We start from the raw sequence: 57,671 nt of genomic DNA, 5'->3' as shown, positions 1-57,671 counted from the left end.
GAGGGTGGACATCGCGGAAAAATATATCGAAAACCATCGACAAGGACCAATAGTGAAGCACAACTTCCCAAAGAAAACGCCATGAACACTTCCAAACTAATACACGTGTATAAAGCTTCGGCTGGTGCTGGAAAAACCTATACGCTGGCTGCGGAATTTATAGCCAATCTTCTGAATGATTTCAAGACAACTCGTGAACCGCATCGTCATCAGTTGGCGATAACCTTCACGCGCAAGGCGACCACGGAGATGAAGGAGCGTATCTTGGAAAATCTCTATGAACTCGCGCACTGCGTGGAAGAGCAACAAGCCTTCTTGAATGTGGTGCGCCAGAAGTTGTTGGTGCCAGCAAGTGATCGTGAGATTTCGCTCATGACACGGAGCTTGTTGCGCCAGATTCTGCATGGTTACGACCGATTTCATGTCACCACCATCGACTCTTTCTTCCAGTCGTTGCTCAGTAATTTGGCTCATGAACTTGGTTTGACCGCTACTTTCAAAGTAGACCTCAACAACGATGATTTGTTGCAGCGAGGTGTGGACAAAATGCTCCAAGGTCTCGAACCCGATTCGCAAGAATTGAAATGGGTGTCGCAATACATCGAACAGCGATTGGAAGACGATAGCGACAAAAGTTGGCGTGTGGAGCATTCTCTGTCCAATCTGGCGCGAGAGCTGACTAAAGAGAGTTATGTGAAACAGCGACGTTTGCTTCAAAATTTCACGCTTGACAATGACTTAGCAAAGCGTTATCGTGATGTTTTGCATAGTTTAAAGAAGAACTCGATTGAAGAAATTCAGCAGTCTGCGCAGGATGCGGAAAATTTTATTGTTGGTTCTGAAGGATATAGCAGAATCAGCCGCGGTGGAGATGTGGAAAAGTATCTGCATCGTGCGATGGAGTACAAATTTTCTACGACAGATCCGAGTAACACAGTGCTTAAGATTGTGGATGATAGTGGCAAAGCCCTCAAAGCCGCAGATAAGAAGACAGGAAAATATGATAGTTGGGCAAGTGATTTGTCCAATCACTTAGAACAGTTGCTCACCACGATTGATAACGCCAACTTTACCATCAATTCGTGCGACTTGAGTCTTCAGCACTTCAATGAACTTCGCTTGCTCGATGCCATCTCAGCTTCCGTGCAAGAACTCAATACGGAGAACGACACTTTCCTCTTGGCTTATACCCCGATTCTTTTTGCCGAAATGGTGGGACAGAGTGAGGCATCGTTTGTGTTTGAACGAGCTGGCACCCAGTTTAACCACGTGATGATCGATGAATTCCAAGACACCTCCGAACTGCAGTGGACCAATTTGCGCAACCTCTTTGTGGAGAACATTGCACACGGCAATAGTTGCATGCTGGTGGGCGATGTGAAACAAGGCATCTATCGTTGGCGTGGAGGAGACTGGTCGGGATTGGCAAATATCAAAGATGATGCAATCACGGATATTCAAACCCTCGATTCCAACTTCAGAAGTGGAGAGAAGATTGTGAACTTCAATAATGCGATCTTCGTGAAGATGGCGCAAGTGATAGCTGATGCTAGCGAAGGAGGTGCAGCAGGAGAGGGTGGTGTGCTCACGTCGCTTTATGCAGAAGATTTGGTGAAGCAAAACCCCGTGCGCGAAGGCGGCTTTGTGCGTGTCTTGATAGAGAAAAAGCCCGAGAAGACAACTTCTTCTGCTAAGAACAAGGCGGATGCAATAGAAGCAAGCGAAGACAACGAAGGAGAAACAGCAGAATTTTCGCCAGAAGATGATTTGCGAGAACAGATCATGCGCTTATATCGTGCCGGAGTGCCCTTTGACAAGATGGGGATTTTGGTGCGTAACAATAAAGATAGCGGAAAACTCATCGAGTATTTTGCTGAATATGAAAAGGAGCACGCCAACGATAAGGATTTCATTCGCATTGAATTAGTCTCTGATGAGGCTTACGTGTTATCTGCTTCTAGAGGAGTGCAGCTCATAGTGAAAGCACTACAGTATATCCACAATCGCACGGACGAAGTGGCTTTGAACTATGTATTAAAACACTGTCCAGAGGAAGCGAAGGATAAAGTTCATGGTCTTTTGGTAGAATGGAGTAAACAGTCTTATCAAATGCTGCCATTCTACGACCTCATTCAGCAGTTGATTCACTACTTAGAGCTCGATAAACAACCAGGTGAGGCGAGTTATCTTTATAGTTTGCTAGATATGGTAGTGGCATTCTTGGATGATAATGTGCCTGACATTGGGCGTTTCCTTCAAGTTTGCGAGGAGTCTTTAGGCAAAAAGTCGGTGCCCGCTTCAGTGGTGAAAGGAGTGCGCATCTTGACCATTCACAAATCCAAGGGATTGGATTTTCACAGTGTGTTTATTCCTTACTGCAACTGGGAACTGGTGAGTAGTGGTCAAAAGCAGTCGATGATATGGACAAGTCCTCAGGAGGTGCCCTTCAATGAGATTCCATTGCTGCCCGTAAAATTGAGTGCGGCTGCAGAAAATAGTATCTATAAAGACGAGTATCTGCAGGAATTGCGAAATCAGCGCATCGAAAATCTCAACTTGCTCTATGTGGCTTTCACCCGTGCGCGTCAAAACTTGGTGATTTGTGCACCAAAATTGCCGAGAAATTATGATAAGAGCATCGTGCCTGCTTTGCAGAAAACAATCACCCAACTAGGATGGACGGATTTGATCGATGGCGATGTGCGACTCGAAGAGGATGATACACAGATACTCCTAGAGATTGCTCAACCTTCAACCGCAGAGTGCATAGTCGCTACTCAAACAACTTCTCTCGAGGATGGGAAACCCGCGAAAGTAGTGAATGAAAAAAAGAAGAATCCCTTCAAAATCAATGCGATTACCGAAAGAGTGAACCTTGAAACTTCCAATCACGATGTGAAGTTCCGTCAGTCGCAAAGTGCGCGCTTGTATAATGCTGCTCTTATGGAAGCGGTGCAAGCGGGCAATGCCGAAGGTGATGCGGCGAAGGTGTCGAATACTTCCGAACTAGATTTGGAGTTCTTTGCCAAACGCGAAGCAGCTAAGCGACGTGGTACACTGCTGCATCATCTGATGGAAGAGATTGAAAGCGAAGCCGATGTGGAAACCGTGTTGCAATCTGCGATTTGCGAAGGAAAGATTGCGCCGATCGAAGAGGTGGGCGAAATGCGAAAACTCCTGCACCGCGCGATGAAGCATGAAATCGCCAAGGAATGGTTTGATGGCACGTGGCAACTCTATCGTGAATGCACCATTTTGACTCGCGATGAAAACGGCAATGTGCATGCTCCTCGTCCTGACCGCGTGATGATGCGTGGAGATGAGGCCATTGTGGTGGACTATAAATTCGGACTACCGCGTCCGGACTATCACGAACAAGTGCGACACTACTGTCAGCTCCTTCAACAAATGGGCAAACAGAACGTGAAAGGCTATCTGTGGTATGTGGCATCGGGCATCGTGGAGCCCGTTTCGTTGTAAGGGAAGGGAGGCTTTGACTGTGCTTTTTCGCTTTTGAGACCCAATCCGAAGGGTAGTGGACAAAGAGAAGCACAACTTTCTCTTTGCATTGGATGAAGAAGGCGAAAATAATTGCTATAAAACAGTCAACATCCCAAAGTTTTTCGTAAATTTGCCCTGTAAATTCTTGACACGCTCTGTACCTCTCTGTTGGGGGCTATCAAAAGTCTCTTTAAGGGTGTCTCGGAGCATTCTGGAATCCTCGACAATCACAAATAATTCATCAATACTCATATCATTATGACTATCGACTCTTGTAACTTTGCAGGCAAGAAGGCCATCGTACGTGTAGACTTCAACGTGCCTCTCAATGAAAATGGCCAAATCACCGACGACACTCGCATCCGCGGTGCGTTGCCCACCCTCAAGAAGGTGCTTGCTGATGGTGGTGCTCTCATCATCATGAGCCACATGGGTAAGCCCAAAGGCAAGGTTAACCCCAAGTTCTCTTTGGGACAAATCAAGGACGCTGTAGCTGCTGCCCTCGATGCTCCTGTTTCTTTTGCACCTGATTGCGCAAAGGCACAAGAAGCTGCTGCCGCTCTTAAGGCTGGCGAAGTGCTTCTTCTCGAGAACCTCCGTTTCTATCCTGAGGAAGAAGGCAAGCCTGCTGGCATTGACAAGGAAGATCCTGCTTACGAAGCTGCAAAGAAGGCAGTAAAGGAAAGCCAAAAGGAATTTGCCAAGACGCTTGCTAGCTATGCTGACTACTACATCATGGACGCATTCGGCACCGCTCACCGCAAGCACGCTTCTACTGCTGTCATCGCTGACTATTTCGATGCAGACCACAAGATGCTCGGCTATCTCATGGAAAAAGAAGTGACTGCTGTTGACAACGTGCTCAACAACATCAAGCATCCTTTCACTGCTATCATGGGTGGTTCTAAGGTGTCTACCAAGATTGGTATCATCGAAAACCTCATGGACAAGGTGGACAACCTCATCCTCTGCGGTGGTATGACTTACACCTTCGCTCGTGCACTCGGTGGCAAGATTGGTATTTCTCTCTGCGAAGAAGACAAGCTCGACCTCGCTCTCTCTATCATCGAGAAGGCTAAGGCTAAGGGTGTGAACCTCGTGCTCGGCACTGACTGCGTGGCTGGTGACGACTTCAAGAACGATTGCAACACACAAGTTGTTCCCGTGGGTGACATCCCCGAAGGTTGGGAAGGTCTTGATGCAGGTCCCGAAAGCCGCAAAGCATTTGCTGCTGCCATCGAACCCGCCAAGACTATCCTCTGGAACGGTCCTGCTGGTGTGTTTGAGTTCGATAACTTCACTGGTGGCTCACGTGCTATCGCTGACGCTATCGCTGTAGCGACTAAGAACGGTGCATTCTCTCTCATCGGTGGTGGTGACTCTGTAGCTTGCATCAACAAGTTTGGTATGGCTGATCAAGTTTCTTATATCTCAACTGGTGGTGGTGCTTTGCTCGAAGCCATCGAAGGTAAGGAACTCCCCGGTGTAGCTGCCATCAAAGGCTAATCTATCGCCAAAAACTTAATAGATAATTATAAAGTTATAGGGACAGCGGTGCACCGTCACTGCTGCTCTATAACTTTTTTTGCTTATGAATAGTCTAAAACTTCCCCTTCTCCTTTTCATCGCTCTCTTTGTGGGATGTTTTGCCACTAGTTGTGGTGGAGAGAAAGCGAACAAAGACGAAAATACAGAGGTGAGTAGTGTCAATGATGTGCCTGATAGTCTTTCGTTCATCATAGCCTGTCTTCCCACCTACGAGAGTCTTCCTTTCTACTATGCCAAAGCCGCTGGAATAGCAGACTCTTTGTCGCTTCCTCTTCGCATCAAAACATACCAATCTCAGTTTGATGCAGATACAGCTTTGTTGGGCACTAGAGCTGATGCAGGCGTCACTGACATCGTGCGCCAACAACATTATGCTACACAAGGAAAGATGCGCGGTTACGTGGCATGGATTCCGCTGCAAGGTGAGTGGCAACTGTTAGTCGGTGGGCGTTTGCGTCTCACCGAGATGAAGCAGCTCAAGCAACGCACCATTGCCATTGCGCGTTATAGTAGTTCTGATCAATATACAGCGCATTTGCGCGACAGTCTTCGTTGGAAGTTTGACGATATGTTGCGTCCTCAAATCAACGATTACCGTATCCGCCAACAAATGCTCGACAATGAGCAAATAGACGCAGCTGTGTTGCCGCAGCCTTTCGCCCTTCGTGCCAAAGGAAATGGGCAACGTGTGTTAGCCACATTGCCTTCCTCTTATCATCAGCATGCGCTTTATCTCAGTGCACAAGCTCAGCAAGATGCTAAAAAATCCAAGCAAGCTGAGTTGTTGCAGCGAGTGTATAATGCAGCTGTGCAGCGTATCAACCATAAGCCTGGTGCTGTGTTAGACAGTGTACTCATCCGCACCTATAAACTCACACCTGAGCAAGTGAAACAAGTGCGTTTGCCTCACTATAATGAGGTGAAAACCGACAAGTAGTCGATGCAAATAGCACGAGACATCCAGAGGAGATGCCCATATTACCTCTGCCTTATACGCTGTATTCCACATTTCGTGCATCTTCTCTAGCTTGCTTTAGATTGCTCCAAAATTTTTTTCACGCTTCTCCCATGGACACGACCGTTTACCTCACTCTCCGCGATGATTTTGTGAAAGCCATTCACAATCGTCGGTTGCTTGATGCGCTTCGCGCGCTTCAAGGGCAGTTGTCATGGGTAGGGGGCTGGAATAGTCGTCAAGAGCATGAGCGAATTGTGACGGATTACGAACACTTGTTGCGTGATTTCCGACAAGGTGAGGCGAGTGCCACTTATCAAGAGCGCAATGAGAGCTTGTTTGAGCGCACTTATCTCCTCGGACTCTCCTTGCATCACGCCTTTATAGTGGAGCATACGCAGCAGCTGCGTGCCAAATTGTGGCAGAAGTATGCCGATCAGCGTCTACAGCAACCTCTTGAGAATGTATTGCGTTACGAAGTAGACAATCACATTCTCTTCGATAGACTCTATTGTGCAGCGCCTTGGACAGCCGAAGTAGTGGAAGCTGCTGAAGAACTTATGCAGCATCCCAATCGAAGCGAAGACACTCGTGCTACAGTGCTTTCTGCGGTGACGTTAAGTTTGTTGGCAAGTTTTGATCCAACGCAATGCGCGTGGTTGTTGCGTCAAACCGAAAAAACACTTTCTTCTCTATTGCGGGTGCGTCTTTGTGTGGGACTGGTGTATATTGGCATTCATCAAGCGGCACAGATTGCTTTGTTTCCTTCCTTGGTTCAACAATGGAAGGCGTGGACAAATCGTGAAGTTTGGCAAGAAGATTTGCGCATTGTGCAGTCTACCATATTGGCTTCTGCGCAATCGCGTGATACGGCTACTGATGCTTCACAACTGATGGAGCGATTTTCACAGATGCCAGATTCTTCAAATGCACAAGCCAAACAAACTTTCATGCGTGAGATGGCAAGTATGGTGGCAGAACGCTTTGTAGATGGTTGGGCAGGGATTGACATTGCTTTGGGAGGATTTAAGCGGATGTATCGTCGCTTTCCCTTTTTTCAAGAAGCAGCCAATTGGTTTATCCCCTTCTCTGTAGAACGTCCAGAACTTCGGCATTTAGAAGAGGTAGACAGTAGAACGCTCGAATTGCAACATCGCGCGTTTGGCACCACCGATCTCTATATCATTGCAGAGATGAATCTCGCTAGTAAAAGACTTGTTGAGCAAATGCCGCAAGAAATGAAGGACAAAATCGATGAAGTCTCTGCTGAACTCCCTGACGAAAGAAAGGACGTAAAATTTGATCTTGCAGAAGAAGATACGGCGATGCTTCAAATTTTGCGCAATCATCGTAAGAATAGCGGAGTAGCTGACCTTATTTCTACGGAGTCACAGGAATTTCGCATGCTAAAGTTGACGTATAATGGCTATATCCACGACACTTATCGTTTTTTCCATCTTTTCGTAGCGCGCAATGAAGGGGAGAATCCTTATCGTGACAACCTCCTGCTTCGCGATTCTATCTTATTTCGTGGGGCATTTGAGGAAGAAGCGTCACTCGCTGTGTTAGGACAACTTAGTTTTGCCATCAAGGATTATCGTCATGCCCTAACCTTCTTCCAACTCCTTCCTCGTGAGCACCGCGATGTGCGTCTGCGTTTGGCACAGTGCAACCATGCCACTGGTCATTATGCAGAGGCTGCTCAGCTGTTGGAACAATTGGTAGAAGAGGAAGATGATGAAAGTCTTTTGCGTTTGCTTTCCAATTGCTATGATCTGTTGGAAAGTCGTGAAGATGCCTTGGTAGCTTGGATCCGCTTAGAACAACTCTATCCAGATAGTCTTGAAATTGCAAAGCAACTCGCGCAGCGTTTCTTTGATTTGCAACTCTATAGCGATGCACTTGACCAGTTACATAAGATACTTTATCACAAGCCTGAAGAGTTTGAAGCCATCCTTTTGAAGGCGCAATGCTATCTATTGATGGGGCGCGTAGCGGATGCCCAAAATCACTACACTATGTTGCTTGAGCAAGCACCCGAGCATGCCAAAATCTTGAAAAATGCGGCTCATTGTGCCTTACTCTTAGGGGATCATGCGATGGCAGCTCGTTTGTATATGGCATATCTCGAGGAAGAAGAACTTAAGTTTGTGCACGAAGATTTCTTTGACAATGCCATAAAGTATTTGCAACCCATTGGCTTTACTCCTCAAGTAGCTTCTTTCATGCGCGATCTCCTCAATAGTGAATTGCAGCATCAGTAGCGATTGCTTTCTTTGGTGAGTGTAGCTACATTCTTTCACTGATACTTAGACGCTAATTTTCGTCTTGTTCAGCGCGACTTTTTCTTCTGGATTGAAGAATAGTCGCGCTGTTTTTTTGATGTCTATGGGATTTGTCGGAATGCTCCCGAAGACATTCTATACGTAGCTTTCGCCTACGTTGGGATATCTTGGATTTTGAAGTTGCGATATGGGAACTTACTCTGGTTGCAACCCAACATCGTGGATAACTGCAGAAGAAACACGGCACCACTCGTGAAGAATGGTGCCGTGTGTAGAGAGTAAGCTAGAGGTGAGATTAATGAATACAGGAGCATCCAGCGGGTGCATCTAGCATGTGAAAATTACTGTTCGTCTTCCACGTAGCGGATGAGGCCGCGAGAAGCAGAGTCGATGAAGTCGGTGAGAGTTTTGATTTCATCGCTCATCTCGATTTGTTCGTGAATCTTGATAACTGCATCTTCCAAGGAGAAGTTGCCTGCAGTGACCAAACGGAAGGCGTTGGCAAGATGGCGCAACACACGATCGCTCACTGTGGGGTGGAAGTACTCGATGACTTTGGTATTTACTCCGCGATAGGCAGGAGGGTTGCCGCCAAAGATAGCATAAGGCATTACGTCTTTTTGCACACGAGTACCACTTTGCAAGAGCGCAAACTTGCCCACACGCACCTTGCGTTGTACAATGGTGGAGGAGGACAAGATGGTGTAGTCACCAATTTGGCAAGCTCCAGCAACGCTAGCTGAAATGCCCAAGACACAGTAGTCACCAATCTGTACGTCATGACAAATGTGCACCTTGTTCATGAGGTGGTTGTGGCTGCCGATGCGTGTGGCATCTTCGGATTTGTTGCTACCAGCAATGAGCACGTTTTCACGAATCACATTGTGGTCACCAATCACGACGTGAGGTTGTTCGTCCTCTTCGTAGTGAAATGATTGAGGTTTGGCACAAATTACGGTGTTTTGGTGAATCGTGTTGTTATTGCCAATAGTCGTACCATTGAGGATAGACACGTGCGGCATAATCACACAGTTGTCGCCGATGGCGACATCGCCCTCAATGTAGGCGAAGGGCATAATTTCTACATTTTGTCCGATACGAGCATTCGGATCAACGTAGGCAAGTGGACTGATCATGGTGTTATCTTTGTGAGAGGTTATTACATTCTACCACCACCAAGTGCTTGGTAGAGCTTGATGGCTGCTTGTACCTTTTCAAAACGATTGTTGATGAGCGAAAGGCGACCATTGAGGAGGTTCATCTGCGCCGTCAACGTTTCGAGATAGGTTGTCGTATTTCCATTGTGGAAGAGAAATTCCGTGTCATCATTGGCCTTCTGGAGTTCTGTCAGACGCATTTTCGCAATGTCTGTGGCAAGGCTAGCAGTGTGGTATTTACTAAGCGCATTGCTCACTTCTTGTCCCGCGGTGAGTAGAGTTTTCTCAAAGTCGAGTTGCGCAGATTCTTGTTGCAACTTCGCTACTTCGAGTGCGCCTTTCAATTTGCCTTGTGCAAAGAGGGGTTGGGTGAGAGAAGCTATGCCAGACGCGATGAACTTACCAGGGTTGACCACCATAGCTCCAAGTGCATCTGTGAAGCTACCTTGTCCTGTAATGGTGAGTTGAGGGAAGAAAGAGCCTCGTGCCGACTGGATGCCGTAGAAAGCATTTGCAAGTTTGGCTTCAGCAATCGCCACGTCTGGACGACTCGTTAAGAGTGATAAGGGAAGTCCTGCAGAGAAAGCAGTGGGGAAGTCTTCTGTGCTGAAGGCACTAAGTTGGATGCTGTGTGGAGCTTCGTGAAGCAGCACACATAGGGAGTTTTCAGCTTGTCGGATATTGTCTTTGAGCGTGGGTACAGTGGCTTCGATTTGTAGCACTTGAGCCTTGGCGCTTGCTATGGCTGCTGAGTTGGTGTAGCCAGCCTCCTTCATGGCTTCCATAGCTTCGATGTTCTTGTGCCAGAGTTTCAGGGTAGCCTCAGTGGTTGCAAGCTGTTCGTCGAGCATCTGCAGCCCAAAATAGAGATTGGCAACACCCGTAATGATGGCTGTTTGCGTGGCTTGGCGCGCTGCTTTTGCTTGCATCACGGTGAGTTCTCCTTGCTTCTTCGCATTATAGAGTTTTCCGAAAGCATCAATTTGCCATGAGGCTTGCACGGGAAAAGCATAGGTCTCGTTGGTGGTCATACCGTCCATGAACACCTTAGATACAGTGCCAGAGGGAGAAAAGGTTATCTGCGGAAGATATGCCAATCTGTTGAGGCGCAATCCGATTTCGGCTTGTTTGATGGTGAGATCAGCCTTGCGAATATCGGTGTTGCGCTCCAATGCTGTGGCGATGAGCTTCTGGAGTTGGGCATCGGTGAAAACTTCGCGCCAAGGGAGATTGCCAAACGAAGTAGTGTCGGCAGAAGGAAGTGCTCTATCAGCATTTACGGTGTCGCGATAGAGCTGCTTCACAAAGGCTTCTGTGCGTGCTGTGTCGCGCTCGTATTTGCCAAACAAGGTGTTGCAGCTCGTGAGGAGCGTGGCAGCGGCAGCAATATATAGAAATGATTTCATGAAAATATCGTGTTGGTGGGGAGACTTATCGGAGACCTTTAGTCCACTATTGAAAACTTTGCTGGGGAGCATAGTAGAGAACACTGCGCTCCCCAGCGCGGAATGTTTAGTGGATTGAGGTCAGAGAAGTGTCTCCTTATTTAGCATATTGTTCGATGTCAGCTTCTGCTTCTTCATTGTGAAGATCAGAGAAGTCCATAGGCTTGATGCGCTCTTGCAATCCTTGGAAGATGCGGAAGAGAGCAGGTACTACGAAGATTTGACAAATCATACCTATCAACATACCACCGATGGCGGTTGTTCCTAATGAGCGGTTACCATTGGCACCGACGCCGAAGGCGAACATCATGGGGAGCAAACCGATGATCATGGCGAGCGATGTCATCAAGATAGGGCGGAGACGAGCAGCGGCACCATGGAGTGAAGCGGCTGTGATGCTCATGCCCATCTTGCGGCGGTCGAGCGCAAACTCAACGATGAGGATGGCATTCTTAGCCAAAAGCCCGATGAGCATGATGAGTGCAATCTGCACATAGATGTTGTTTTGGGCTTCACCAAACACGGCTCCCATAATCTGACCTGCCATGCCAGGGAGAAGACTCAGACTTCCTATACCTTGGATGAAAATAAAGGAACCGAGCAAACCGAAGGGCACGGAGAGCAACACAGCGAGAGGCAAGAGGTAGCTCTCATATTGTGCAGCAAGGAGGAGGTAGATGAAGAGGAAGCAGAGTCCAAACACGATAGCTGTGGTGCTGCCACCAGAAGATTGTTCTTCGCGAGTGAGACCAGAGTATTCGTAGGTGTAACCCACAGGCAGACTTTCTTTGGCTACTTCTTCTACGGCTTGGATGGCTTGACCAGAGGTGTAGCCATTGGCAGGGTTACCATTGATCGAAATCGAGGTAAACATGTTGAAGCGGTTGATGTTGTCTGGACCTTCTGTTGGGGTTAGTGTCATGAACTGCGTGATGGGTGCCATCTCACCACGTGAGTTGCGCACCTTGATGTTATTGAGCGACTCAATGTTAGTACGTGCGCTAAATTCAGCTTGAACGATGACACGATAGATTTTACCGAAGCGGTTGAAGTTGGAGGAATATAGACCACCGAAATAACCCTGCAATGTGGAGAGAATGTCGCGTGGAGAGATACCAGCGCGCTTACATTGTGCAGCGTCGATGTCGATGATGTATTGTGGGAACTTCGTATCAAAGGTGGTTTGTGCACTCTGAATTTCGGGACGCTTAGACAATTCTGCGATGAAGTCTGTAGCTACTTCCTTAAACTTAGAGAGTTCACCACCCGTGCGGTCTTGAAGATTAAGGGTGAAACCATTGGTCATACCATATCCCATGATCATCGGTGGTTGAAAGAAGAAGACTTGCGCGTCTTTGAAGGATTTCTGCGATTCGAGCAACAAGTTGATGAACACCATTTTGGCACTCTCTGTAACGGCGTTTCTCTCTTCCCAAGGTTTGAGTCTAATGAAGAAAGAACCATAAGAGGGGCCTTGACCACCCATCATGGAGAAACCTGAGATGACCATCGTGTTTCTCACCAATGGAGAAGCCATAACCATCTTTTCTACGTCTTGGAGCACTTTGTCCGTGCGGTCTTGAGATGTGCCTGGAGGCATCGACACCATACCCATGATTGTACCCGTATCTTCTGTTGGCACGAGGGTGGTGGGGGTGACTTGCATCATCCAAAACAAACCACCGATGGAAGCGACTACCAAGCCCATAGAGAGCCATGGACGCTTCACAAAGTGACTTACGCCTTTTTTGTAGCGTTCTAGGATGTTTTCATACCAATTGTTGAAAGCATTGATGAAGCGATCAGAGAAAAGACCGAGCACAGCCACGATAGCTACTGCCCATGCAATGATGCTTACGATGACATTTTCAAAAGTGAAGAGACCCACCACCATCATTACAATTGTGGCAATGAGCAATAGCAGTGTGAGCCATGGGGGAAGCGCAAGACCAAACTTTCTGCTTTTAACGGCATACTTTTGTTTCATTTGCTCCAAGGCTTCCTTTTGAGCGATTTGCACTCGTTCTCCAAGGCTACGCTCGTCGCCATGAGCTTTGAGGAAAATGGCACAAAGTGCAGGAGAGAGGGTCAAAGCGTTCAGAGCAGAGAAGCCGATGGCGATTGCCATGGTAATACCGAACTGGCGATAGAACGTACCACTAGTACCACCCATGAATGACACAGGTACGAACACTGCCATCATGACGAGAGTAATCGAAATAATTGCGCCACCCAGTTCACTCATGGCATCAAGAGATGCCTTACGTGCAGAGGTATAACCCATGTCGAGTTTGGCATGCACACCTTCCACCACCACAATGGCATCATCGACTACAATTGCGATGGCGAGTACTAGAGCTGAGAGCGTGAGAAGGTTGAGAGAGAAGCCAATGAGGTTGAGCACCAAGAATGTACCAATCAAAGCTACAGGAATGGCAATGGTGGGGATGAGTGTGGAGCGAAGGTCTTGGAGGAAGATAAAGACCACTAAAAACACGAGGAGGAAGGCTTCAATGAGCGTCTTCACAACTTCATGAATGGAGGCAAAGAGGAAGTCGTTGACATTTTGTGCAATGCTGATTTCCAAACCTGCGGGCATAGAGGCCTTGCTTTCTTCAAGAGTCTTTTCGATGTCTTGAATAATCTGTGTTGCGTTGGAACCTGCAATCTGAGATACCATGCATCCTACAGACTTGTGGCCATTGGTGCGGCTACCAAAGGAGTAGGCTTCACTACCGAGTTCGACACGAGCGATGTCTTTCAAGCGGATGAGGCTACCATTGGCATTGGATTTGATGACGAGATCTTCAAATTGAGCGACTTCCTGAAGGCGACCTCGATAGCGGAGGGTGTATTGGAAAGTTTGGTTTTCGCGTTCACCGATATTACCAGGCGCAGCTTCGATGTTTTGTTCTGCCAAAACTCCCGATACGTCAGAGGGGACGAGTCCATAAGAAGCCATTTTTTCGGGATCGAGCCAAATGCGCATGGCATAAGAACCTGCAAATACCTGAGCATCACCTACACCAGATACGCGTTGCACTTGAGGAATGAGGTTAATCTTGGCATAGTTTTCCAAAAAGTCAGAGGTGTAGCGGTCTTCAGTGTCGACGAGTGAGAAAACCATGAGCATAGAACTCTGGCGTTTTTGGGTAATAACACCCACTTGCGTCACTTCCGCTGGGAGTAGACCAGTAGCTTTGGCCACGCGGTTTTGTACATTAATCGCGGCCATATCTGGGTCAGTTCCCATCTTAAAGGTGATTTGAATAGAGGCTTGTCCCGTGTTGGTGGCAGAAGAAGACATGTAGTCCATGTTCTCCACGCCATTGATTTGCTCTTCAAGCGGAGCAATCACAGAGTTCAACACGGTTTGGGCATTTGCACCCATATAGCTAGTCGAAACCTGCACTGTGGGTGGTGCGATGTCTGGGTATTGAGTGATGGGGATTTGCATCAAGCCCATAGTACCCAAGATGACGATGAAGATGGAAATCACCGTCGATAGCACCGGTCTGTTGATAAATAGATCGAGTTTCATGAATGTGCTATGAATGTTAGGCTGTTATAGAAAAGAGAAAAAGACTTAGTGGCTGCGACTAATATAGTGTTCAATGCAGAATACACAATAAGACGCGCGAAGTCTTGAGCCTAGTCGTGAATTATTGACCTGGCATCTTCTTCTCTGCCATGTGTTGTTGCGATTTTTTCTGTTGTGCTTCGCTTTGTTGAGGAGTGATAGGCTTGATTTCCATATCGTTGCTCAACTTATTGACACCTTCCACTACGATTTTGTCACCGATGTTCAAACCTTGGGTCACTACATAGTATTGACCATTATTTTGGGGAAGTACTTCAATTTCAGTTGCCTTTACCTTGTTACCTTTACCCACAACATAGACGAATTTCTTGTTTTGAATTTCGTAAGTGGCTTTTTGAGGTACAAGAATAGCATTGGTGCGGTGCACAGGGAATGAAATCTGGCCCGTGGCACCTGAGCGAAGAATGCTTTGGGGATTTGCAAAGGTGGCGCGCATTTTTACACTTCCTGTAGCCACATCAAGTACTCCAGAAAGACTGCTTACTTTTCCCTTTTGATCATAGGTTGTGCCGTCTGCAAGAATGAGGCTTACTTCGGGTAATTCCTTCATAGCTGCTGCACTACCACCGCTAGTGCGGGTCATCTCAAGTAGTTGTTTTTCGGTGAGAGAGAAGTAAGCATACATCGTGCTGAGGTTGGACACGACAGTGAGAGCCTCTTGGCTAGAAGGGCCGACAAGAGTACCAAGACGGTAGGGGATGCTACCAATGACGCCAGAGCTGGTGGCGCGGATGGTGCAGAAGTTCAATTGGTCAGTTGCGGCAGCTAAAGAAGCCTTGGCTTGTCCTAACTGGGCGCGCATCGTGGCAAGTTGGTTTTCTGCTACGTCAAGGTCATATTGTGACACGATGTCGCGCTGACGCAGCATACGCTTGTTTTGAACGGTGAGTTCTTGAGTTGCAATTGAAGCCTTAGCCACGTTTACTGCAGCACGCGCTTGTTCAACTGCACTACGATATTGTGTGGGATCTATTTGGAACAAAGGCTGACCGGCTTTAACAAAGTCACCTTCGTCCACAAATTGTTTTACAATGTTTCCCGATACTTTGGAGCGAATTTCCACATCTTGAACACCACGAATAACGGCTGGGTAGGTGGTGTTGAGGTCCGCTGTTTGTGGAGCGATGGTTTCTACTGCGAATTCATTGCTGGACGGGAGCGATGCTTGCTGTTTATTGCTAGAGCACGCAACCAACGTGATGCCCAGCAGAAGATAAGCTATTTTTTTCATTGATGAATTTGTATTATTGCTGTTGTAACTGCGAGATAAAAACGAGGTTTTTGCGAGATAAAGAATAAGAAGTGAAAATTGGAAAATGATAAAGTTCTGTTGTGATTTGAAATGTGTAGCGGCAAAGGCACAATATTTTTGTAGCCTTTGTGCTGTACTGAATCTAGACCCTAGAAATGTATCTTCATTGGGGACTTATCCTTAGCAAAGGTACAATAAAAAGGTGGAAAGAGAATGTAGTTTTGCAGAAAAAAAAGAATCTTTCGGTGCTACTTTGTATTTTTATGACGTCAAAAAAAGTAAGGTTGAGAGATTGTAAAATGATATGTGACAAAAGTGGCACATACCATTTTTTCATCTTACATAGAAAAAGGGGAATAGTGAGTAAAGAAGATGCCACATCAAAACAGAAACGTTTTGATGTGGCATTATGAAAGATGAAAAATTGGCGCTAATCGCGTAGCTTAATGAAGCTGACGCACAAAGCACCTACCACTAGTAAACCACCAGCGACAACGAGCATCAAAATTTCAGGAGCAAGTTGTCCGGGTACAGTAAAGGCTTTCAAAATCAAACCACCTACCACTGCTGCCACGATTTGTGGGAGACAGATGGTGCCATTGAACAAACCGAGATAGGTTCCCATGTGTCCACCCTTCAATGAATTGGTGAGGATGGTGAAAGGCAAGGCGAGCATTGCTGCCCAAGCGCAACCGATGAGGAGGAAACTTACGAAGAGAAGGTATTGATCGTGGATGAAATAAACCGAAGCAAAACCTACACCTCCGAGAAGAAGACTCAGCGCATAGATGAACTTTTGATTTTTGAAGAAGGGAATCACCGTTGCCCACAACACCGAACCCACGGCTTGTACAGCAAACAAAACACCCACCCAGTTACCTGCTTCATTGTAAGCACTGCTCGTGGTGTTCAACACAACCGCTCCGTCTTTCAATATTGTTGGTGTGTGGAAAATGTTGTTTGCTATCGAACCATTGGTGTAAGTCCACATAAACATAAAGGCTGCCCAGCAGAAGAACTGCACCAAACCTACTGTCCAGAAAGTGGAAGGAGCTTTAACCAACAGTGCGAACACATTGGAAGACTCCGCTTCCTTTTTGCTTTCTGTTTGATTGCTTGCATTTGTCGCAGTATCAGGAGTAATTTGGTGATATTCGTTGTAGAGCTGAGGAGGATATTCCTTTACCGTCAGTGTGGTGTAGATGACACAGAAGATGAGGATGGCTGCACCACCATAGAAGGAATAAATCACCGTGTCGGGCACCTTTCCTTGTTCTGCTGTGTTGCTCACTGCCAACCAAGTGAGAACTATGGGGAAAAGATATCCCACAAGACTACCTGCATTACAGAGGAACGATTGAATGGAGTAAGCCGTTGATTTTTGTTCTTCGTTCACCATGTCGCCCACCATCATTTTGAAGGGTTGCATGGCAATGTTGATACTCGTGTCAAGAAACATGAGAGAAATCAAGCCGAAAATCATTGCCACTCCTACGCTCATACCAAAACTTCCTGCATTAGGAAGAAGACACATCACCAAAACAGCGATGAGAGCACCCACAAATAGATAGGGTATGCGTCGTCCGAAGCGTGTCCACGTGCGGTCTGAGAGTACACCGATGATGGGTTGCACCAAGATTCCCATCAAAGGGGGGAGAATCCAAAAATAAGAAAGATTGTGTGGGTCTGCACCTAGGGTAGAAAAGATGCGAGAAATGTTAGCACTTTGCAGTGCATAAGCGATTTGTACGCCGAAGAATCCAAAACTCAAATTAAAGAGATGAGAAAAGGGAAGGCGAGGTAGGTGTTTCATTTTTATAGCATATCTTGCGCATGAGGCTTTGCTTATTCTCCTTTCTGCAATGTAGTGCTCTAGAATTAGAGCCTACTACATTGAACAGAAAGTGAATTGCTGCTGTTACGCCAAAACGGTTGCTGCTGCGCGTGTGAGGTATTAGATAACTATTGTCGTCCGCTTTGTTCCACCAAAGAGGTTACACGTTGATTGAAAGCTGTTTGTTGAAGCAAACTTTCGATGCTCAAGTGCATGCGATAGCGCCAGTAGTGTCGGGGATTCGCAGGAACGTTGATGCGTTCGCCTTCAGCATCTGCAAAGCGCAATTTTTCATCCATCGCAAACCAATCTTGGAGTGCCAAGATGGCAAGCATAGAAGGACTATTGAGATGACGGCGCACCACTTCTTCGCACACCCAACCAGGAGCATCTCCAGGAACTTCACCACCGAGGTGGAGCACATCGTAGTAGTAGCGACAAGTTTGACTGTAATCTTCACGCCACCAACCACGGAATGTAGCCATGTCGTGAGTGCCAATCGTGCAAACAGAGCGTTCCGGATACCATTCCACGTTGCCGAACTCGTGTTGTGGATTTTTGGGCATACGTTCTATCTCGAGAGAAAGAAGTTGCAATTCATTCATTACCCAAGGCACGCAGTCGGGCACCATACCGAGGTCTTCTCCGCAAGGAAGCATAGGAGCTGCTTCGCAAAGTTCGGGAAGTTTCTCCATTGCGCAGTCATACCAGAACTGATTGTGACGCTCGTAGAAGTAGTGGTTGTATAAGCGATTGAAAGCCTCTTTCTCGTGCTGCTGCAGACGCTCGTAGATGAAACTTTGTTGCGCTGCAATGCGTGGATGATACAATCCATGCTGTTTGTGGTCTTCTACAAAAAGCACATTGTTGATGAGCGAGAATACTCCATTTTTCAAGGCTTCAGCATTAGTCATCGACTTGCCTTCCTTGTTGAAATAAGCCTCCACGGCACGCTGTGTAGCATATTCGGGACGAAGTGACCACACATCGTAGTGGCTATGCACTAAAAAGGTTTGTTTCACCCATTCGCTTTGATCTCCAAACACGCGATGGAGGATTTCATCGCAAATGAAAGGAGAAGTCATGAAGTCTTTTTGGAAATAAAGTCCGAAAGTTCCAATTTCTTCGGGCGACATGGGGAGAGCAGGGGTGAACTGTCCGAGCAATCCTTGTACACTATGGCTTGGAATTTCCCAAATGCGGAAGAATCCAAGGATATGGTCGATGCGATAAGCTGTGAAATATTCTGCCATCTTCGCGAAACGACGCTTCCACCATTGGTAGCCATCTTGTTTCATCACCTCCCAATTGTAGGTGGGGAAGCCCCAGTTTTGACCATTGGCAGAGAAGGCATCAGGTGGTGCACCTGCTTGTCCGTTCATGTTGAAATAGTATGGCTCAATCCAGGCTTCTACAGAGTTGCGAGAGATACCGATGGGGATGTCACCTTTGAACATGACACCTTTGCTTCGTGCATAGTCACTTGCAGCAAGGAGTTGCACGTGAAGGAGGTATTGGATATAATAGTAGTAAGCAACTACTTCCCATGCCTTATTCTCTTTGGAACAGAGTTGTTCTATCGCAACTTTATCGTAGGTGGAATGTTCGGGCCACTTACTGAAGTCCGGAGTACCAAACTTGTCGCGCAAATAAGAGAAGGCGGCATAAGGACGGAGCCAATGGGAATTCTTGTCTAAGAATATCTTGAACTCTTGAGTTTCTAGCAATTGCTTACCACTTTCTCTAAATGCAAGCAACAAGTAGTCTCGCTTCGTCTTATTGACGCGATCGTAGTCCACTTGTGGAAGTGCATTGAGCTCGCGGAATTCTTTATCGAATTGAGCTTGCTTCTGTGCATTATTCAATTTGGGCACCTCTCTTAAGTCTACGTACATGGGATGGAAAGCGTAGATAGAGATGGAGTTGTAGGGATATGAGTCTACCCAGGTTCCTGTGATAGTGGTGTCGTTGATGGGAAGAATTTGCAGCGCTTTCTGTTTGGTTGCAACTGCCCAATCCACCATGTGTTTCAAATCTCCAAAGTCGCCCACGCCCTGACTGCCCTCACTGCGAAGGGAGAAAACAGGAACGGCAGTTCCTGCAATGCGTGGGTGGATGTTAGAGAAGTAAACTTCTATTTCTGGAGCAAAGAAATGTACTCCTTCGTCTAGTTGAGGAAGTAGGAGTTGTCGATTATTTCCACCTTCCCATTCTTCCACCTTCCCTGTGCTGTTGAGAGTAACAAATTTGTAGTCGCTTGACGGTTCCAGTTGTTTGGTGTCAAGTGTGAGTTGCCAGTGGTTGGCTGCAACCTCTTCAAGAACGATAGCTTCAGCAGGATTCCACGCACCGAGTGCCTTGCTTTCTCCGACAAGAGCGAGTTTAAGCCCACGCTGACGAAGGGTGGGGCAAAGAACTCGAAGAGTATAAGTAGATTTGGCTAGTGAAGCGCTAGCAGGATGTTCTGCTCCAAAGTCACCAGAAAAGGCAAGTGAGAAGAGAGCATTATGTTGTGGAAGGTCGCGCCAATTGTCAGTCGCAAAATAGGCGGCTTCGACTTGGCTTTCTGCGTGAATGATGTGGCGTTGTGCTCCACGTTCTTGACGCACGCGTTGTGTGCCGCGCCATACGCTATAGCGGTAGGTGACCAATTCTCCTGCGTGTCGATGAGGCAATTTGACAGTTGTTTCCCACTGTTTGCCATCCTCTGTAGATAAAACAACAGGGTTATTCGCATTGCCATCTATTTCAACTGCAATGTGTTCTCCCCATTGTGTGAGGTAATTAAGTTGGAAGTGGATAACCATATTTCGTTAGTCTTTTTATCGGTATTATTTAAGATGCCTATGTTCTGACATGATAACGTTTCGTCCTCAAAAGTACAAACTTCTTTCGAAATGACGTGTTTTTTTGCAGCAAAAATGCAATGTTGACCACTATAAAATCATCAATACGTGACTGACTTTAGAGGGAAAGATGTAAAGGTGTAGAGATTACTTTCAGGGTGCTAGGCACTAACCTCTCTCGATTTTCCTTTTTTCTAATAGAATGTTGGGAGTTTTAGTTTGAAAATCAGTGGTAGCAAAATATTCTCTCAATAATATACCTTTCTTCATCTTGAAAGTTTTCTTTGCTATGTGGGATAAAAGGCGAAAAGCGGAGTGCGTAGCATAGTTAATATTGGGCACAAAAAAAGACTATCCAAAAGAGGATAGTCTTAAACTATNGCAACTTTATCGTAGGTGGAATGTTCGGGCCACTTACTGAAGTCCGGAGTACCAAACTTGTCGCGCAAATAAGAGAAGGCGGCATAAGGACGGAGCCAATGGGAATTCTTGTCTAAGAATATCTTGAACTCTTGAGTTTCTAGCAATTGCTTACCACTTTCTCTAAATGCAAGCAACAAGTAGTCTCGCTTCGTCTTATTGACGCGATCGTAGTCCACTTGTGGAAGTGCATTGAGCTCGCGGAATTCTTTATCGAATTGAGCTTGCTTCTGTGCATTATTCAATTTGGGCACCTCTCTTAAGTCTACGTACATGGGATGGAAAGCGTAGATAGAGATGGAGTTGTAGGGATATGAGTCTACCCAGGTTCCTGTGATAGTGGTGTCGTTGATGGGAAGAATTTGCAGCGCTTTCTGTTTGGTTGCAACTGCCCAATCCACCATGTGTTTCAAATCTCCAAAGTCGCCCACGCCCTGACTGCCCTCACTGCGAAGGGAGAAAACAGGAACGGCAGTTCCTGCAATGCGTGGGTGGATGTTAGAGAAGTAAACTTCTATTTCTGGAGCAAAGAAATGTACTCCTTCGTCTAGTTGAGGAAGTAGGAGTTGTCGATTATTTCCACCTTCCCATTCTTCCACCTTCCCTGTGCTGTTGAGAGTAACAAATTTGTAGTCGCTTGACGGTTCCAGTTGTTTGGTGTCAAGTGTGAGTTGCCAGTGGTTGGCTGCAACCTCTTCAAGAACGATAGCTTCAGCAGGATTCCACGCACCGAGTGCCTTGCTTTCTCCGACAAGAGCGAGTTTAAGCCCACGCTGACGAAGGGTGGGGCAAAGAACTCGAAGAGTATAAGTAGATTTGGCTAGTGAAGCGCTAGCAGGATGTTCTGCTCCAAAGTCACCAGAAAAGGCAAGTGAGAAGAGAGCATTATGTTGTGGAAGGTCGCGCCAATTGTCAGTCGCAAAATAGGCGGCTTCGACTTGGCTTTCTGCGTGAATGATGTGGCGTTGTGCTCCACGTTCTTGACGCACGCGTTGTGTGCCGCGCCATACGCTATAGCGGTAGGTGACCAATTCTCCTGCGTGTCGATGAGGCAATTTGACAGTTGTTTCCCACTGTTTGCCATCCTCTGTAGATAAAACAACAGGGTTATTCGCATTGCCATCTATTTCAACTGCAATGTGTTCTCCCCATTGTGTGAGGTAATTAAGTTGGAAGTGGATAACCATATTTCGTTAGTCTTTTTATCGGTATTATTTAAGATGCCTATGTTCTGACATGATAACGTTTCGTCCTCAAAAGTACAAACTTCTTTCGAAATGACGTGTTTTTTTGCAGCAAAAATGCAATGTTGACCACTATAAAATCATCAATACGTGACTGACTTTAGAGGGAAAGATGTAAAGGTGTAGAGATTACTTTCAGGGTGCTAGGCACTAACCTCTCTCGATTTTCCTTTTTTCTAATAGAATGTTGGGAGTTTTAGTTTGAAAATCAGTGGTAGCAAAATATTCTCTCAATAATATACCTTTCTTCATCTTGAAAGTTTTCTTTGCTATGTGGGATAAAAGGCGAAAAGCGGAGTGCGTAGCATAGTTAATATTGGGCACAAAAAAAGACTATCCAAAAGAGGATAGTCTTAAACTATAGAGCGGAAAACGAGACTCGAACTCGCGACCCCAACCTTGGCAAGGTTGTGCTCTACCAACTGAGCTATTTCCGCAGAATGTGAAGAGGAGGAGACTCGAACTCCCACGTCGCAATTGACACTACCCCCTCAAAGTAGCGCGTCTACCAATTCCGCCACCTCTCCATTCATGCAACGCATCTTTTCGTTTGGGTCAGCTCTAAGGGGGGAGGCTGAACTTAAAGTGCGTCTTCGAGTATGCAAGTTGTCTTGCTTCTCGATTGCGAGTGCAAAAGTACAATGTTTTCTCGAAAGTACCAAATGTTTTGTAGAAAAAAAGATTCTATTGTTGATTTTCTTTCGAAAATGACGTTGCCCATAGAGATTTTTCTTTGTATAAAAGCAAAAGCAGAAGCGCCCCCTTTGAGTTTGCTTCTGCTTTACTGGATTGTTTCTTACGCGATGTGTTTAAGCGAAGAGGTGGAATAGACCTTTTGCAGAAACCTCTAATGGTGATTTTCGTAAGATAAACTGGTTTACTCCTGCAGATAAGAATCTTTGAATCCCAAAAAGTAGAGAACGCCATCGAGTCCCACCGTATTAATGCTTTGACGAGCATTGGCCACCACACGAGGCTTGGCATGAAAAGCGATTCCCAAACCAGCTGTAGAGAGCATGGGGAGATCGTTTGCTCCGTCTCCAACAGCAATCGTTTGTTCTAAATCCACCTTTTCCACTTGGGCAATCAGACGTAGAAGTTCTGCCTTTCTTCTGCCATCTACGATCTCTCCCACGAAACGTCCTGTTAGACGATTGTTCTCGTCTACTTCTAGTTCGTTGGCATAAACATAGTCGATGCCAAAACGGCGTGCCAGGTGTTCGCCAAAGAAAGTAAAACCACCACTTAATACTGCAATTTTGTAGCCGTAGCGCTTCAATACCGACATCAAACGCTCCACACCTTCAGTGAGAGGGAGTTGTTCGGCTATTTCTTCCATCACACTTGCGTCCAATCCCTTTAATAAAGCGACGCGTCTGGTGAAACTTTCTTTGAATTCGATTTCTCCTCGCATGGCTGCTTCTGTGATGGCACGCACCTCGGCACCTACCCCGGCACGTTCTGCCAATTCGTCTATGCATTCTGCCTGAATTAAGGTTGAGTCCATGTCGAAGCAGATGAGACGGCGCATGCGGCGATACATGTTGTCGTGTTGGAAAGAGCAGTCCATTTCCAACTCACTGCACAAATGCAGTAGTTCGGCTTGCATGTCTTCGCGATTATGAGGAGTGCCGCGAAGAGAAAATTCTACACAAGCGCGCACCCCTTCGCCTTCAGGTTGTGTCAATGGCACACGTCCTGTGAGACGATGGATGCCGTCGATGTTCATGCCTTGATTAGCAACCAATAGGCTTACAGCTTCCATTTGACGCGCTGTGAGATGTCTTGCTAGCACGGTCAAAATGTAGCGATGTTTGCCCTGAGCTGCCACCCAATGATTATATTCGTCTTCTTCGATGGGATAGAATCGCACATTAACGTTGAGTTCCGTTGCTTTGAAAAGGACTTCTTTCATCACTTGTCCAGAAGTAGCGGCAGGAGTACGAATGAGAATGCCGAGCGATAGAGTGGAGTGGATGTCCGCCTGACCGATATCAAGGATATCTACATCATATTTGGCCATAATAGCCATGAAACCCGCAGTGAGTCCAGGACGATCTTCGCCTGTAATGCGGATGAGAATCAATTCTTGTTGCATTGGTGTTGAGAAATTCCTCTTTTATAAAGGAGATAAGCCCGCCTATTCAGGAGGGAAAGTCGAAGTTTGATTAGCGAAATTAAAAAGAAAATCAGAAGCAGCCAATGTTTTTCAGCGTTTTTCCGTAAATTTGCAAGTGCTTCGGAGGAGATTCGTCTACTACGATGCAAGAATCCACTTTCTGATAACCTATATCCCCTATTATAAATTCACTTATTCATTCGCATTATGCTTCCTTTTATCTTTGTCATCCTGGCTCTCATCATAGGACTTCTGTTAGGCTATGTTGGAGCTCGCAAGTCGATGGGGGAAACTCATGCGATGTATCAGCAACAGCTTGAAGAAGTGCGCAAGAATGCGCAAACAAATGCAGAGCAACAACAGGCACTTTTTCAACAACAGCTGGCAACTGTTCGCAATGAATTGACTGGGCAAACTGAGCGTTTGCTTCGTGAGCGTAGTCAACAATTGACGGAGGAAAATAAAAGTCAGCTGTCTTCTGTGTTAGAACCTTTACGTAGTGGTCTTCAACAGATGAAGGATAGCGTCGAAAAGACCAACCAGTCTCAGGAAGACACGATGCGCCGTTTAGACGAAAGCATTAAAGCTACTCTCATGCAAACTAAGTTGGTGGGAGAGCGTGCAGACCGTTTGGCTACCGCCTTAACCGGAGAAAATAAGACACAAGGTAACTTTGGAGAACTTCGCCTGCGCACTTTACTGGAAAATATGGGGTTTGAAGAAGGCGTGCAGTTTGAAGAGCAAATCACTTTGCGCGATGAAGCTGGTCGTGCTCTCAAACATGACGAAACGGGAAAGAAGATGATTCCTGACGTAATTCTTCATTTTCCTGATGAACGTGATGTCGTGATTGACTCTAAAGTTTCTCTCAAGGCTTTTGAAGATTATTATAATACCACAGACGAAGGCGAGCAAGCTGCTATATTACAGCGTCATGTAGCTTCTGTGCGGGCGCATGTCAAAGAACTCTCTAGCAAGAATTATGCACAATATAATGCCGTAGCTGGTCGACAACGCCTTGATTTTGTGGTGATGTATATGTTTAGTGAGAGTGCGCTGAGTCTTGCACTTGCTGCTGAACCGACTCTTTGGAAAGAGGCTTACGAACAAGGGGTGTTTATCACAAGTAGTCAAAACTTGTATGCCCTTTTGAGGGTCTTAGAGATGTCTTGGACACATCAACGGCAAGTGGAGAATCAGCAACGGATTGTTGAAGAAGCCAATAAGATGGTGCAACGCGTGCAGCTCTTTTGTCAACGATTTGATGAAGTAGAAGATTATTTCAATAAGGCGCATAAGAAGTTTGATTCTGTCAAAAAACTGTTGTCACCTTCTGGACAGAGTATTGTTAATGCTGCCAATCGCCTAGTGCAATTAGGAGCGAAGCAAGATGCTCGAAAAGCGGCTTTGCCTAAAGCGGAGTTGCTTGAAATAGAGGAGGAAACCGCGGCTTCTCATGAGTTGAGGGAAACGACTGTATTAACAGAAGAATCAGCCAATAATGTAGCAGTACCCTTTGAAAATCCGAGTTTGAGTGACTCTGACGAGACTGACGCCCCCCTCTTTACCATCACAGCTTCTCCCTCCCAAGTTTAATTGAGAAGGTCTACCTTTTATTAAATCAGCGCATTTCTTCTGAAATGAAGTTTGCGCTTCCAAACGTCTAACATATAAGTATGCACATTGCCATTTCCGGAAACATCGGTAGTGGAAAAACCACTCTCACCACCTTGCTTGCTAAGCACTATGGGTGGACGCCAAAATACGAAACTGTGGCCGAGAATCCGTATCTTGACCTTTTCTATAAAGACATGAAGCGATGGGCTTTCAATCTTGAAGTTTTCTTTTTGAAAGAGCGTTTCAAAGATGTGTTAGATATAGCACAGTCTGAAAAGACAATTGTACAAGATCGGAGCATCTTTGAAGGTGTTCATATCTTTTCTGCCAACAACAAAGATATGGGGAATCTTGACGAGCGTGATTTCGATACCTATATGGAGCTATTTGAAATCATGACTTCTCTTGTTGATGCTCCTGATTTATTGGTGTATCTTCGCGCTTCAGTTCCGCACTTAGTAGAAAATATCCGCCGTCGTGGACGCGAGTATGAACAAAGCATTCCAATTGCCTATTTGGAAAACCTCAATCGACGTTATGAGAATTTTGTCGGTGAGAAATATCCTGGAAAAGTGTTGGTGGTTGATGTTGATGATATTGATTTCTTGCATAATCCCACTGAATTTGCTGGTATCATCGATCGAATAGATGCTGAACTTTTTGGGCTTTTTCAAGACGACAATGCTGTAAAGTCATAAATCAGACCTTAAAATGTGAATCCTTGGTGGATGTTAGCCAATGCAGCCCCATCTACTTCAAATTACAAACAAACTTGCTTCTTAATTTCTAACGTATAACGTCTATAATATGCATATCGCTATAGCTGGAAACATCGGTAGTGGAAAGACCACACTCACCAAGATGTTGGCGAAACACTACGATTGGAAACCTCTTTTTGAACCAGTTGACTATAATCCTTATCTTGAAGATTTCTATCAAGATATGAGTCGCTGGTCATTTAATCTTCAAATCTATTTCCTCAACAAGCGTTTTAAGGATGTGGTGTCTATATCTCGTACCGAGGATGCCATTATTCAAGATCGCACTATCTTTGAAGATGCCAAAATCTTTGCCCCTAACCTTCATCGCATGGGAATGATGAGTGATAGAGATTTTGATAATTACACGGATCTCTTCGAACTTATGATGTCGCTTGTCGAACTGCCTGACTTGATGATTTACATTCGTTCTTCAATTCCTAATTTGGTGTCACAAATTGAAAAGCGTGGACGTGATTTTGAAAAAACGATGCGTATCGATTATCTTCAAGGGCTCAATGAGCTTTATGAAGGTTGGATTGCAGATTACAAAGGTCGTCTGTTGGTTATTGAAGGCGATACACTCAAATTTGAGAGTGATGGTGAGGCGTTTCGACAAATTACGGATCGTATCGATGCTGAGCTATTTGGGCTCTTTCCCAATGAATAAGCGCAGTTATTATTCTACGAATAAAAAGGTCGAGATTTTGTCTCGACCTTTTTGTTGTTAATTGAATGTTCATAGCAAAATGGCGCCTTCATGGGATAATAAGGCTGTTTTTCTATCGATTCCTCCTGCATATCCACACAGGTTGCCTGATGAGCCCACCACACGATGGCAGGGAAGTAGCACTGATAGTGGGTTGTGTCCCACTGCGGAGGCCACAGACCGGACGAAAAGTGGTGAACAATCAGTCTTATTATAGGCTATCTTGGGTTGTGACAACGTTAAATCTGGGTTAGAGCTCAATTTAGAGTGCACGATTTTTGCCAATTCTGTATAGGTCCAAGTCTTGCCCCATGGAATGTCTAGTAAGGAAGTCCAAACTGTCAACATAAATGGGGTACCATATATGTGTAGCCGAGGTAAATCAGCAGAATCTCTATCTAGATATCGGTGCAACCATTGTACTGTGCGAATGACGAATGGAGCGTCGTGCACAGTTTCCCAAACTTGAGTGTTAATAGTCTTCTTTTTTTCTAAACGATTGGATTGGAGTTCTCCTACCCATCCCAACTGCAAAGCTGGGGCGTGTCGATGGTTCTCAAACCACCATCCTGAGAGGCTATCTTCCAGTCCTGCTAACCAAACATTTCCCCATGGAGTGGTTATCATTGCTTTTTGTAACTTGGTCGGAAATGATGTTGGAGTTGTGAGTATGTCGTGTTGAGAATAGGGGGGCATCATGAGGAGTATTTCAATTCAAACGTTTGTGGGCAGATTCTCTAAAGCGTTCATGTTGTTAAGCAGACTTGAAGTTTCTGTAAATAAATCTAGTAAGTGTGTGAGAAAATCCTGCCATATTTGTTTATTTCTGATATTGTTCTTATCTTTGTATTGCAAAATTATGCGCAGTTTATGTGCGCTAAGAATAAAATACCGACCATGTCACGCAAGAACTATATATCTCCCACTATTGAAGTTATCACAATGCAGGTTGAAGGAGTAATTGCCGGAAGCAATCCTCGCTTACGTATTGATGAAACAAAGACTATCAAGAAGTCTAGTAGCATTTTTTCTCGCGAACTAGATGAACCTTCTTCTTTTTGGGAGGAGTCTGATACGGAATTCTAAAGAATTTCAGATTTCAATCTATGACAAAATGTACAATGTACTTTTGTTAGCTATCGGGATGCTTGTCTAAGTGTCCCCTTTTTTATGGCTGTGAAGCAGGTAACGAAGCGTGCTCCCATTGGATTTTCCTCTCTGTCTAGAGGCTATTGTGCATAGTTCCTCAACTGCAAAGATACTATTTGGGAGTGACTTTTCCAATGAAAGAAGTTTTTTTTCATATAGTTGTTGCAACGCTACAAATCAGGGAAAATCGGAATAGATTTCTGTTGTAGAGCATGAAAAAATATGATATGAAGAAGGGGAAGTATCTAATACAAACCTAGAGAAAGCCCCAATATTTCAAAGAAAGATATTGCGCATAGAAAAGACAAGTTCATGGTGACGAGGTGGGTCTAAATTAGTTATATGGAAGTTCTATTGCTGTACCTTTAAGGGATTATGCAATACTCTACTGTTTCTAAAATGCTGTATTTCGAACGCATCTGCCAAAGCCTCAAAGAGTTGTGCGTAAAACTATCCAGATTAAAGGTTGAAAGCTGGAAAAAACCTATGATTTCAGCCTAAAAAAGCCCTACAAAAACTTTGAAATTCGGGGGTGAAAGCGTAACTTTGCACTAATGAATGACCTCAATTTACATATTAGCCGATTGCTTCTGGAGCATAATTGTGTGATAGTCCCCGACTTAGGTGGGTTTGTTACACAATATAGTCCTGCATACTTCGATGAAGTGGCAGGAGTTTTTGTTGCGCCCAGTTGCCAAGTTGGATTTAATCCTTTACTTCAGGCTGATGATGGATTGTTGGCGCAGTCGTTCATGATAACTAATCATATCTCTTATGATGAAGCTATCCACCATATCCGTTTGTGTGTGCATGAGTTGCGTGAAACACTTCGCACACGCAAAGAGGCTACCTTGCTCTATGTTGGAACCTTCCGACTTGGAGCATCGGGCGGTTATGAGTTTACTCCTATTCGCGGTGGGGTGGATAATCCCCAACTATTTGGACTTTCAGCACTTCCTTTGCAAAAGCTGATGAAAGAAGAAGAGGAGCCTAAGGTGATGCCATTGCGCCCTCGTAAGGATAGTTATACTTTCCATATCAGCAAGTCTATGTTGCGCTCTGTTGCTGCAGCGGCAGTTGCCATTGTGCTCTATTTTGTTTGGGCAGCTCCTTTGAATCGTCATGCAAGTATGCAGCCCACAGAGGCACAAATGTTTGAGCATATAGCACATATCTTGGGAAATGTCACAGCTTCTACTCAACAAAAAACCGAGTATCAGCAACAGTTTGAGTTGAAACAACCTGCAGAAGAAAGCATTAGTGCAGAAGAATTGATGCAAGGTGGTAGTGAAGAAACAAAAGCTTCTGAAACTCCAGAAACTTCTGAAAACGAACCCCGACAGGTTGCTTCTACCATTCAGACTGCCGAAGCCTATTATTCGCTTGTTGTTGCCAGTCAAGTGCCAATGAGTGGTGCGCAAAAGCTTGTCGAGCATCTGCATAAGTCTGGATACGCAGAGGCTCGTGTGGTGCAACACCATAATATGGTGCGAGTTGTAGTAGGACGCTATGTTAGCTATGACGATGCACGAAAGGCGCTTAAGCAAATGCGTCTGGTATCTACAGAGTTTGCTGAGTCTTGGGTACTCAAAGAAAAAAATGCCCCATAAAACGTTTTTCGTAGTGAGTGACAATCTCACACTTTCAAAAGTGAGAGTGAGAAGTCCCCTATACGAAGGCCAATAAATAACGAAAAATTATTACTTTGCCCTCTTTGGTGCTGTCGGTAAATTTACCCAACAGCATTCGAGAGTGGCACTTTTCTATTTTTATTCTCATGAAACGAATTCGTTGCCCGAAATGCGATGAGCCAATCTTGTTTGATGACTCGCTCTACACTCCGGGGCGTACACTCGTATTTGAATGTCCCACCTGCCGAAAGCAGTTTAAAATTCGCGTAGGGGTAAAGGCAGTACCTACTAATGAGGGTGTGCATGACCTCGATTGTGAAGAAAAAGAAGAAGACCAAATGCCTATCGGTCACTTGGTCGTGGTGGAGAATGCGTTTCATCTGCGACAAGAAGTCCCTCTCTTTTTAGGAAAGAATAGCGTGGGACGCCATGTAAAAGGCACGAAAGCTAATGCAGCTTTCAAGACGGTTGACCCCAGTGTCGATCAAACCCACTGCCACATCACCGTTTCTGTAAACAAAAATGGTGCGAAGAAATTTGTGCTACGCGATGGTCCTTCTGGAACGGGTACTTTCCATATGAACGAATTGGTAGGATTAAAGGAAAGTGTCAATGTGGAAGATGGCGCAATTATCACAATCGGTGCTACCACACTTATTCTCCGCGACACTCCTCCTACTGAAACAGAGGAATAATTGCACCTGAGAAACTAAACATTATGATTATGTTCCGTTTAGTATTATTCTTTACACTGCTACTAGGAACTTTTTCTAGTGCCCTTGCTCAACAAACGTTGGAGCAAACGCCCCAAACTTCAGCAACGCCCAATGTTCCTATCAGCGATACGCTCACTGGTACATTTTACAATGATGAGATTGGGCTTCGCATCCATGTAGATTTAGGAAAAGAGCGTCTCATCGTGCCTGGCATGTCCTTTTTAGGTCCCGTCTATGCTTACATGGATGGTCGCATCTATGGTTCATGGATGTTGGTCAAGAAAGAAGTGAAGAATGGCAAAGCCATACTTCGTTTTACCAATGAGATTGGAGCCGATTCGCAAGATGTTGAACTCACTCAGACTGCTGATGGAAATTATTTTTATCGCACGTTGGGTGGCAACAATGTCAAGAAGGTCGTAGGACGTCGTTTGGTGAAAATAGCCGATAGTATGCCCATGAAGCGGAGACCACTCGATCAGTAGTGGTGGCGCAATAATAAAAGACAAAGCCATTATTTAGTGCTACCCACTTCGCCTAGAGGATGGAAAGCACAGTCCCTGAATGGTTTCTCTTCCAAATTAAGATAGATTTCTATACCCCTCAGATATGATAGACGGATTGATAAAGGTTGCAGCAGCCCTGCCACGCGTAGAGGTGGCAGATGTTGCGTTCAATACGCAAGAGATTGAGAGCCTTATGGTTAAGGCAGAAGGAAAAGGAGTTGAAATACTCTGTTTTCCCGAATTGGCTCTCACAGCCTACACCTGTCAAGACCTCTTTGCTCAACAAATTTTGTTGGATGAGGCGGAGCAAGCCCTCATGAAGTTGCTCGAACTGAGTCGCAATCTGCAATTAGTGGTTGTGGTTGGTTTGCCCGTGAGTCATCGCGGCATGTTGTTCAATTGTGCAGCGGTGTTACAAAATGGTAAACTCCATGGTTTGGTTCCTAAGACCTATCTTCCAAACTATCATGAGTTCTATGAAAATCGTTGGTTCACAACTGCTTCTGCTTTGCAAGATAATGTGCAGGTGCGTCTTTGTGGGCAAACAACTAGCTTGGGAACGCAACAGTTATTCCGTGTCAATGACGTCACTTTCGGTATCGAAATTTGTGAAGATCTTTGGGCACCCGTTCCCCCTTCTAATAAATTAGCTATTGAAGGTGCAGAAATCATTTTAAATCTCAGTGCTTCCAATGATCTTGTGGGCAAGACTGATTATGTGCGTCAATTAGTTACAGGTCAAAGTGCGCGTTGTCATTGTGCTTATATCTATGCCGGATGCGGCTTTGGCGAAAGTACTCAAGATTTAGTTTTTGGTGGAAGAGCTTTTATTGCAGAGAATGGTCATTTGCTCGAAGAGTCACAACAGTTTTCTCTTGAACCGCAATTACTCATTGGTGAAGTCGATGTAGAACTATTGCGTAGTGAGCGTAGATCTAACACTTCTTTCTCTCAGTCCATTGCACAGCAGCCTGCGCATGCACCTTATGTGGTGGCTGAGCTCGATATGGTGTTGCGTGAACAACCTTCTTCTCGCATCTACGATCCGCTGCCTTTCGTGCCACAAGGAGAGCAACTCAGTGTGCGTTGTCACGAAATTCTTAATATCCAGAGTTTGGGATTAGCCAAACGCTTGAAACATACCCATGCGCGTCATTTAGTTGTGGGCATTAGTGGAGGACTTGATTCTACACTTGCTCTGCTCATAGCTGTGCACACCTTTGATTTATTGGGGCTCGACCGCAAGGGCATTGTTGGTATCACCATGCCAGGATTTGGCACTACTGATCGTACCTACAACAATGCCTTGCTCCTTATGCAACAACTAGGAGTCACTATCCGCGAAATTCCTATTGCAGCAGCTGTTCGTCAACATTTTGCTGATATTGAACACGATGAAAACCTCCATGATGTCACCTATGAGAATGCCCAAGCGCGTGAGCGCACACAAATCCTAATGGATGTGGCCAATCAAGTGGGTGGAATGGTGCTTGGAACGGGCGACTTATCGGAACTTGCCTTAGGATGGGCTACGTACAATGGCGATCACATGTCCATGTATGCAGTCAATGCTTCCATTCCTAAAACATTGGTGAAGCACCTTGTACGTTGGGTAGCTGAACATATCATCGACGAAAGTTGCCACGATGTTTTGCTCGATATTGTGGATACTCCTATTAGCCCAGAACTGCTGCCGGCAGATGAGCAAGGAGAAATCACGCAAAAGACTGAAGATCTTGTAGGGCCGTACGAACTTCACGACTTCTTCTTGTATTATACTTTGCGTTATGGCTTCCGTCCTAGCAAGATTTTCCAGCTAGCTGTTGGAGCATTTGCCAAAGCTGACGCCTCTCGCAATATTTCATCTTACGCAGAAACTACCATAGCGCACTGGTTGCAAGTCTTTTTCCGTCGCTTCTTCCAACAACAGTTTAAGCGTAGTTGCTTACCTGATGCCCCTAAAGTAGGAAGTTGTTCCCTCTCTCCTCGTGGCGATTGGCGCATGCCATCTGATGCTTCCTCTGCGACTTGGATGGCTGAATGTGATAAGTTGGTCAATACTTACGCACCCATCATGACGGAGACAGACGTTTAAGTAATAGGCTTGCACTGCCGTCAATGTTTTGTGTTAAGTACAAGGACCGTATGCCCAAGTTTCCCCAAACAATGTTGCGCGGAGAACGATTATTTCTTCTCCCCTTGAAACTATTTCTGATGTTTCTTTTGTGTTGCTCTATGAGTGGCATGAGAAGTTACGCACAAAATAGGTCTTCAGAGCTTAAAGCAGACTTTTTTGCTGAGATTTCTGCAAATCGTGATTCCCTCGTGATTGGAGATAGCTGTGTGGTGAGTGTAGTGCTTTATTCAAATCTGCCTTTTGAATCCGTAGAACAAACTCCCCGCAAGATACAATTTCCCAAAGATTTACGCGTTACTCTTTTGTCAACTGAGAGAACGCAACAGCAAGTGCGTACAGCTCGTGGAGTATATTATGCCCTTGTTTGGCAACACTATCGTGTGAGCTGCAATGATGTTGGCCGCATCGTATGGCCGCAACAGCAATTCACAGCAGAACTAGGCATCTATGAAGTGATAGATGATGGTTTTGGGGGATTCTTTTCCTTTGCCCCAACGATGCGTTTAGTCGACAAGCGCAAAGCAAAGTGCAAGACACCAAAGTTTTCACTACCTGTAGTGGAAGGAGTCAAGCGAAGCACTCAAGATTTATTGCGCTCAGGTAGACAAGTGATGTAAGACTTTTCATCCCTCTGTGTCTTTTTGCTCAAATTCAGTATAGGCATCCTTTAGGCATGGACTCTTCACCTTAATATTCTTATTATTTACATGGTTATAGCCGTAGACTTTGATGGTACTATTGTGGAGCATCGTTATCCTGAAATAGGAAAGGAAATCCCCTTTGCTACAGCAACATTGCGACAGCTGATAGCCGATGGACATGAACTCATCCTGTGGACAGTGCGAGAAGGAGAGTTGCTTCGTGATGCAGTGGAGTATTGTCGCAAGCGCGGGGTCACTTTTTTTGCAGTCAATCGTGACTTTGAGGAAGAAGATGGTACAAATAGCGACTTCTCGCGCAAGATTCGAGCTGATCTCTTCATAGACGACCGCAACATTGGTGGATTGCCATCGTGGAGCACCATTTATGCCCTAATCAACAATGGAAAAACTTTGGAGCAACAACTTATTGCACAAGGTACTATTCCCAAGCCAAAACGCTGGTGGTGGCCTTTTTAGGTTTCACACATATCGATTAAACGTACCTTATTCACTGCTCGTGCCTCGCCCTTTGTGTGAAATTCGCGAGTGTTATTTTTTTCACTTTCAAGCCTTGTTTTCCACATTCTATTTGGAAAATCCTTCCTTAAGCAGCAAAAAAAAACGTTTCTCCTTTGTTTGTCGTGAGCTTTGGTGTAATTTTGCTGTGTCTAAGTAGTACCTTTTACAAATTAACATGGACTCAAAACCACGAAATATCTTTCAGCGCATCTTCTCTCCTTTCATTTGGGTGGGGAAGAAGTGCACGCAGTTCGGACGTTGGTATCGTTCGCTCTATAAGAATGCACCTTGGTGGAAAAAAATCGGAGTAGGATTCTCCTCTTTCATCGTCTTTATTATCTTCTATTGCTTTGCAGTGCAATTCAATTTGTTTTGGCTCTTTGGTAAGTCGCCTTCGCTCGACACCATTATGAATCCCAAAACAGCGGCTGCTTCTGAAATATACAGTGCAGATGGTAAGTTGCTGGGGAAATTCTTCAGCGAAAACCGTACGCCTGTTGCCTACGATTCTATTGCACCTAACTTCTTTGATGCACTGATATCCACAGAAGACGAGCGTTTCTATAGTCACCATGGCGTAGACTTTATGGGACTTGGTGCCGCCGTCAAGGATGCAGCGACTGGACATGCACGTGGTGCTTCCACGATTACGCAGCAGTTGGTAAAGAATATGTTCCGCGTTCGTACGGAGTATTCTACTGGACTATTAGGTTACATTCCTGGCGTCAAGATGCTCATTATGAAGAGCAAAGAGATGATTATCGCAACAGAGTTGGAATGGTTCTGCAGTAAGCAAGAAATTCTCACGATGTATGCCAATACAGTAGACTTTGGTTCTAACGCGTATGGTATTAAGACGGCTGCAAAGACCTATTTCAACACCACGCCTGCTGAGTTGAAGACAGAACAGTCGGCAGTCCTTGTGGGATTGCTCAAGGCCACATCTGCCTATAATCCCAAGACCAACCCCAAAAACTCACTTTCCCGACGCAATGTTGTGCTTGACAATATGTATAAGCATGGAAAATTGTCGGCTGCAGAATTAAGTGAATTGAAAGAAAAGCCCATTGAGCTCAATTTCAGTGTCGAAACAGCTTATGATGGTCAAGCACTTTATTTCCGTCAGGCTGTAGCCGATGAAATTAAAAACCTTGATTTGGGGTTAGACCCTTATAAGGATGGCTTGAAAATATACACCACCGTCGACAGCCGTATGCAGAAGTATGCGGAGCAAGCTATGTTCGAGCAAATGAAAGTGGTGCAACGAAATTTTGATGCGCACTGGGGCAAGCAAGACCCTTGGGTGAATGAAAAGAATCAGCCTATTCCTGGTTTTTTGCAAGAAAAGCTCAAGCAAACTGATGCTTACAAAATGCTCAGTGCTCGTTATCCTGATGATCCTCAAAAGGTGATGGAGATTCTCAACACTCCACACAAAGTGAAGCTCTTCAGTTATGCAGGGCAAAACCTAAAGGTTGAGCGCGAAATGACCTCCGTAGACTCTTTGCGCTATATGTTGCATTTCATGCACGCGGGTTTTGTGGCAATGGAACCTCAAACAGGCGAGGTGAAAGCTTATGTCGGTGATGTCGATTTCAACACTTGGCAGCACGACAACGTAAGAGCTACCCACCAGCCTGGTTCGACCTTCAAGCTCTTTGTTTATGCCACGGCGATGAAACAAGGATGGCTGCCTTCTGATGCACGTCTCAAGGATGATTACATCCAAATGAATGTTGTTGATGAGAAGGGTAAGCCTAGTGTGTGGCGTCCCCACAATGCAAATGGTAGATTCTCTGGAGCTAACATTCCTCTTAGAGCAGCTTTTGCGCAGAGTATCAATACTATTGCGGTAAAACTTGGTCAAGAAGTGGGGATTTCCAATGTGATCAAGACGGCACAAGACATGGGAATCAAGAGCAAACTCAATGATGCTCCCTCATTGCCCCTTGGTGCTAGCGATGTTCATCTCATGGAATTGGTAGGCGCCTATGCAAGTGTTGCCAATTATGGTGAGTATGTGAAGCCAACCATGATTACTCGCATTGTAGACCGCGAAGGTAAAGTTGTGTATGAGGCACATAAGGAAGCGCGCACTGTGCTCTCTGACAAAGAAGCCTTCTACATGCAGACGCTTCTTGGAGCAGGTATGACAGATGCTGGTGGAACGTCTCAAGCCTTGGCTAGTCAAAACTACATCGGGCAATGGGTGTGGAACAAGCGCATCGATGCAGGTGGAAAGACTGGTACTTCCAATTCTCATGCCGATGCCTGGTTTGTGGGCGTGACCCCTAACCTCGTAGGTGGTGCATGGGTAGGAGGAGAATACCGCCAAATCCACTTCCGTTCTGGAGCCCTGGGACAAGGTTCTAAGACAGCACTCCCCATCTTTGGTCTTTTCATGAAGAAAGTGTTGTCTGATGCGTCACTTGCTCCCAAATACTTAGCGCGTTATCGCATCCCCGAAGGAGTGAATCCCGCTGACTTAGAAGGACGCTTTGTTTATCAAAGTGCTGATACGACAAGCCACGACAGTAGTTCTGTTGATTTATCAGAAGGTATCGGAGAGGCACCTCGCGAAGAACACGGTGATAATACTCCTCCAGTGGCTCCACCTCACGAGTCTCCAGCTGCCAAAGAACCTGTCAATAGTACCCCGAGTGGTCCACAACCCGTTAAGGAACAGGGGTCAAAGACAGGGGCTAATAAGAATAATGCTGCAACGCAAAAGACCGAGCGCACTCAAACTTCTGGTGAAAAGAAGCCGAAGAAAGTTAGTAGCGATGATCTTTTCAACTAATTGTAACTGACCTTTTCAATATGTTTCATCAGTCAAATTCTGCTGACACTGATAAGGTCTCGATTTATGCTTTACTTATCGTTCCCTTCCTCTCTATGCAAGAGGAGGGGAACGTCATTTTAACTGACAATCTTATGGCTTCCCAACTTCTTCACAACCCATCTCTCATGGCTCACGTGGCTTCTGATGGACGCATTCAGAGTTTAAATGATCATGCTGAGGGCGTAGCTAGACGTTGTGCACAGTTTCTCACTGAAGTTGGGCATCCAACCCTTGCACCTCTGGGTGAATTATTGGGGTGGTTGCATGATTTAGGCAAGGCGCAGCCAGAGTTTCAAACCTATCTTCGTAAGGTTGCCATCGAAAAGACGCTAGCTCCCAAAGCACCTCATAGCATGGTTGGTGCGTCGTATGCAAGCTATGAGCAGCTCACACAAACTTTTCCTGCCATATTCAGCGTCCTTGCTTATGTGATTAGTGGGCATCATAGAGGGTTATATGATTATGATGAATTAGAGGATAAACTTCATAGCTCCGAAACAGGCGAAAGAACCAGACACTGTGTAGAAGACTACAAAATAGGCTTTGGCAGGTTGATGACGTTTCTTCATCAACATGGGCAAACTGTGGAACAATATCTGCAAGAAAAGACGAGCAGTGAGAATGCACAAGCTATGGTGCGTTTGTGTTTTTCTTGTCTGATTGATGCCGATTTTCTCGATACTGAGGAATTTATGGATGGAGTGCGTCAGGAGCTACGCAAAAACACTACTTCTGGATATGATAGTCTGTATGTTCTGCATCAGAGATTATCTGCATTCACGGCAAAGTTCAAAGCCGACAGTCCAGTGAATGCCACACGTGCTCAGTTTCTTGCCACATGTCGCCAACATGGTAGTCAATGTGAATTGGGCTACTATTCTTTGTTTCTACCCACGGGAGGAGGAAAAACACTCTCTTCAATGGCATGGGCATTGGAAACAGCTTTGCATCTAGGGATGCGGCGTATCATTTATGTCATTCCTTACACGTCTATCATCACGCAAACTGCTCAGGTGTTCAAGCAAATCTTTGGTGAGCATAACGTCTTGGAGCATCATTCTGAATTTGAAGAAAGCGTATTATCGCCTAAAGGTCAGGCGCAAGGAGATTCACAACACGCAACTGTTGGAGCTGCCACTGAGACCGAGTCGTATAGTCCTTATCGGCTCATTTGTGAGAATTGGGATGCCCCTATCATTGTAACCACTAACGTGCGTTTCTTTGAGAGTGCTTTTTCGCACAAAGTTTCCGCTTCGCGCAAGATGCACAATGTGGCTCGTTCGGTGGTTGTCTTTGACGAAGTGCAGCAATTTCCCAACGCTTTACTTAATCCCGTGTTACATGGGCTCGACAATCTTCACGAAATCTATCATTGTCAGTGTTTGTTCTGTTCTGCCACATTACCTTCTTTCGACCGCGACCACAATAGTCCTTTCAAACAGGTGAGCGACTTTTATGCACTGAGACATCGATTGTCTCCTATCGTAGAGATTACCGCAGATATGATGGCACCTTTTGAGCGTGTGCGGTATCATCTTCAACCGATTTCGCTGACCTATGTGCAGCTTGCAGAGCGTTTGTTACAGTATGAATCTGGATTATGCATTGTAAATACGCGTAAAGAGGCTGCGATGCTGTATCAAGAACTTTTGCAGCAAGGAGCAAAAGCAGAGCATCTGGTTCATCTCTCGAGAAACATGTGTTCAGAGCATCTGAAGACGGCGATAACTGCTATTCGTGAGCGTATGGCAGGCAACGTTCCAACACTCGTAGTGAGCACTCAGCTTATAGAAGCAGGAGTGGACCTAGATTTTCCAGTGGTGTTTCGTGCGAAAACTGGACTCGATGGTATCATTCAAGCTGGCGGTAGATGCAATCGTGAGGGCAAACGTGCAAAACAAGGGGAAGTGTTTGTTGTAGATCTCGTAGATGGGGGGCAACCTCAAGGCGATTGTCGGGAGGCTGTTTATGCAACTCAAGAACTTCTACTTGCCGAAGGAGCTGATTATAGCGAAAGTCGTTTAGACTATATCCAGAAATATTATGAGCTCTATTTCAAACGTATCAAATCTTTTGACGAACCTAGAATAGCTTCACGACTTTGGAGGAAAGATCGTGCTGAAGATTGGCATTTTGACTTTGAAACTGCTGGACAAGAATTCAAAATCATAGAAAAACAAAACAAGATAGACGTGGTGCTAAAAGATGATAGTTTGGTGTCTCTCATCGAAAGTTTGCGCCATCATAAGATCTATCCTTCTCGTCGTTTGTTGCGCGGTTTGCAACCTTTTCGCATAGCAGTCGGTCCTCGTCAGTTTGTGACCTTATGCGATGCTGGTTGGATAGAAAGGATTACGCTTGATTCAGAATCCTTGCAAGAACTTAATTTCCTACATCCAGATGGTTACGATGCTGCACTGGGAGTTCGCTGGGACAATCCTTTTGCAGAGTCTACGCTCATTGGCTAACTTTGTTGCATCCCGATTTTATCTCTCCGGCTGAAGCATAGACATCTCTTTCTTTTTTGATTGTTAACGAAATAGCGGTGCTTAATAGACTATCCATGTTGGATAGATAGATGAGACTAACCAGATGAAGGTACTAGGACGCTTCGATATAAACGATGAGAGAAATGATAAGGAGACATAAAAGAAAAGGTGTCTCTAGGCATTTGAAATTCTTTGTTTCGGAGCTGAAAAGATAAATGTGGGAGTTATTACAAAAAACGTGGGAAGTTTGTGAGAAAATGTCGGAGTTTTTCTAAAAAAACTCGGACGTTTTTATGATTTTCTCCGACATTTTGTTGCCCACCTTAGGACATGCAGTTTGGAACTTCCGAAGAAAGGAAAAATCCCCCAAAAGAGAACTTGTAAACAGTTGTCTTTTTGGGGGATTTGCTGTATTTATCGTTTGAAATGACTCGTTATCATCTGACATGCCTTATAGCAGTAGGGGAGTGAAAGGAAGAAGAAGTTGGAATACACTTTGTTCTTCTTCAGTGCTCGCAAGCGGTCTTTGAGTCCTTGTAGATAACTTCTCCAGCCAGCGGTGGAGACACCGCCCATGCGCATGGTGACAAGATTGTGTGGAATGTGAACAGTGGTGAGTCGTTGCACATAGATGAGACGAAGCATTAACTCAAAGTCGGCAGCAATTTTCATGTTGAGGTCAAAGAGTGGGTGTTGCTCGTAGACTTCCTTGCGGCAGTAGAAGGTAGGATGCGGAGGAGCATAGCCCAATCGCATCATCCAGGGACGGAAGTGTCCTGCTGTGTAGTGACGTACTGGGACATCTAACGCATGAGGCTGAACAAAGTAGAGATTGCCATAACAAGCATTGATAGTCGGATCTGCAAAGGCTTGAGCTATGTACTCGAGACTATGAGGAGTGCTGAAGAAATCGTCACTATTGAGAATACCCACCACTTGACCTATTGCCAAGTGCAGCCCTTTGTTCATTGCATCATAAAGCCCTTGGTCAGGTTCGGACACGATGCGCAGTTTTCCTTGAAAAGCAGGTTCAAATGAACGAATGATTTCAAGGGTATTGTCTGAAGACACTCCATCCACCACGATAACCTCAAAGTCTTGATACGTTTGTTGCAGCACCGATTGCAGGGTATCAGCAATCGTTGCAGCACTGTTGTAGGTAGCGGTGATGATAGAGATGGTCATAGCTCAGAATTATCGAGTTAGAAGTTTTGAAGAGAGGATGCGTTTGAAGAGAGGAAGCAGAATGCGCAGGCGGAAAAGGACTTTTTCTTTTAGAGTGTAGGGACTCTTTTGGGCTGTGCACGATGCATTGTTGCCGTGGCGACGGAAGAGAATGAGGGGTTGGTGGAGGAAATAAGTATTGAAGAAGAAAGCAGCCACATTGCCAATCCAAATGTCGTGCATCGGTAATTGCTTGGGGAAGGGGAGGGCTTTTTCAACGACTCTTCGGGTAAACAACATGCAACAACCTAGGTAGTAGTTGTGCAACAAGAGATTGTACCACTTTCCGGACTTCATTCCTGTGAGTTCAAAGAAGGAGGGATGCACCACATTCAATGATTGGTCCGTGACATGACAGTCGCTGATGACGCAGTCGTAACCGTTGCGAATGGGGATCATCATTTCTTCCACCTTATTGGGCATCCACACATCGTCTTGGTCTGAAAGGAAGATGTAATCTCCTTTTGCCACTTGTAATGCATGCTCAAAATTGCTGATGAGTGAGCCATTGCAGGGACCTTTGACCCAACGAATAAGTGGACTTTGAAAGGATTCTACTACTTGTTTTGTGTTGTCTGTCGAACCATCGTCCGACACAATGACTTCATCGTCTTCTGATAGTTGGGGAAGAATGGAAGCTAGTTGTGCGTGGAGGGTTGAAGCACCATTGTAAGTGGCTATGCAGACAGATATCATGTTTGAAAAAGATAATGCGTAAAGAGAGTGGTGAGGAATCTAAGAGAGCGTGTGCGAAGGCTGAGAGCGAGGGTGTGGCGCAACACTTGATAGTGATGTTGCCATTTCGCTTTTGTGATGTCAAACTCGCAGTGTCGTGCGCTCTTGAGGTAGAGTCGATAGCGTGGAAGTAAGACTTCTGTACGCGTTTGATGGTTGGAAAAATCTTGTTGCGCCGTCAGTGGCAGCAGGGTAAAATGTGTGGTGCGCTGGCGTATGCGGCGTATGAACTGAAAGTCGGCAAAGTCGAGTGCCACTTTTTCGTTGTAGCCTCCAACGGCTAGAAAGTCTTCGACTCGCACACAGAGTCCGCTATTGACTGGAGCGTAATCGAAGAGGGAATGTTCGCCAGCGGTCAGATATGCAGCCTTGATGCTCCATGTATCGATGGTGGCAGGCGAGAAAGCTCCCGTGTGAGTGGTTAATGATGGTGCAGCTACGATGGTACTTTCTGAAATTTGCAAATACTGTTCTAATGCATGAGGCGGAAAGAGCGTATCTTGGTCGAGTAGCAAGAGATGAGTGTAGCCATGTGTTGCTGCATAGCGTGCTGCTGTATTGTAGTGGTGCGATAATCCTGGGTTGTCGGTTGCTCGCTGATAGACTAACTGTTCGGGCAATGACTGGGTGTCAACTTCAAAATCGGCAGGTGAATTGTCGCCAATATAGATGGTGCCAGAATAGTCCGTGAGCAGACTTTGGATGCTCCGGGCATCTTGCCATCGACAACGATAGATGACCACAACGGGAAGGAGAGAGAGAGTAGCTGAAGTCATGTTGCAGAGCCAAGTGGGAGAGAGTTGGGCTTTCGGAGGTGAATGATGTGTGCATAAATCATCCACAACACGGTCATACCTTGGGAGTTGAGGAGAAAGGGGTTGGTACCGGCAACGAGCAAAAATGCAAAATAGGTAAGAAAGAGTCCCATATTGAAAGCATCTTTTCTGTGTTGGAAGAGAACTTTGAGCGGATAGAGATACACCGCAAGGATGGCTATAGCTAACAGTCCATAATTACGGAGCAATTCGATGTAAATCCACTCTGTTTGAGCTGTGAGCCGTCTAAATCCTTCGGAATAAAAGAGTGTGCCAGTGCCCTGTCCCCAAAAGAGGTATTCTGGATGTTCATTGAAGAGGTCTAAGTAGGAGGATAGGTGTCCGTACTTGATGGCATTGGAGACATCACCTTTTTGTGTGGCAAGAAGTCCAATGAAGAATAGGAAGGCTATTCCTGCCAGAGCCAATAGAGGATAGAAGAAATACTTCGCCTTCGGACGCTTGTTGATCCAGTTGTAGCTGATGATCCCTATGATGAACAAGGGAGTGAGCATCATAGCACGTGTGCCGCTGATGAAGAAAGCAATCGTGAGTAGGATGCCTAAAAGGGTGTATCCGAGTTTGCGCCAAAAGGGTTTTAACTGTTGAGTGAAACTCGCGAAAAGAACCCAATAAAGCACAGGGATTAAACTCACGATGGAGCGGTAGTACATACCAAACACTTGCACACCTAACCAATTGCGTCGGGTGATCATCACCATTTCATTGTGCTCTTGCGAATAGGTGAAGAGCGCAAATTCAAAAATAGGGCTAGAGCAAATGAGCGCGTAGAGGGTGAGGATGACGATGGTGGTGATGAGCGTTGGAACGATAGACAATCGTAAAACATCATAATGGCGCACCCACAGGAGCAACGTGAGGGGAGCCATACTTTTGAACACGCCATTCAGATATTCGTAGTCTATGGAAGCTCCTTGCATTTCTGCAAGGATATATCCTATGGAGATGACCATAAATACCCCTAAGATATGTGGCAGAAAGCGCCAATCAGGGCGATAGAAAAGGATATTAAAACCTAAGAATAGAATGAATAGCTTGTCTTTGAGATGAAGAACACTATTGGAGGGGTCGAGCATTAACACCAAAAGAAAGAGGGCAAAAATGAAATTGCCCACTTTCTTTAGAAAGGGATAGGGAGTATGTGGTGCTAATAGTGCTGACATATTCAAACTGTCGGTTATGATGGGGCGACAATTAGGGGGAAAACTTCGTTTTGTACTTGATTTGTATGTGACGAATTGCTCTATTGTGAGTCCGCAATAGACTTCTTCTATTCTGATTAAAGAGAAGAGTTAAACCCTTCAGGGAGTTCACTGGAGGTTAATGGTAAATCTTCGATTGAATTATCGTTGTCTAGACCTTCACTAAAAGAAGGCTCACTCTGAGAAGTCGTGGGTTTTGAAAATAGCAGACGGAGGTAGTAGTAAGCTGCAGTTCCAACGATTCCAACGAAAAGAAAGGCCATGAGAAGCATAATCTTTTTTGGAGAGGTAGGGCGGTTGGGTACGGCTGCGTCATCAATGATGGTGAACACGGGAGTGCGTTCTTGAATTTTTGCTTCTGACATGCTGGCCTGCTGCTTCATTTGAGTGTAGGCAGTAAAGGCATTTTGCATTTCATTTTCAAGATCGCTTTCTACTGTGGTCACGCTCTTGAGAGAAGCATCTATGTGTGAGTCTGCAAAAGCTGCATATTTGTGCTGAATGGCAGTGTATTTCTTTTGAAGTTGTTGCGCCAAACTATGATAATAGTGATAGTCGGTGCGTGCTTTATTAGTGCGATATTCCTTGATAAACTCTTGGAGATTCGCTTGTGCCACGTCGACCATTTGTTTGGCTACTTCGGGATCTTGGTCAGAAACGGCAATGGTGATGACGTCTGTCTCTTTGTCAACGGAGCAGATGATGCTGCCTTGCATCGCTTTTACCATGGTTTCTTGTTCCACCGTGAGATGATTAGGGTCAATCTTCTTGTTGGTGATGGGATCTTCATCCTTACTCTTTGAAAAGATAGATTTGATGCCTTTGATTGTTGCTTTGATAGCAGTGGTCCACCAAGGTGTGCGGCTTTCGGTTTCTAGATAGGCTGCGTAGGTGGGATAGGCTTTCTTTTGATGCGTTTTGACGGGGGTTTGCAACAGTTTGATAAGAAACTTATTGGTAGATACGACATCTGGATATAAGTTTGGGCTGATAGCATCTTCGCTGTTGCCCAAGTTGATGCCTGCCAAAGAGGAAAGGTTGCCCATCATCCCAGAGAGTTTACTGTCTTTTTGAGATTCTGATGCCATGCTCACCTTTGAAGTATAGGTTTTAGGTATGCTGAAAGCTATGACAAGACCACATATAATGGTAATAAACCCATTGATGACAAATTGGAACTTATGTTGGTTCCAAGTTTTGAGGAGAGAAGAGAAATCAAATTCACGCATGAGAGTGATATTGTTTTGTTGCATCATTAATTTTGATGCCAAACCAACGATTAAGTCTTGCTTTTATACCTTCCTTTTTGAAGTGTAGCCAAGAAGAAAGTTGGCCACAAAGTCCAAAATTGCGTCGTACGATGGTGAACATCTCACGGCTGTATTTGCGATTGTTGGATACTCCATCAAGACTATGGAAGGAAACCACTTGGTCATTCAGTTTTGCTTTGAAGCCCATTGCAAAAAGTCTTTGGTTGAGATCGAAATCTGCAAAAACTTTATAGCGGATATCGTAGCGATGCTGGTGGAAAATCTCGAGTTTGTAGAAGCATCCTTGGTGAGGTACTGTGTTGAAACGTTTGATTCTTTCATCCCATAAGGGAAAATGATTGAATCCTCCGTCGGTAACTACGGGACAACAGAGCATATCATGGTCTGTTGCTAACAGAGTTTTGAGTGCTTCTGTAGGGATTGAGAGAAGACTGTCACCTGCATTCATGTTCACAACGAAATGTCCATGAGCATATTGCAGTGCCTCGTTCATTGCAAAATAGATACCTCCATCTGGGCGACTGTACCAGTAGTCAATAATGTGACTAAAACGCTGTATTTGCTCGATGGTACCGTCTGTGCTTCCTCCATCTAAGACGATATATTCTAAATCTGGTGACTTTAGCGCAGCTATGCTCTCGAAAGTCTTGATAATGTCGTCTGATGCATTTCGCACTACTGTGACGACGGTGAGAAGAGGACGATGAGCTGACATGGTCTAGGTGAGTGATTTAAATTTTTGTTGGAGAAAATGGAAATCAGCTTTCAAGAATTGGGTAAAAATGATTGCCAATAATACCATGGCAACACCACACTGTAAGAGGATTATTTCCCAAAGTGGTAAAGTTGTTCTACCTATAGCATATAGACAGATTCCGATGATGAGAGCAGTGGTGTGGTAAGGGAAGATGTCTTTTACCTGTTGTTGCCACGAGTAGTTATGCAGATGTCGATTGCCGAAATAGGCATTGATAAAAAATGATAAGACAGCAATAGCGACAATGCCCCAAATTAGCGCTGTGAATCCTGTGAACAAGGTAATGGCAACAATGCAAACAGCCATAAGTTTCTTGGCAACTTCTATGCGTAGAAAAAGTTTGGCTTCGCCATAAACTTGCAAGACATTCTGATGAACTACGATGAGGGGCTGAAACAAAGCCGAAATGCAGAGAAGGCGCAGTATCGGTGCAGCTTCAATCCACTGAGGGCCGATGATGACAAGTATGAGCTGGTCGGCGGTTCCGGCTATTATCGCAAATAGAATGGAGAAGAGAAGGGAGGACTTGCTGAGGAGTGTACGTATGAATTGGGTAAACTGCTGCTCATCGTGCTTATGTTGCGTCAAAACGGGTAAAGAGACACGCTGCAATACCATAGCAAAATTGATAGAAAGGATGGAAGAGAAGTGCTCAGAACGCGAATATAGTCCAAGGGTGTGTGGCTTAAAGACTTTTCCTATGATGAAATAGTAGAGGTTATTGTACACCGCGTCTATAAGACCTGACAGAAGAATTCGCGATCCAAATGAGGACAGTTCACGAGCAGAGGCCGAGACAAATTGCCAACGTGGAACTTGGCGAATGAAACTCCAAAGTGTTAGTGTGTATAGGGATTGTCTCACAATTTGCTGAACAATAAAAGACCAGATGCCATAGCCTTTATAGAGCATCAAAACAGCTATTGTTGCCGCTATCAAAGAAGAGGATAGAGAAGCAAGCGCTTGCGTTTTGAAGTTAAGGGCTTTGGTCAGCTGGGCTTTAGGGACAATGGAGAAGGCTGCAATGATGACGATCAGCCCTAACCATCGGACAGTATCTGTGAGAATGGGAAGCTCTAAACTTTGAGCAAAGGGGGGGGCGCAAAGAAAGAGGATACCATAGACTATGACTGCTGTGAGTGTATTGAGAAAGAAGCCTGTGTTATAATCGGCGGGACTTACTTTGCTCTTGCGGATCAAGGCTGTTGATATACCTCCATCAGCAATGATATTGGAGATGGTGACTAATATGAGCGAAAGTCCAATAACAGAATAGGCTTCTGGCGACAAAGCACGAGCCAGCAGGATACCAACGATGAAGTTGATACCTGTGCCCGAGAAGTTGTCGATGACTCCCCAACCTAGACCTTTAGAGAACTTTCTGCTGGTGCTCATGGGTGGTGACGCCTTTACAGACGTGGTGAGATTATAATATTATCTAGATAGAAATAGTTTGCTTTATCTTTTCAGTGCACTCACTGCTACTGCTGCTAGAGTTGTCAGACTCATGACCAGCGAAATGAGCTGAGTTAGATTCATACCTTGACGCTTAGGCCTGGCAGGAACCACGATGTTGCTACCGGGCTGAATGTCTCGAGAAGAGCGCACACGCTTCACGGTACCATTCATTTGGATGGCAAACACTCTGCTTTTCTTTGACTTCAGACTATAACCACCACATTGATCGATGTAGTGTGAAAGGCTGGCGCCAGGAGTGTAGGCTAGGGTAGTGGGGTACATCACTTCACCACTTACGCTTACAGTGTTGGTGAACTGTGGAATGATGAGGCGATCGCCTTCGCGAAGAATGACGTCCCAGCGGTCATCGCCAGGATTGGTCATAGCAGATTCTAGATGAATCGCTACATAAGGCACGTCGTTAATTTGAATTTTGCGAATGTCGGTGCTGTCGTTAAGCGTCGCAATTTTGATTAACTCTTGTTGCTTGAGTTTTTCAACATCAGTGAGTTGACGTTCTAGACGAGCTCCTTTGGCATAGGCTTCTTTTGTGAGTCCACCAGCCGCAGCAATAAGGTCGGTGAGGCGGTATTTTTTCTTAGTAATCACATAAGTACCTTGAAATTGTACTTCACCTTCAACCTTAACGTGCTGTTGTTCTACATATCCTGGTGAGGTGCGAACGTAGACTTCGTCGAAAGGCTGGAGTACGAAATCAGGAGTACCATCGATGATAAAACCGTCCTTCAGCGAGAAACTAAAGAATTGTGCCACTTGTTCGCCAGAAGATACAGCTTTCTTGTCGCGGAATCGACGCGCAATATCCACCTTTGCTACACTGGCTTTATCGGTCAATCCGCCAGCTTGTAGAATGAGTGACTCAATACTGCTGTTCTCTGCATACTGGTACGAACCTGGGTATCTCACTTCGCCGTTGATGGTGAGGAGTAATTCTTCGTTGGTATCTTTGCGCGAAGGTATAAAGACGGCATCCTCATTCTGGAGAGGGACGTCTGCTTCTTTGTGCTGCATCAATTCGCCCACGTTGAAGTTTTTCACTTCTAATGTTCGGTCTGCACGATAGCGATGAATGATACCTCGAGTGGAAATGGCATCTTCTGTGAGGCCACCTGCGGTTTGTATGAGTTGACGAAGGGTAGAGATGTTGCCATCCATCTGATACTTACCAGGACGCATGACTGCACCTCGGATTTCTACGAGATTTTTGTAGCGATCAAGCACAGAATCCACCCAAACAGAGTCGGCATCTTGGAGTTGAAACTTGCCTCTTTCAAATTCGTTGAGGCTATATATGCTCATTGTTCCACCTGCCTTTCGGATGAGGGTGATATTGTCGCTAAAAGCATCACCAGTGAATCCACCTGCGTATTTAATCAAGGTGTTCACACTCTCCGTCTTTTTCATTTCGTAGAACATGGGACGTTTTACCTTGCCCGAAATGTTTACTAAACAATCGTATGTGTCCACGTAAATGACATCGTCAGAGGTCAGACGAATGTTGCCCGTTAGTTTTCCATTAAGGATGTAGTCATAGATATCGACCGTCGATACCAAACGGCCTTTACGTAACACTTTGATGCTACGCAATGTTCCGATATCATTGACTCCGCCCGCCATATATAGAGCATGGAACACAGTGGCAAAAGCTGACACAGTATAAGTGCCAGGAGTCTTTACCTCACCCATCACATTTACTGTGATGGTCTTAGTTTGACCCACGGTGAGTTTTATCTGTGATCCGCCGAAACGTGAGCCCAAAGTAGAGCGCAAACGTTGGTTGGCTTGTGCAACGGTGAGTCCATTGACATTGATTGGACCATATCCTTCGATGTTAATCACACCTTCGGGGGAGACTGTAGATTCAAATTGTTTTTGAGATGCTCCCCACACGTCTACATACACTGCGTCTCCAGGTCCCAACAAATAGTCACTGGGTGTGGCTATGTTCATTTCCGATTCGAAAGAGAGCTTTTTGTTATTGAAGATGTCTCGACCAAAGACTTTCTTTTTGTTTTGATCAATCTGAAGCATCTCTCGCTCATACATTTCTAAAGAGTCGGGAAGTATGAAGCTTAGGTTTTCATCCAAATCCAACTCTTGTTGTTCGCGATAGCGTTGACGTTGATATGGGGTTAGTTTACTTTCATCCACTTTTTGTTTGTTTTTCGTGGGAAAGTTTTTGTTTGTCTTGGAGGATTCTTCACGAATATCGCCATTGTTTTGTCGTAATCGCTTAGCTGTTTTACTATCCACTCCTGAGATGTTGACAGCACCTTGTACTTCCTTCTTCTGTTGACGCTCATAGTTGCGACGAATCTTTTGGATTCGATCCACAGTCACCCCTCTCTCCATGAGTTGGGTAACAATTTGAGAGCGAGGTGTTCCTTTTGCATTTTCTTTGACGATATAGTCCATGATTTGACTATCGGTCATAGTGGACTGCGCAAAGAGCAGTCCACTACAAAAGATGAAGGAGAGAGAAAGAAGGAGGTATTTGAAGACTTTCATAAGCTTGTATTGGCTAGGAATTTTGCGAAGCATCTTGTCTACCTGTGAAGAACACAACAGCAGTAGCAAAGATGATTTTCAAATCAGTCCAAAGTGAGAGACGATTTTGGTAGTCAAGGTCCATTTCTAGACGGCGCAACATTTTGTCTATAGTGTCTGTATATCCATTGTAAATTGCGGCTTCAGAAGTGATACCAGGGCGTGTGGTATAGAGCAAAGCGTAACGATTGTCGCGCTCCATGATTTGCTTGATGAAATAGGCACGTTCAGGGCGGTAGCCCACGAAAGACATTTCGCCTACAAGGACGTTCCATAGCTGTGGGAGTTCGTCCAAATGATGTTTTCGCAAAAATTGCCCGCAACGTGTGAAGCGAGTGGAATTGGTGGTGTTGACCAATTGTGGACCGTCAGCTTCTGCATTAAGTTCCATCGTGCGGAACTTAATGATGTGAAATGGTTTTCCGCCTTTCCCGATGCGTTCTTGTCTAAAAAAGGGAGTCCCTGGTGTTGTGATCCACTGGAGTATCAACACTGCCAAAAAGACTGGAGAAATAATGACAATACCAACAAAGGAAAAGAATAAATCAAAAAATCGTTTAGAGATTCGATGAAGAAGATGAGGCTTCTTCATCGAATCTAAATATTCATGACAAATAGAGTCTGCGGTTTTGGAGCTATGGTGTTGTTGCATGACTAACAAGATAGAGGCACCTCCACACGAAGTGGACTTTCTCATCGTTCGTTTATAGGCTAACGCTACACTATTGTTTTTATTGCATTATAAGTGCAAAGAAATGAAGAAGGCGTGCACTTTTGCATAGCCTTCTCCAAATACGGAACAGAATTATTTAGCGTAGCTCACTGATCTCGTCTCACGGATGACGGTAATCTTCACCTGGCCAGGGTAAGTCATCTCGTTTTGGATGCGTGTAGCGATATTGTTGGAGAGGTTTTCAATCTCCTTGTCGTCAATCTTATCAGCACCAACAATAACGCGCAGTTCGCGGCCAGCCTGGATGGCGTAGGTCTTCATTACGCCAGGATAACTCATGGCTATGTTCTCTAAATCGTTCAAGCGCTTCACATAGGCTTCTACGATTTCTCGACGTGCACCAGGACGTGCACCAGAGATAGCATCGCAAACTTGTACAATAGGCGCAATGAGAGAGGTCATTTCAATCTCATCATGGTGAGCACCAATGGCGTTGCAGATATCGGGCTTTTCTTTATATTTTTCAGCAATTTTTGCTCCGTACAGTGCGTGTGGCAATTCTGTTTCTTCATCGGGTACCTTACCTATGTCGTGCAACAGACCGGCACGCTTAGCTTTCTTAGGATTCAACCCTAGTTCTGCTGCCATGATACCACAGAGATTTGCAGTTTCACGAGCATGTTGCAACAAGTTTTGTCCATAAGAGGAGCGATATTTCATTTTACCCACGATACGAATCAACTCGGGGTGAAGACCATGGATGCCCAAATCAATAGCGGTACGTTTACCGGTTTCAATCACTTCTTCTTCCACTTGCTTAGACACCTTGGATACCACTTCTTCGATGCGAGCAGGGTGGATGCGACCATCAGAAATGAGATGGTGAAGCGCCAAACGAGCTATTTCACGACGCACGGGGTCAAATGCACTGATTACAATGGCTTCTGGAGTGTCATCCACTACGATTTCTACACCAGTAGCCGCTTCTAGAGCTCGGATGTTACGACCTTCACGTCCGATGATGCGACCTTTCACTTCATCGTTATCGATGTGGAAAACGGTAACACTATTCTCAATTGCTGTTTCAGTAGCAACGCGCTGAATCGTCTGAATGACGATGCGCTTAGCCTCTTTGTTTGCATTGATTTTAGCTTCATCCATAATCTCATTGATGTAGCTTTGAGCGTGGCTGTGTGCCTCTGCTTTCAGACCCTCAATGAGCTGATTTTTAGCTTCCTCCGCTGAAATTCCAGAGAGTTCCTCGAGCTTTTCAATTTCGCGCTGGTGCATTTTGCTAAGCTCTTCTTCTTTACGTTGCAACAGCGCCTCTTGATTCTTGACACGATTTTGGTGAGTGTCCAATTCTTGCTTCGAGCGATTGATTTCTTCTTGGCGTTTGTTGAGACTCATTTCGCGTTGTTTCAACTTATTCTCCGTTTGGAGTATATGTTGATTGCGTTGTTGAACCTCTTTTTCAAGTTCAGCCTTTTTGTTCAAGAATTTCTCCTTGACTTCTAAAAGTTTTTTCTCCTTGATTACGTCTGCCTCTTTTGTGGCTTCGTCGAGTTTGTGTTTGTAGATAGACGTCAAAATGTAGCGAAAACAGAGATATCCTCCGCTTCCGCCCACTAAGAGCGCTACTAAAGCTATGATAAAGTAGGTCATTATCTTTGTATAGAATTATGTCTTGTTGCGGTTATTGTTGTAGGGGTGATGGAAGAGTGTCGCAGAATGCTTCCAATCTTTTATTCCTCCTTGAGTGCTTCTTCAACTTCTAAGTTGAGCTGCTTCATAGAAGTTACTAGTGGATCCACGCTTTTCTCCTGTTGCATTTGGAGAATTTGCATGGCAAAGTCTACCAGCACCGTAGTACTATAGCGGTCTGCACTGTGATTAGGCTGTGCTGTGCGGTAGACATTAAATTTGCTGTTAATCATGTCAGCTGCCTTACGAAACAGTTCCTCCTTTTCACGAGGCACTGTGTACATGTATGGCTGGTTATTAATCAGCAATCTGATTTGTAGCTTATCACTTGTGTTGGGCATGTTAATCTGCTGTCAAACTTACACATTTAACAAAGCAATGCACTTGTCGATTTCGCGAATCAGCTTATTGATTCGCTTTTGTGCTGCTTGGTTTTCGGCCGTTGTGATTTCTATCATCTTGGCCATTTTGAGATTTGCATATTGCTGTTCGAGAGTTGCAATACGTTGTTCCAATTCTTGAACGCGTGTTTTCTCTTCTGTTAAAGCCTGATTAAGCTCTTTATTGTGTTCAAGCGTGTCTTTATGCTTGATGATGAGCTGGCGAACATGCGTTTCAAATAGATGTAATATCTTTTCTTCTTCGGCAGTCATAGGCAGTCATGAATTCTTCAATGAATACTCTTGCCAAAGTTTACGCATCTTTTGTGTCAGCCTTTGGCTCTTTCTTAGCGAGCATTAGCACGTTGTAGACAAACTCTGTCATCCATGCTTGTGAATATCCAAGTTGAGCTTGGTAGCCACGCACATTCATCACGGCTTTCTGCACACTCGCATCACTCCAAGAGTTCTTGGTGAAGATGTCACGAACTGACTTTTCGGTCAAGTTGCGCAGTGCACCACGAAGGAATGAGGGAAGACGGAACTTCCAGCTCATTAAGTTGCCCATTAGCATCATCAACTCTTGGGTGAATCCCTGAAACTGAAAGAGATAAGTCTGCATGTCATTCACGTTTCTGCAACGACGTTTTATGCTATCATCGATTTCTTTGAAGAAGGTGTCTGAGATACCATAAATCTCATTCATCATCTTCTTGCACTTATTTTTTTCTGCTAGACCAATCTTGTTATTGAGGGTCTGCACCTTAAGTGTTTGTTTGAAGACTCTAAGATCGGGTAGGGCACGAAGGTCACGAAGACCAAAAGAAGAAGCCATAACGGCTTGGTAGTATACGCGAATAAGCGTCATGAAATCCTCAGTACCTCCCACGCGCCAGCCTTGTTCTTGTACGCTTTTTGAGGAGCCACCAAAGAATTTAGAGAAAATTCCCATAGGGTTGTAGCTTGGAGAGCATCAAAAAATGCTCGGTGTTTCGTTGATAGTGGATTAGTTAGGGCGATTCTTCTGAAAAACGCCTTTATATCTTCCTGCAAATTTAGCATTTATTCTTCAGTCTGCCAAACCCTACAGCGGAAACCCTAAAGTTTTCCTTGTTTTGCTAGCACATTCATAATGTTGGCTGGAGGCAAATTTGCTTGAAGTTGTCGTTTCATAAAGTCCATGTAAGGAGCCACATGATGATAATACTGTTGCCAACCTTCGCAGAGATAGGGATGTCCCCATTCTCCCTCTAGACTTTGTGTGAATCGGGTGCGTGGACAATCTCCGTGGCAAGCAAATCTCCACTCACACATTTTGCATTGCTGCGTGAGGAGTTTACGTTTGTTCTCTCCAAATTCTTGTTGTTCTGGGCTATAAACCATAGATGCTAGCGATTTCTCCATGATATTTCCCAACTTAAATTCTGGGAATACATAGTGGTCACAAGCATAAACGTCGCCATTATGTTCCATCGCTGTGGCATGCCCACAGGTTTCTGCCATAGTGCATAGACTTCCAGGGACTCCCATCCATCCAGCTAAGGTAGAATCAAACATTTGTACGAAGAATTCTCCTACATCATGGCGCACCCATTCATCGAAAATGGTGCATAAGAAGTTACCCCACGCTTTGGGCGACACGCTAAACGGAGCCATTTCCGCTGTAGTCAGTCCTTCGATGGGAGAAGCCAAGAGTCTACCATCAGGATGGCGGTAGATGCGTTCAACAATAGGAGTGAACTGCAGGTAGTCGCAACCAATGGTTTTGAAGAAGCGATAAAACTCTAAGGGATGTTGTGCATTAAAGTCATTCACCACAGCCATCGCATTCCAGTCCACGCCACAGCGTTGCAGAAGTTCCACTCCGCGCATCACTTGTCGCCAGGTGCCACGTCCCGATCTTGATATTCGATAATGGTCGTGCATTTCTTGCGTTCCATCTATGGATATGCCAACGAGAAAGTTGTTGTCTTTTAGGAAGTTGCACCAGTTTAGTGTGAGTAGAGTTCCATTGGTTTGCAACGCATTCTCAATGGTCTTTCCTTGTGCATGTTTCTCTTGCAGACGGAGGGCACGTTCGTAGAAACTCATAGGACGCACAAGTGGTTCGCCACCGTGCCAAGTGAAAAGCACGTTGTCGGTGGGCTGCGTTGCAATATAATCATGGATGTATTTCTCCAGCAACTCATCGCTCATCTCTTGTCTGCCAGACGCTGCATAGAGTTTTTGTTTTTCGAGATAATAGCAATAAGTGCAGTCCAAATTGCACGCCGAACCAGCAGGTTTAGGCATCAGATGAATAGGGTGCATGTCTATGGAAAAAGGGTGAAAAATCTTCGCTCCGAGAAGCAAAGTGAGCATATCTGTTTTCAGAAGTACGAGGGTTGAACATCGAAGTCACTGGGCTTCCTTGCAAGACGAACAGTCTTCTAAAAACAGCAACGTGTCTTTGCTCACCTATGAGAAGGCGGAGCAAAGACACGCTAAGAAAGGGAGATAAGTGATAAAGTGTAGGGATTACAAGTTATCCTTTTCGATGTCTTTGAAGTACTTGTAAGTACCTACTTTGATTTCTTCGCAAGCCGCCTCGTCACATACGATAATTCCGTGAGGGTGAGTTTGCAAAGCAGAGATGGTCCAAGCTTGGCATACAGGACCTTCGATAGCAGCTTGCAAAGCACGCGCCTTGTTGTGGCCGTTGCAGAGGATGAGTACTTCTTTAGCAGACATCACAGTGCCAACACCTACAGTGAGAGCGGTAGCAGGAACAGCATTAGGGTCGCCACCGAAGAAACGGCTGTTAGCGATGCGAGTGTCAGTTGTGAGTGTCTTTTCGCGTGTGCGGCTGTTGAGAGAAGAGTAAGGCTCGTTGAAAGCAAGGTGACCGTCAGGTCCAATGCCACCGAGGAAGAGGTCGATGCCACCAAATTCGGCAATCATTTGTTCATAGTGAGCGCACTCAGCTGCCAAATCTTCAGCGTTGCCATTGAGGAGGTGAATATTCTCTTTGGGGCAGTCGATGTGGTTGAAGAGGTTAGTAGCCATGAAAGAGTGGTAGCTTTCAGGGTGTTCTTCAGGAAGACCAACATATTCGTCCATGTTGAAGGTAACAACATGCTTGAAGCTTACGCGACCTTCTTGGTAAGCCTTCACGATGGCTTTGTACATGCCGATTGGGCTAGAACCAGTGGGCAATCCCAAAACGAAGGGTTTTTCTGCGGTTGGCTTTGCTGCGTTGATCTTATTTACAACGTAATCAGCAGCCCATTGCGACAATTTTGCGTAATCGGGTTCGATGATAACTCTCATGGTGGAAAGATAGTGTATATGTTGTTTTTGATATAATATATTATCGACTAGGTCGTTTGTCTGTTTGACTTTACAAAGATACGCATTTTATTTGGTATTAAGATTATCCGCCAACTATTTTCTACGATCTAGTGATATTTTTCGATGCCTCTTCCATATATTCTCATTACTTATGCAGGAATAGTTGAAAAATCTCCGAATTTTCATTTGAAAACTCGGAGGTTTTTGATGGCTAGTAGGAGCATCTTTCCATTTATTCGGAAATCTGCAGAGCGCTGTCTGTGATTTAGAAAGGCGAAGGCAGGGTGGGCAAGGCAACGCTTATATGATGATGCTAAGCGATGATAGGTGTCTGCTCATTATTGCAGCGGTTCGCCAGCGTAGAAATCCAGAATCTTGGTACGGAACATATAGTCGTAATAAGCTGTGAGCCGTTGAGTAGCAGCATTAGTGTGTTTTTTACGGGCTTCGTCGTATTCCGTGCCATTAGCTTTCCCAGCTTCGTATTTCTTTGTCACGAGATTGAGGGTGGTTTCCGACGCCTGCTCTGCCGTCTTTGCTGCAGTCCACTTTTGTTGGGCTGCTACCGCATTGTAATATGCGTTTTGAATCTCTTTATACAGCGTTTTTTTGAGATTTTCTTCCTCCAGTTGTTGATTCACCACTTCGAGTTTTGCCTGTTTCACACTATTGCGCGTGCTGTATCGATCAAAGATGGGAAAGCTCAAAGAGAGTGCAAGAGAAGAAGCAAGGTTGTTGCGAATCTGTCTATTGAATGCTTCGTTGGTGAATCCCGAAGTATTGTAATAATTAGTGCCCAGACCAGCAGAGAGGGAGAGGGTAGGAAGATAACCCGAACGTGCCACCTTCACTCCCATTTGTGCAGCTTCTGTGCGAAGTTTTGCCACTTGCAGTGCAGGACGCTGAGGAAGTGCGAGTGCAAAGACGGCATCAGCACTTTCTGGCAGATGAGGAAGTTGAAGTGATGCAGGCGAAGCAATGTGTAAACTATCAGGTGTAGAGAACTCGAGCAATTGAGAGAGTTCGAGTAATGCCAAGTTATATTGACTCTCTTCTTGCACAATAGAGGCTTGGTCTTGCGCCACTCGCGATTGTGCCTCACTGAGTTCCACTTGTGCCGCCTTGCCTGCCTGAATCAAACCAACAAGTCGACTCTCTTGGAGTTGAGAAAGCTGCAAGTTGGTCTTTGCTTGTTGCAGCAATTCTTGTTGGTAGAGCACTTGGAAATAGGCTTGTGTCACTTGCAATCCCAGGCTTTCACTCAGTCGTTCGATGTCTGCTGTGGCTGCTTGCAGATTGAGTTCTGCACGCTTGCGCTCGTTGCCAATGCGGAAGCCTGTAAAGAGCGGCATATCGGCATGCACTCCCAAGGAAGAAGAGTAGGTGTTGCGCGTATCATAGGTGTTGTTTGCCGTGAGTCCGCGTCCGAGCGATAGATTTTGGTTAAGACTAGCACCCACTTGGGGAAGGCTAGCTTGTTTGGCAGACTCCAAGGCTATCTTTTGCTGCTGTTGTCCCACTTGCGCTTGTCGCACACTGACATTGCGTGCCACTGCGCGGTCTATGCATTGGCGCAACGTGAGGGTTTGCGCGCCCACCATTAGCGGAAAGC

40 protein-coding genes and 2 tRNA genes (1 of these 42 only partly in view) are annotated in these 57,671 nt (G+C 45.3%); 15 read left to right on the top strand and 27 right to left on the bottom strand.

Going from position 1 to position 57,671, the window contains the following annotated elements:
- The first annotated feature begins 81 nt into the window (after positions 1 to 81).
- The 4 genes from BQ2633_RS02770 to BQ2633_RS02755 all read left to right on the top strand — a co-directional run bounded on the left by BQ2633_RS02770 (position 82) and on the right by BQ2633_RS02755 (position 8,268).
- Positions 82 to 3,480, top strand: a complete 3,399-nt coding sequence (locus BQ2633_RS02770; protein ID WP_075564923.1) for a UvrD-helicase domain-containing protein — start codon at positions 82 to 84, stop codon at positions 3,478 to 3,480.
- Positions 3,481 to 3,759: 279 nt separating this feature from the next.
- Positions 3,760 to 5,007: a phosphoglycerate kinase gene (locus BQ2633_RS02765; protein WP_075564922.1), complete on the top strand. Its 1,248-nt coding sequence runs from the start codon at positions 3,760 to 3,762 to the stop codon at positions 5,005 to 5,007.
- An 85-nt stretch (positions 5,008 to 5,092) separates the two neighbouring features.
- Positions 5,093 to 5,986 (top strand): ABC transporter substrate-binding protein, encoded by an 894-nt coding sequence (locus BQ2633_RS02760; protein ID WP_075564921.1) that lies wholly within the window; start codon positions 5,093 to 5,095, stop codon positions 5,984 to 5,986.
- Positions 5,987 to 6,117: 131 nt separating this feature from the next.
- Positions 6,118 to 8,268, top strand: coding sequence for a tetratricopeptide repeat protein (locus BQ2633_RS02755; protein WP_176720082.1), 2,151 nt, complete (start codon positions 6,118 to 6,120; stop codon positions 8,266 to 8,268).
- A gap of 362 nt (positions 8,269 to 8,630) precedes the next feature.
- Here the strand turns inward: BQ2633_RS02755 and lpxA are convergent, their stop codons facing one another.
- The 10 genes from lpxA to serB all read right to left on the bottom strand — a co-directional run bounded on the left by lpxA (position 8,631) and on the right by serB (position 24,186).
- On the bottom strand, positions 8,631 to 9,425 hold the full coding sequence (gene lpxA, locus BQ2633_RS02750) for an acyl-ACP--UDP-N-acetylglucosamine O-acyltransferase (protein ID WP_075564919.1): 795 nt from the start codon (positions 9,423 to 9,425) through the stop codon (positions 8,631 to 8,633).
- A gap of 23 nt (positions 9,426 to 9,448) precedes the next feature.
- Positions 9,449 to 10,852, bottom strand: a complete 1,404-nt coding sequence (locus BQ2633_RS02745) for an efflux transporter outer membrane subunit (RefSeq protein WP_075567148.1) — start codon at positions 10,850 to 10,852, stop codon at positions 9,449 to 9,451.
- A gap of 136 nt (positions 10,853 to 10,988) precedes the next feature.
- The gene (locus tag BQ2633_RS02740; RefSeq protein WP_075564918.1) at positions 10,989 to 14,432 is read right to left on the bottom strand and encodes an efflux RND transporter permease subunit; all 3,444 of its coding nucleotides are present in this window, start codon (positions 14,430 to 14,432) and stop codon (positions 10,989 to 10,991) included.
- Positions 14,433 to 14,553: 121 nt separating this feature from the next.
- Entirely contained in the window at positions 14,554 to 15,723 is a 1,170-nt protein-coding gene (locus tag BQ2633_RS02735) for an efflux RND transporter periplasmic adaptor subunit (protein ID WP_075564917.1), read from the bottom strand.
- A gap of 451 nt (positions 15,724 to 16,174) precedes the next feature.
- A complete protein-coding gene (locus BQ2633_RS02725; RefSeq protein WP_075564915.1) occupies positions 16,175 to 17,557 on the bottom strand; it encodes an MFS transporter in 1,383 nt (460 codons plus the stop codon).
- Positions 17,558 to 17,706: 149 nt separating this feature from the next.
- Entirely contained in the window at positions 17,707 to 20,385 is a 2,679-nt protein-coding gene (locus BQ2633_RS02720) for a 4-alpha-glucanotransferase (protein WP_075564914.1), read from the bottom strand.
- A gap of 410 nt (positions 20,386 to 20,795) precedes the next feature.
- On the bottom strand, positions 20,796 to 22,031 hold the full coding sequence (locus BQ2633_RS02715; RefSeq protein WP_346048030.1) for a 4-alpha-glucanotransferase: 1,236 nt from the start codon (positions 22,029 to 22,031) through the stop codon (positions 20,796 to 20,798).
- A 421-nt stretch (positions 22,032 to 22,452) separates the two neighbouring features.
- A tRNA-Gly gene (locus BQ2633_RS02710) sits at positions 22,453 to 22,525 on the bottom strand.
- 6 nt (positions 22,526 to 22,531) lie between these two features.
- Positions 22,532 to 22,615 (bottom strand) — tRNA-Leu (locus BQ2633_RS02705).
- A 350-nt stretch (positions 22,616 to 22,965) separates the two neighbouring features.
- Entirely contained in the window at positions 22,966 to 24,186 is a 1,221-nt protein-coding gene (serB, locus tag BQ2633_RS02695; protein WP_075564912.1) for a phosphoserine phosphatase SerB, read from the bottom strand.
- A gap of 228 nt (positions 24,187 to 24,414) precedes the next feature.
- Between serB and BQ2633_RS02690 the strand changes: the two genes are divergently transcribed.
- The 3 genes from BQ2633_RS02690 (at position 24,415) to BQ2633_RS02680 (ending at position 27,252) form a co-directional block, all read left to right on the top strand.
- A complete protein-coding gene (locus tag BQ2633_RS02690) occupies positions 24,415 to 25,803 on the top strand; it encodes a DNA recombination protein RmuC (protein ID WP_075564911.1) in 1,389 nt (462 codons plus the stop codon).
- Positions 25,804 to 25,883: 80 nt separating this feature from the next.
- Positions 25,884 to 26,522, top strand: a complete 639-nt coding sequence (locus tag BQ2633_RS02685) for a deoxynucleoside kinase (RefSeq protein ID WP_075564910.1) — start codon at positions 25,884 to 25,886, stop codon at positions 26,520 to 26,522.
- A 109-nt stretch (positions 26,523 to 26,631) separates the two neighbouring features.
- A complete protein-coding gene (locus BQ2633_RS02680) occupies positions 26,632 to 27,252 on the top strand; it encodes a deoxynucleoside kinase (RefSeq protein ID WP_075564909.1) in 621 nt (206 codons plus the stop codon).
- A 69-nt stretch (positions 27,253 to 27,321) separates the two neighbouring features.
- Here the strand turns inward: BQ2633_RS02680 and BQ2633_RS11655 are convergent, their stop codons facing one another.
- On the bottom strand, positions 27,322 to 27,639 hold the full coding sequence (locus BQ2633_RS11655) for a methylated-DNA--[protein]-cysteine S-methyltransferase (protein WP_428829837.1): 318 nt from the start codon (positions 27,637 to 27,639) through the stop codon (positions 27,322 to 27,324).
- A gap of 1,355 nt (positions 27,640 to 28,994) precedes the next feature.
- Between BQ2633_RS11655 and BQ2633_RS02665 the strand changes: the two genes are divergently transcribed.
- The 8 genes from BQ2633_RS02665 to cas3 all read left to right on the top strand — a co-directional run bounded on the left by BQ2633_RS02665 (position 28,995) and on the right by cas3 (position 39,900).
- Positions 28,995 to 30,050, top strand: coding sequence for an HU domain-containing protein (locus BQ2633_RS02665; protein ID WP_083233913.1), 1,056 nt, complete (start codon positions 28,995 to 28,997; stop codon positions 30,048 to 30,050).
- Positions 30,051 to 30,217: 167 nt separating this feature from the next.
- A complete protein-coding gene (locus BQ2633_RS02660; protein WP_075564905.1) occupies positions 30,218 to 30,766 on the top strand; it encodes an FHA domain-containing protein in 549 nt (182 codons plus the stop codon).
- A 29-nt stretch (positions 30,767 to 30,795) separates the two neighbouring features.
- Complete coding sequence (locus BQ2633_RS02655) at positions 30,796 to 31,272, top strand: hypothetical protein (protein WP_083233912.1); 477 nt, start codon at positions 30,796 to 30,798, stop codon at positions 31,270 to 31,272.
- 124 nt (positions 31,273 to 31,396) lie between these two features.
- Positions 31,397 to 33,388 carry an NAD(+) synthase gene (locus tag BQ2633_RS02650; RefSeq protein WP_075564904.1) on the top strand — a complete coding sequence of 664 codons (1,992 nt, stop codon included), beginning with the start codon at positions 31,397 to 31,399 and terminating at the stop codon, positions 33,386 to 33,388.
- A gap of 371 nt (positions 33,389 to 33,759) precedes the next feature.
- Positions 33,760 to 34,047 (top strand): hypothetical protein, encoded by a 288-nt coding sequence (locus tag BQ2633_RS11550; RefSeq protein WP_346048025.1) that lies wholly within the window; start codon positions 33,760 to 33,762, stop codon positions 34,045 to 34,047.
- 90 nt (positions 34,048 to 34,137) lie between these two features.
- Positions 34,138 to 34,548 carry a BT0820 family HAD-type phosphatase gene (locus BQ2633_RS02640; protein WP_075564902.1) on the top strand — a complete coding sequence of 137 codons (411 nt, stop codon included), beginning with the start codon at positions 34,138 to 34,140 and terminating at the stop codon, positions 34,546 to 34,548.
- A 217-nt stretch (positions 34,549 to 34,765) separates the two neighbouring features.
- A complete protein-coding gene (locus BQ2633_RS02635) occupies positions 34,766 to 37,390 on the top strand; it encodes a transglycosylase domain-containing protein (RefSeq protein WP_075564901.1) in 2,625 nt (874 codons plus the stop codon).
- A 134-nt stretch (positions 37,391 to 37,524) separates the two neighbouring features.
- Positions 37,525 to 39,900: a CRISPR-associated helicase Cas3' gene (gene cas3 / locus BQ2633_RS02630; protein WP_176720080.1), complete on the top strand. Its 2,376-nt coding sequence runs from the start codon at positions 37,525 to 37,527 to the stop codon at positions 39,898 to 39,900.
- Between the two features lie 435 nt (positions 39,901 to 40,335).
- On the opposite strand, the gene BQ2633_RS02625 is transcribed toward cas3, so the two are convergent.
- The 16 genes from BQ2633_RS02625 to BQ2633_RS02550 all read right to left on the bottom strand — a co-directional run.
- Complete coding sequence (locus BQ2633_RS02625; RefSeq protein ID WP_075564899.1) at positions 40,336 to 41,106, bottom strand: glycosyltransferase family 2 protein; 771 nt, start codon at positions 41,104 to 41,106, stop codon at positions 40,336 to 40,338.
- Positions 41,107 to 41,115: 9 nt separating this feature from the next.
- A complete protein-coding gene (locus BQ2633_RS02620; RefSeq protein ID WP_075564898.1) occupies positions 41,116 to 41,841 on the bottom strand; it encodes a glycosyltransferase family 2 protein in 726 nt (241 codons plus the stop codon).
- Positions 41,838 to 42,656, bottom strand: a complete 819-nt coding sequence (locus BQ2633_RS02615; protein WP_075564897.1) for a glycosyltransferase family protein — start codon at positions 42,654 to 42,656, stop codon at positions 41,838 to 41,840. Before BQ2633_RS02615 ends, BQ2633_RS02620 begins: the two co-directional genes overlap by 4 nt.
- A complete protein-coding gene (locus tag BQ2633_RS02610) occupies positions 42,653 to 43,879 on the bottom strand; it encodes a hypothetical protein (RefSeq protein WP_141700114.1) in 1,227 nt (408 codons plus the stop codon). The genes BQ2633_RS02615 and BQ2633_RS02610 overlap by 4 nt, the downstream gene beginning before the upstream one ends.
- Positions 43,880 to 43,995: 116 nt before the next feature.
- Entirely contained in the window at positions 43,996 to 45,147 is a 1,152-nt protein-coding gene (locus BQ2633_RS02605) for a GNVR domain-containing protein (RefSeq protein ID WP_176720079.1), read from the bottom strand.
- A complete protein-coding gene (locus BQ2633_RS02600; RefSeq protein ID WP_075564894.1) occupies positions 45,140 to 45,904 on the bottom strand; it encodes a glycosyltransferase in 765 nt (254 codons plus the stop codon). Before BQ2633_RS02600 ends, BQ2633_RS02605 begins: the two co-directional genes overlap by 8 nt.
- Positions 45,905 to 45,907: 3 nt before the next feature.
- Complete coding sequence (locus tag BQ2633_RS02595) at positions 45,908 to 47,341, bottom strand: lipopolysaccharide biosynthesis protein (RefSeq protein WP_075564893.1); 1,434 nt, start codon at positions 47,339 to 47,341, stop codon at positions 45,908 to 45,910.
- Between the two features lie 63 nt (positions 47,342 to 47,404).
- Positions 47,405 to 49,933 carry an SLBB domain-containing protein gene (locus BQ2633_RS02590; protein WP_176720078.1) on the bottom strand — a complete coding sequence of 843 codons (2,529 nt, stop codon included), beginning with the start codon at positions 49,931 to 49,933 and terminating at the stop codon, positions 47,405 to 47,407.
- A 13-nt stretch (positions 49,934 to 49,946) separates the two neighbouring features.
- Complete coding sequence (locus BQ2633_RS02585; RefSeq protein ID WP_141700113.1) at positions 49,947 to 50,564, bottom strand: sugar transferase; 618 nt, start codon at positions 50,562 to 50,564, stop codon at positions 49,947 to 49,949.
- A gap of 213 nt (positions 50,565 to 50,777) precedes the next feature.
- A complete protein-coding gene (gene rny / locus BQ2633_RS02580) occupies positions 50,778 to 52,310 on the bottom strand; it encodes a ribonuclease Y (protein WP_075564891.1) in 1,533 nt (510 codons plus the stop codon).
- A gap of 80 nt (positions 52,311 to 52,390) precedes the next feature.
- Positions 52,391 to 52,690, bottom strand: a complete 300-nt coding sequence (locus tag BQ2633_RS02575; protein WP_083233910.1) for a cell division protein ZapA — start codon at positions 52,688 to 52,690, stop codon at positions 52,391 to 52,393.
- A gap of 18 nt (positions 52,691 to 52,708) precedes the next feature.
- Complete coding sequence (locus BQ2633_RS02570; protein ID WP_075564889.1) at positions 52,709 to 53,002, bottom strand: hypothetical protein; 294 nt, start codon at positions 53,000 to 53,002, stop codon at positions 52,709 to 52,711.
- 40 nt (positions 53,003 to 53,042) lie between these two features.
- Complete coding sequence (locus tag BQ2633_RS02565) at positions 53,043 to 53,681, bottom strand: hypothetical protein (protein ID WP_075564888.1); 639 nt, start codon at positions 53,679 to 53,681, stop codon at positions 53,043 to 53,045.
- A 146-nt stretch (positions 53,682 to 53,827) separates the two neighbouring features.
- Positions 53,828 to 55,090, bottom strand: a complete 1,263-nt coding sequence (locus BQ2633_RS02560; protein ID WP_075564887.1) for an anaerobic sulfatase-maturation protein — start codon at positions 55,088 to 55,090, stop codon at positions 53,828 to 53,830.
- A gap of 156 nt (positions 55,091 to 55,246) precedes the next feature.
- Positions 55,247 to 56,038, bottom strand: a complete 792-nt coding sequence (nagB, locus tag BQ2633_RS02555) for a glucosamine-6-phosphate deaminase (protein ID WP_075564886.1) — start codon at positions 56,036 to 56,038, stop codon at positions 55,247 to 55,249.
- 359 nt (positions 56,039 to 56,397) lie between these two features.
- Positions 56,398 to 57,671, bottom strand: partial view of a TolC family protein gene (locus BQ2633_RS02550; protein ID WP_083233909.1) — the 3' portion only. It continues 34 nt past the right edge of the window; 1,274 of the gene's 1,308 nt are visible here — the last part of the coding sequence; its start codon lies off the right edge, out of view; its stop codon occupies positions 56,398 to 56,400.

Source organism: Ihuprevotella massiliensis (genome assembly GCA_900095835.1).
Lineage (GTDB): Bacteria > Bacteroidota > Bacteroidia > Bacteroidales > Bacteroidaceae > Alloprevotella > Alloprevotella massiliensis.
This window is presented reverse-complemented; position numbering and strand designations above follow the sequence as displayed.

Excerpts from the sequence above, each read along its gene's own strand:
- BQ2633_RS02770 (WP_075564923.1), top strand. The coding sequence starts at position 82 with ATGAACACTTCCAAACTAATACACGTGTATAAAGCTTCGGCTGGTGCT.
- BQ2633_RS02765 (WP_075564922.1), top strand. The coding sequence starts at position 3,760 with ATGACTATCGACTCTTGTAACTTTGCAGGCAAGAAGGCCATCGTACGT.
- BQ2633_RS02760 (WP_075564921.1), top strand. The coding sequence starts at position 5,093 with ATGAATAGTCTAAAACTTCCCCTTCTCCTTTTCATCGCTCTCTTTGTG.
- BQ2633_RS02755 (WP_176720082.1), top strand. The coding sequence starts at position 6,118 with ATGGACACGACCGTTTACCTCACTCTCCGCGATGATTTTGTGAAAGCC.
- lpxA (WP_075564919.1), bottom strand. The coding sequence starts at position 9,425 with ATGATCAGTCCACTTGCCTACGTTGATCCGAATGCTCGTATCGGACAA.
- BQ2633_RS02745 (WP_075567148.1), bottom strand. The coding sequence starts at position 10,852 with ATGAAATCATTTCTATATATTGCTGCCGCTGCCACGCTCCTCACGAGC.
- BQ2633_RS02740 (WP_075564918.1), bottom strand. The coding sequence starts at position 14,432 with ATGAAACTCGATCTATTTATCAACAGACCGGTGCTATCGACGGTGATT.
- BQ2633_RS02735 (WP_075564917.1), bottom strand. The coding sequence starts at position 15,723 with ATGAAAAAAATAGCTTATCTTCTGCTGGGCATCACGTTGGTTGCGTGC.
- BQ2633_RS02725 (WP_075564915.1), bottom strand. The coding sequence starts at position 17,557 with ATGAAACACCTACCTCGCCTTCCCTTTTCTCATCTCTTTAATTTGAGT.
- BQ2633_RS02720 (WP_075564914.1), bottom strand. The coding sequence starts at position 20,385 with ATGGTTATCCACTTCCAACTTAATTACCTCACACAATGGGGAGAACAC.
- serB (WP_075564912.1), bottom strand. The coding sequence starts at position 24,186 with ATGCAACAAGAATTGATTCTCATCCGCATTACAGGCGAAGATCGTCCT.
- BQ2633_RS02690 (WP_075564911.1), top strand. The coding sequence starts at position 24,415 with ATGCTTCCTTTTATCTTTGTCATCCTGGCTCTCATCATAGGACTTCTG.
- BQ2633_RS02685 (WP_075564910.1), top strand. The coding sequence starts at position 25,884 with ATGCACATTGCCATTTCCGGAAACATCGGTAGTGGAAAAACCACTCTC.
- BQ2633_RS02680 (WP_075564909.1), top strand. The coding sequence starts at position 26,632 with ATGCATATCGCTATAGCTGGAAACATCGGTAGTGGAAAGACCACACTC.
- BQ2633_RS11655 (WP_428829837.1), bottom strand. The coding sequence starts at position 27,639 with ATGTTGACAGTTTGGACTTCCTTACTAGACATTCCATGGGGCAAGACT.
- BQ2633_RS02665 (WP_083233913.1), top strand. The coding sequence starts at position 28,995 with ATGAATGACCTCAATTTACATATTAGCCGATTGCTTCTGGAGCATAAT.
- BQ2633_RS02660 (WP_075564905.1), top strand. The coding sequence starts at position 30,218 with ATGAAACGAATTCGTTGCCCGAAATGCGATGAGCCAATCTTGTTTGAT.
- BQ2633_RS02655 (WP_083233912.1), top strand. The coding sequence starts at position 30,796 with ATGTTCCGTTTAGTATTATTCTTTACACTGCTACTAGGAACTTTTTCT.
- BQ2633_RS02650 (WP_075564904.1), top strand. The coding sequence starts at position 31,397 with ATGATAGACGGATTGATAAAGGTTGCAGCAGCCCTGCCACGCGTAGAG.
- BQ2633_RS02640 (WP_075564902.1), top strand. The coding sequence starts at position 34,138 with ATGGTTATAGCCGTAGACTTTGATGGTACTATTGTGGAGCATCGTTAT.
- BQ2633_RS02635 (WP_075564901.1), top strand. The coding sequence starts at position 34,766 with ATGGACTCAAAACCACGAAATATCTTTCAGCGCATCTTCTCTCCTTTC.
- cas3 (WP_176720080.1), top strand. The coding sequence starts at position 37,525 with ATGGCTTCCCAACTTCTTCACAACCCATCTCTCATGGCTCACGTGGCT.
- BQ2633_RS02625 (WP_075564899.1), bottom strand. The coding sequence starts at position 41,106 with ATGACCATCTCTATCATCACCGCTACCTACAACAGTGCTGCAACGATT.
- BQ2633_RS02620 (WP_075564898.1), bottom strand. The coding sequence starts at position 41,841 with ATGATATCTGTCTGCATAGCCACTTACAATGGTGCTTCAACCCTCCAC.
- BQ2633_RS02615 (WP_075564897.1), bottom strand. The coding sequence starts at position 42,656 with ATGACTTCAGCTACTCTCTCTCTCCTTCCCGTTGTGGTCATCTATCGT.
- BQ2633_RS02610 (WP_141700114.1), bottom strand. The coding sequence starts at position 43,879 with ATGTCAGCACTATTAGCACCACATACTCCCTATCCCTTTCTAAAGAAA.
- BQ2633_RS02605 (WP_176720079.1), bottom strand. The coding sequence starts at position 45,147 with ATGCGTGAATTTGATTTCTCTTCTCTCCTCAAAACTTGGAACCAACAT.
- BQ2633_RS02600 (WP_075564894.1), bottom strand. The coding sequence starts at position 45,904 with ATGTCAGCTCATCGTCCTCTTCTCACCGTCGTCACAGTAGTGCGAAAT.
- BQ2633_RS02595 (WP_075564893.1), bottom strand. The coding sequence starts at position 47,341 with ATGAGCACCAGCAGAAAGTTCTCTAAAGGTCTAGGTTGGGGAGTCATC.
- BQ2633_RS02590 (WP_176720078.1), bottom strand. The coding sequence starts at position 49,933 with ATGAAAGTCTTCAAATACCTCCTTCTTTCTCTCTCCTTCATCTTTTGT.
- BQ2633_RS02585 (WP_141700113.1), bottom strand. The coding sequence starts at position 50,564 with ATGAAGAAGCCTCATCTTCTTCATCGAATCTCTAAACGATTTTTTGAT.
- rny (WP_075564891.1), bottom strand. The coding sequence starts at position 52,310 with ATGACCTACTTTATCATAGCTTTAGTAGCGCTCTTAGTGGGCGGAAGC.
- BQ2633_RS02575 (WP_083233910.1), bottom strand. The coding sequence starts at position 52,690 with ATGCCCAACACAAGTGATAAGCTACAAATCAGATTGCTGATTAATAAC.
- BQ2633_RS02570 (WP_075564889.1), bottom strand. The coding sequence starts at position 53,002 with ATGACTGCCGAAGAAGAAAAGATATTACATCTATTTGAAACGCATGTT.
- BQ2633_RS02565 (WP_075564888.1), bottom strand. The coding sequence starts at position 53,681 with ATGGGAATTTTCTCTAAATTCTTTGGTGGCTCCTCAAAAAGCGTACAA.
- BQ2633_RS02560 (WP_075564887.1), bottom strand. The coding sequence starts at position 55,090 with ATGCTCACTTTGCTTCTCGGAGCGAAGATTTTTCACCCTTTTTCCATA.
- nagB (WP_075564886.1), bottom strand. The coding sequence starts at position 56,038 with ATGAGAGTTATCATCGAACCCGATTACGCAAAATTGTCGCAATGGGCT.